Source organism: Tritonibacter litoralis (genome assembly GCF_009496005.1).
In the GTDB taxonomy this organism is placed as follows: domain Bacteria; phylum Pseudomonadota; class Alphaproteobacteria; order Rhodobacterales; family Rhodobacteraceae; genus Epibacterium; species Epibacterium litoralis.
The window spans coordinates 224,893-279,897 of the sequence record NZ_WIBF01000004.1 but is presented as its reverse complement, the minus strand read 5'-3'; the positions used below and the strand labels follow the sequence as shown (position 1 = coordinate 279,897).

Genomic DNA, 55,005 nt, shown 5'->3' with positions numbered 1-55,005 from the left:
CAGCCGCAGGGTATTTGCGCCGCTGCCATCGGCAAAAAAAGCCTGTCCGGGGACAAAGGCAATGTGATAAGTGTCCAGCGCATATTGCAAGAGCTCTGCCCCGTCGATCTGATCCGGCAAGGTCAGCCAGATGAACATCCCACCTTCGGGATGGCTCCAGCTCACACCATCGGGCATCTCACGGGCCAGCGCCGTCAGCATCTCATCCCGGCGCGCACCATAGGCCGTGGTCAGTTGCTCAAGATGGTCCGCAAACCCCTGCGCCACAACCTCAGTCACCAATATCTGGTTGAGGGTCGATGTATGCAAGTCCGCCGCCTGTTTGATCAGAACCAGCTGGTCAATCACATCCTGCGCGCCCACAACCCAGCCCACCCGCAATCCGGGCGACAGTGTTTTGGAAAACGTCCCGCAATAGAGCGTACGACAGGCGTTCATATCGGCAATTGTTTCCTGCTCCAGCGCCAGGATCGGCGGAACCGGCGACCCGTCATACCGCAGCCCTTCATAAGCGGCGTCCTCGATCACCATCGCGTCCAGGGCACGCGCCTGCTCCAGAACCGCCAGCCGTTCAGCGCGGGACAGGGTGATCCCCGTCGGGTTCGCAAATTCGGGCGTGACATAAGACAGCTTGACCCGGCTGCCCGCCTGTTCCGCATCAGCCGCTATATCCTTGGCCGTGCGATTGTCACCAGGCTGCAATCGATCAAATCGGGGTTCATAGGCGTTGAACGCGCCCAACGCCCCCAGATAGGTCGGCCATTGCACCAGGGCGGTATCCTCGGGCGACAGAAACAGTTTGCCCAGATAATCCAGTGCCTGTTGCGAGCCCGAGGTGATCAGGACGTTGCTGACATCACAGCTCACCCCCAATCGGGCCATGTGACCCACGATCCATTCCCTGAGCGGCAGATAGCCTTCGCTCACGGAATACTGCAGCGCCGTTGCTGCGGTGGGTCCGCTCAACGCCGCCTCACCTGCGTGCGCCAGCGCCTCCGCAGGGAATAGGGCGGGATCCGGAATGCCACCCGCAAAAGAAATCACACTGGGCCGGTTCAGAAGCTTCAACAGCTCCCGAATTTCCGATGCTTTCATTTTTTCGGACCGTTTTGAAAAATTATTCCGGAAATCCATGTCACACCTTTCCATTGCTGTCTCGACACTAGAGGGATTCTCTTTTTACGTCAATATTTCTGACCTAAACTATTCCCCGCGAGCGGCTTGAGCCTCTCAACCCAATGTGGTCCAATGAGTTGACCAATTTTAAATATCAGCGGATCTCCATGCCTTTTCAGAAAGTCACAACGGCAAAGCTCTCAACCTCTGTTGTCCGCCAAATCGAACTCCTGATCCTGCGCGGCGTCCTGACACCCGGTGACCGGCTGCCCTCAGAACGTGATTTGGCAGAACGCTTGGGCGTCTCCCGCCCATCTTTGCGCGACGCATTGGGCGAACTGCAGGAACGTGGCCTTCTGGCGGCCAAGGCAGGGTCCGGCGTTTATGTGGCGGATGTCTTGGGCTCTGCGTTCTCACCGGCTCTGGTGGATCTCTTTGCTCGCCATGATGAGGCGGTGTTTGACTATCTCTCGTTTCGCCGCGACCTCGAAGGGCTTGCCGCAGAACGTGCCGCGCGTATGGGATCGGACGAGGATCTGAAAATCATCCAGTCCATCTATGACCGGATGGCCGCCGCCCAAGGGCCCGACGATTCCGAGGAAGCGGCCAATTTGGACGCTCAGTTCCATGCCGCCATTATGGATGCCGGCCACAATGTCGTCATGCTGCATATGATGCGCTCCATGCTCGAGCTGCTGCACAAGGGCGTGTTCTACAACCGTCGCATCATGTTCCAACGCGCCACCACGCGGGAAAACCTGCTGGCGCAGCACAGCGCGATCAACTCAGCCATTCAGGACCGCAACCCTGCCGCCGCCCGCGCCGCTGTTGAGGCACATCTGGATTTTGTCAAAACCTGCCTGCTGGAAGATCTGGAGACCCAGAAGAACGCTGAAATCGCCCGCCAAAAACTGGAAAAGGCGCAAAAGCTCGGGTCCTAGCTGCCCTTAGTGGGACTCAACATAACGCTGCGTGGCTACCGTCTGCGCATTGGTCAAAAGCAGTTCAGCCGTATCGATTTCCATCAGGCGTCCACCTTCAATATGGCCGATGCGATCCGCGACAAGCGCTGCAATCCGCAAAGATGACGTGCACAGAATAACGGGCATATCCTGCTGCAAGTCGGACAGGATGCTCTTGAGCCGACCCTCTTCGATACCACCAAGGCCGGTTGAAGGCTCATCCAGCACCAACAGACGCGGCTCCAGCGCAAGGGCCCGCGCGATACAGATCAGACGTTGGGTCATGATCGGCATCTGATGCACCGGTTTTTTATGCAGCTCCCCTTTGAGCTCATCCCAAATGCCCACCCGGCGCAGCGAATCCTCGATCCGCAGGGCGATATCTTTGGACGTCGGAGCCAGACGGTGCAACTTCAGGACATAGGCGATATTGTCCCAGATCGTCGCTGGAAAGGGGTTTGCAACCTGCGGCACCAAGGCGACCTGCCGACGGATTTGTGGCAAATCCCAGGACGGGTCCTGCGTGTCCCGACGATCCACAAAAACATGACCGCTTTGAACAGAGGCCCGTTCCTCTTCGACAGTGCGGTTCAAACATCGCGTCAGCACAGATTTCCCACAATTGGGCGGACCGACCAGACACAGCACCTCTTTGTCAAAAAGATCAAAGGAGATGTCGTCCAAAATCGTTTTGCTGCCGAACCGCAACGTTAGCCCGCGAGTTGACAGGACCGGTTTGGCAACATCAGACGCGACGGGTTCGTGATAGTCCAATATGGGATTTACATACAGCATTGCAGATAAAATCTTACTATTCGATCTGCCTCCGCAAATACCACCTAGGACACTAGCAGCGGCTTAACAAATCCACCAACTGTTGCAACTTCACGCAATTGTCACATAAAAAAACCCGGCACAATGGCCGGGTTTTTTTAAACGTCTATCAGCAGCTTAATGCAGCTTGGCGTCCACGTCAGCGATGGCCGCGTCGATCAGTTTGTTTGCCTCAGCGGCAGACAGCTGTTTGGAGATCACGTCATCCGCAACGCTCACAGCCACATCAATCGCGCGATCCCGCACTTCTTTCAACGCCGAGGCTTCAGCCGATGCGATCTGCTCTTCGGCGGCCGCCAGACGGCGCTCGATCGAAGTTTTCAGATCCGCTTTGGCTTGTTCCGCGGCAGCTGTAGCCTCTTCGCGAGCAGTGGCAACAATACGTTCCGCCTGCGCGCTCACTTCTTTTTGCTTGCGCTCATAAGACGCCAGAATGGTCTGGGCTTCTTCGCGCAGCGCACGTGCTTCGTCCAGCTCCTTGCGGATGCCTTCGGCACGATCGTCCAGCTGCTTGCCCAACAGGCCGGGCACCTTGACGTAAAGCAGAATGCCAACGAACAGCAGGAAGGCCAGCAGGACAACAAAATCAGTGTTGTCCAGCGCCAGGAACTTGCCGCCAGATGCAGCCAAAGCCGGGCTTGCAGCAGCAAATGTCAGGGCAAGAGCAATAACAGTACGCATGTTCTTATCCTTTCATCCGCTCAGCAACCGATGCGGAAACTGCATCTGCGTCGTCTTGACCACCCAGGGCAGAAACCAGTGCCGATGCGGTGTCAGCTGCAACAACTTTGACAGCTTCCAATGCGCCTTCTTTGATCTCAGCAAGGGCTTTCTCAGATTCCGCGGCTTTTGCAGCGATTTCTTCGTCAGCTTTTGCGATGGCTGCGTCCAGATCCTTTTGGATCGCAGCGCGGGTTTCAGCAGCGATTTTCTGCGCTTCACCACGTGCGTCCGCCAGAGCTTTGTTATAGGCGTCTTCCGCCTCAACCGCTTTGGCTTTCAGATCCTCGGCCGCGGCCAAGTCATTCGTAATGGTTCCCTGACGCTCAGCCAGCACCGCCGCAATACGGGGCAGCGCGATGCGCGACAGGATGAAGTAGATCACGACAAGAGTGACCAGGAGCCAGAAGATCTGGTTACCATAGGTCGAGAAGTCCAGCTGCGGCATACCGCCCGAACCATGCGCAGCATCTGCTGCGTGGTGCGCGGCGTCAGCGGCACCGTGGGCTGCGTCTGCAGCACCGTGACCTGCGTCATGCGAGTTTGATGCCATGTCGTCCTCCTAAGGAACTTGCCGTTACACCGGGCGGAAAGGGCATGCCTCCCGCCCGGCCGTAAGGAAAAAGGTTCCGAAGGTTCTTAGACGGCGAACATCAGCAGCAGAGCAACCAGGAACGAGAAGATGCCCAGAGCTTCTGCAAATGCGATACCGATGAACAGGGTTGCAGTCTGCGATGCAGCTGCAGAAGGGTTGCGCAGTGCGCCTGCCAGGAAGTTAGCTGCTACGTTGCCAACACCCAGTGCAGCAATACCAGTACCCATGCCAGCCAGACCAGCGCCGATGTGTGCGAGTTCGCCTTCCATTGTGAAATCTCCTTACGATTGGAAGTTGCGGATTTAGAGTTCGGACCTTTGCAAACCGTGGCTTAGTGCGACGGGTGCAGCGCGTCTTTCAGGTACACGCAGGTCAGAATGGTGAAAACGTAAGCCTGAATGAAGGCCACGAGAACTTCGAGCGCATAGAAGGCGCTGATGGCGAAGATCGGCAGGAAGGAGAACAGTCCCAGACCCGCGGCAAACCCCGCAAAAACTTTCAGAACAGCGTGGCCCGCCATGATGTTACCAGCCAGACGAATACACAGGCTGACGGGGCGCACAAAGTAAGAGATCACCTCGATCAGAGCCAGAACCGGACGCAGCGGCAAGGGCGCGGAAGAAACCCAGAACAGCGACAGGAACTTGGCGCCGTGCAGGACAAAACCGGTGATGGTGACGATCACAAACACCAGGATCGCCAGAACGCCGGTGATCGCAAAGTGAGAGGTGGTGGTGAAGGACATCGGGATCAGGCCAAGGAAGTTGGCGGTCACGATGAACATGAACAGGGTCATGATATAGGGGAAGAACTTGACGGCATCCTTGCCTGCCACATCTTCCACCATCTTGTAGATAAAGCCATAGGCCAGTTCGGCAATCGACTGGGCACGCGATGGGACAATCGCGCGGCCCGAGGAGCCAAGAACCAGCAGGGCAAAGATCGAAGCGATGGCCAGAACCATCCACAGGGTCACGTTTGTTGGGGTCATGACGCCCACGTGGTCACCGCCAAACAGCGGCTTCACCAGGAACTGATCGGTGGGGTGAATTGCGAGGCCCGCATGCTCAGGTGCAAAAAGCAGCCCCGAAAGTACGACTGCGGCGAGTGCCACATAAAAGAAAATCTTGCCCATCGTCCCGTGTCTCCTGTCGCCGAGGGATCAATCCCGGTCTTGCGCGTCTTGTTCGGCCTCTTCGGCCAGTTTATTCTCCTGGATCTCGTTGGCGCTTCGGATCATGACCCGAATGCCTGCCACCAGACCCAACAATGTAAAGGTCACCAGAAAGATCGGGATTGTCCCGAACAGGCTGTCCAGCCCGAATCCAATGCCAAGACCAATCACCAGACCGGCCACCAATTCTGTCACCATACGCCAGGCCTGATTGGCCATCGTATAGTGTTCCTCCGTGCGCGGCTTGGGCTCTTGGGCCTTACGCGCCTCGCTCAACCGCGCCTCCAGCTGCGCCAAGCGCTGCTTTTGGTCGTCGTCAATCACGGGCACCATCCTCACGCGAATTCTGCCTTGGTTGCTAAGGGGTGAAAGGATCAGAGTCAACGACCGAGACAGACCAAAAAGACGCAGTCTTTTCTGTTATTTATCTGACACTTAGCGGGTCAATCCCTTTTCCAAGCCCAAGCCAAGGCACAGCGTTAGCGCCCAAGACCGCGCCAAACCCATATTCAACCAAACGGTTGATCTTGAAATTCACGACGATGTTGCAGGTTTCCGGAACAGGCGACCGTCGATCATCAGAAGACCAAACAGGATTGCAAAAAGCCCCACCCCATGGCTGATGCTCAAAGGCTCGCCCAGCAGGTAGCTGCCAAAGAACAGGGCAGAGGCCGGCGCGATCATGGTGGGCAAGGTGATATTTGTCGGCCCCACACGCGGCAGAACCCAATAGAACACGATAAACGCCGCAGAGGTCAGGCCAAACCCGATCACAGCCAGCGCACCCCAGGCGGCTGGCGACAGGCTTTGCGGAGCACCCTCTACCAGAAAGGCCAGCGGAACCTGAACCAGCGCCGCCCCCAACAGCGCCCAGGACACCATGGCCACACGGTCCACATCCGCAAAACTCCGGGCGAGATTGACCGAAAACGCATAACACAGCGGCGCGCCAAGGGTGATCAAAATGGCCCAGCCTGCGCTGGCCCCGCCGTCCAGCAGCATCGGCACGGACAGAACGACAATCCCAACCAACCCGGTCAAAACCCCCGCAGATTTGAGCCACGTCGCCCGCTCGCCGCCCGGCCACAGATGCGCAACCACAACGGTCAGCGCCGGTGTCATCGCATTGATGATTCCAGCCACGCCGCTGGCCACATCCTGTTGACCAACAGCATAGCAGGTAAAGGGCAGCGCATAACTCAGCACACCAAACGCCATCAGGCTGGCCGCGCGTTGGGCTGGCACGCGCCAGTTCACCCCACGCGCAACCAGATAGATCCAGCAGCCCAGCGCGCCCAGCCCGACCCGGCCTGCGGTGATGCTCAGCGGATCCAGCTCGCGCAGCAAAACGGCATTAAAGGTAAAGGACATCCCCCACCCCATGCCAAGGCCAATGATGATCAACCAATATCGCAACGCCATGACCTGCCCTTTTCACCGCCAATCAGATAGGTTGGGATATGGAGCAGCGCTTGCCCATTGTCGATCCGAAGCATGCGGTTTAAATGTGAACGCCATGAGCGACACACTCGACACTGTCTTTGCAGCTTTGGCCGATCCAACCCGGCGCGCAATCCTGACCATGCTGTTGGAAGACGACATGGCCGTGACGGATGTGGCGGAACCGTTTGAAATGTCGCTGGCAGCCATTTCCAAACATCTGACCATCCTGACCCGCGCGGGCCTGATCGCGCAGGAGAAACGCGGGCGGGTCAAATGGTGCAAGCTGCAGCCAGACGCCCTGCGCAACGCTTCGGTCTGGATGCAGGGCTTTGGCCAGTTTGAGCCGGTCAATCTGGATGATTTTGAACGGTTTCTGGAACGCGAGCTCAGCGACAGCGCAGAGCAGCCGGCGGGTTAACCCCGCGCAGCCAGCGCTTCATAGCCAGATAAGCCAAAGGTAAGGTCCGGGAAATCTGTCACCCCGCCGTCGATCAGCTGTAAGGGCAGACCGAACAATTTGAAATCCTCGATCCCCAGCAATGGCACGGTCCAGCCCATGGAATGCGCCATCGGCAGGCGCACACCCGGTTTCGGGTTCAAAGCGGGCGCAACCTCTCGGCGACCCATCTTGAGGAAATGCGCGATGTCCCATTCCTGATATTGGCCATCGTGACGGGTCACCACCCAGCAATGCCCATCCACCGCCCAGGTCTTTTTCTCTTCGGGCACAAAAACCCCATAGATATAGCCCGCTTCATAACCCGCCGCCCTTAAGGACGCGATGAGATAGGCGTTGATATCCACACACGAGCCCTGCGCCAGGCTGCACAACTGTGGCAGCTCATCGTGGCCATCGTAAAACCGCTCTTCTGGGTGGCCATATTCAAACAGGCCCGCCACATGGTTCACAATCGCCAGAATCCCCGCCTGCCCGCCGCCTGCGGCCTTGGCAATCTCTTGCGTCTCACCGGCCAAGGCGGTTGCGCTGCGGGTGTACCGGCTGTTTGTCGGCACAAACATCTGGTCAGGGTAATTTGGCCCGGATGGCGCAAAACGCACCCGCATTGTGACCGCATCCCCCGTGACAACCCCATGCGCCAGCATCTGCGCGCAATTGGGCGCGGCAACGCCACCAACCTCGGCGCCGTCAATGTCGAACCCCAGGGGCGCGGCATGGGGCGTCATCACCCCCATCGGAGCCACAAATTTTGTGCCTTTGGCTGCAGAAAAGCGATAGGTCAGCTCAATCATCCGAATGTCCCCCGGTTTTAGCCCGGCAGGCCTTAAGGCCCTTAGATGTCGCTTTCATGACGCCGCTCACCGCGCAACAGTAACAAAAGCGCGAGCGCTGACAGCACCGGCCCGGCAAAGACCCAGCCTCCAGGGGGGGCGATCCCAACGGCAAGATCCCACAGGATCACCCAGCTGGGCACCAGATAGGTATAGGCCATGACTTTGGCCGAGGGCAGGCGCATCGTGGCAAATTGCAACAGCACAAAGGTTGCCGCGCTGGCAAATACCGCCAGATAGGCAATGGTGATCCAGACCAACGGTCGCAAGTTGCTCCAATCCGTTGCGCGAATGTCGGACCAGCCAAACAACGTCAGAACCCCCGTGCCCGCCAGCAGCATGCCCAATGTAAAACTTGCCGCAGGCTCCCCCCGGTTCAGTTTCCGCACCAATGGCGTATAAAACGCATGAGCCACGCAGCCGATGAAAAAGATCGCTTCCCCTGGTCCAACCGCCAGCTGCACAAAGGCCTGCCAATCCGCGCGAAAGATCACAATCAACGCGCCCAGCGCTCCGATCAGCAACGCCATCCCCATGTGCAGCGTTGTGACCTGCCGCAGCAACAGCCAACCAAACCCCGCCGCCATAACCGGCGTCAGCGTATAAACAGCCGAGGTGCTGACCGCGCTGGCCCGCTGCAGCCCATAAAACATCAACAGGAAATAGCCTGCAAAAATGCTGCCCATCACCATAAACCGCCAGGGCGCGTGAAAGTTCTGCGCCCGCAACCCCGTGGTTGCCACAACAGCCACCCCAACAATCAGCGATGCCAGTGCAAACCGCAGCGCATTCAAAGCGGCTGGCGCAATCTCACCTGCGACCTGCCCACCAAGCGAGAAGGAGCCCCCCACCAAAGCCGAAAACAACAGCATGGCGCCATGCCCCTGCCATTGCGCCCGGCTTAACCCCAATGGGCCAGGCGGCGTTACGCCCACGCTTTGGCCTCGTCCTTCAGGAAGCTGAGGAAGGTCTGCACTTTGGAGGTTCGGTGCAGATCCACATGGGTCACAATCCACAAAGGGGCCTGCCATTCATCCAGCGGCGCCATCACCTGCACCAGCTCGGGGTAACGCTCTGCCTCCCAACAGGCGACAAAACCGATGCCCGCACCGGCCAGAACCGCATGCACCAGCGAATTCATATGGCTCACCCGGAAATTGGCGGTGCCTTCTGGCGCATTGCTGCGCATCCACCGGGCAAAGGGCGCCTTGGGGATGGTGTCGTCATCCATAACAAACCGGTGGTTTGCCATATCTTTGACACCGCCAAAGGGGCCCATGGCTGCCAAATAATCGCGATGCGCATAAAGCGCGAAATTCTGCTTGCGAAAGGGTTGCACCACATTGTCAGGCTGGTCCGGCACTGCCCCGGCGCGAATGGCCACATGGGCCTCGCCATATTCCAGCCGGAACAGGCGCGGGCCGGTCAGAAACCGGATCACAAGGCCGGGGTGGCTGTCCTGAAACTTGGTCAAAATGGGCACCAACATGCTGGACATGCTCTCGACCGAGGTCACCACCAGCTCGCCCGAGACATCATCACCCTGCCCTTTGAGGCGGCCCACCAGCTGATTGAACTGATCATCCGTCGTCTGCGCCACCCGCAACAGGTCCTGCCCCGCCTCGGTTGGGGTGTACCCTCGCGCATGACGTTGGAACAGTTTCACGCCCAGCCGGGATTCAATCGCGTCGATATGGCGGATCACCGTCGCATGGTGCACTCCCAGCACTTCGGCAGCGCCGCTCACTGTACCCATTCGGGCCACTTGATAAGCGGTGCGAACCTCGTCCCAATTGTCCATGATGCTCTTCCCCGCTTTACTCAAAAATCTATCTGAAGTCTCTGTGAATATAGACAGATATGTTAGCGTCGCAACGCCTGTGCCGCAGCGGCGCGGTTCGGGCGTTAAATCCAGTTCACCACACAGCCGATACGGTCAAACCAGCGCATCAGATCCGCCCGCTTCATGGCAATGGTGCGATCATTGACCAATGGGTGCATATAGATCACATCCGCCTCCTGCGCGGCGGCGTCCATGTAAAAGGTCACGCCGTTTTCCACCCCGTTGACCATGGCCAGCGGGCTGACCGCGCCGGGGCGGATGCCAAGGTTTTCCAACAGCCGATCCGCCGAGCCAAACGACAAGTTGCCCAATCCCAGCTCTCCGGCCAAGGCCTTCAGGTCGATCTCTCGATCCTGTTCCAACGTCACCAGATGGTTGCGCTTCTTGCGATCCCGCAGATAAAGATTCTTGATCCGGAATGCCGTTTCCCCCGGGACGCTCAACTCAGCCTCTACGGACTTGGCATCTTCGACCGTACGCAATGGCACGTGATTATATAGGACATAAGGAATGTCCCAATCATCCAACTTCGCCAACAGCGCGTCCGATGTGGTGGGTAGGCTGTCTTGATAAAGAGATGAGGCATCCATGTTTTGGGGCTCCTGAAAAGTACTGTATTTCGCACTAAGCGGCAGCCCCAGTTTTGACAAGCCCCATGCCTATTTGGCTCCGAAATCCCCCCGCCGCGCTTCCTCATAATGGTCAAAACCGCTTTGAAACCAGGCCGTTCCACGCGTTGCGCTGGCCAAGGCGCTGCACAGCTCATCCTGCGCGGCCATCGGCAGCAGGGTTTCAAACAGATCCCATCCTGCCGCATCCTGTTCCGCCTCAAAGCCGAGGATCTGCCCCTTCATACCGCTGACCATAGGCACCAGATTGCCGGAAAACACCGAGGGCACGTGGATGGCGACCTTGACGATGGGCTGCAACAGCACCAGCCCGGCCTCCCCCAGCGCTTCGCGCACCGCCGCCTTGCCCGCCATGCGAAACGCATAATCAGAACTGTCTACCGAATGATGTTTACCGTCCTTCAGGGTGATTGCTACATCCACCACCGGGTGACCGTTGGTGCCCTGCATCAACGCCTCCCGCGCGCCTGCCTCGACCGAGGGGATGTAATTCCTCGGCACAGCCCCGCCTTTGACACAGTCATCAAACGTCACGCCACTGCCGCGCGGCAGCGGTTTGATCGCAATCACCACATCGGCAAACTGCCCCGCCCCGCCGGATTGCTTGCGGTGGCGGTGATGGATCTCAACCGGTTTGGTTATGGTCTCGCGCAGCGCGGGCGGCACCATATCCTCGGTCACCTCAACGCCAAACTCTGCCTTTAACGTCTGTATCACCCGGCGCAGATGCTGCGGCCCTTGCAGGTTCAACAGCGCATGTCCCGTGGCCTCATCCTGGGTCACTTCCATCGCCGGGTCGATCTCTCCCATCCGCTCCAACGCGGTGGACAGGCGCGCCTCGTCACGCTGATGCACCGGTGTCACCAACCGGCGATACGTGGCGGGCCGGGGCTGCGCCCAATCCGGCAAGGCCCGCGCGCCGTCTTTCAGATAGACCTGCCCCAGACGCAGATGATCCGATTTCACCACCCGGCCCAGATCCCCCATCGCCAGACTGCCATTGCCGCCTTTGGCCACCATCGTCAGCCCACCGATTGCCTGACCTGCCATTTCGGTGCCGCTGCTGCAATCTGCGTTCATGGCCCGCAGCAGCACGGATTTCCCCAGATGTTTCACCAATTCACCCATGCAGCCCACCGCCACAACCCGACCACCGGGTGACAACCGCGCCAGAGCCTGTTCCACCGGTGGCGCTTCATGACGCAGGGATTTCATCAGCCGCATCACCCCGTTGCAATGTTCTGCCGCGCCCAGAAAGACCGGGATCAGCTGGCTGTGCTGCAGTGTGCGTGTCGCCACGTCATAGATCTCCTTGACCAGGATCTCCTGATCCTCGATCAGCTCTTCCATCAGCTGGTCGTCAAAATCCGCCAGCGCTTCCAGCAACTCGCCGCGCGCTTCAACCTCGCGCGGGCGCACCCCATCCGGCAGCTCCACCAAAGCCGAAGGTTTGCCGTCCTGATAAGACCACGCCCGTTCAGAGATCAGATCAACAGCCCCCACGACCTGCCCGCCTTCGCGCATGGGCACCTGACGCAAGACCAGATGATGCGCGCAATAGGTCTGCAAGCCCGCCAGAACATCCGCCACCCGATCGCGGGTCTGATCCATCCGGTTGATAAACAAAAACACCGGCAGGCCGGCCTCTTCGACCTTGCGCAGATAGGGCGCGCTCAGCACCGCAGCCTCGGCATCCGCCGGCACGCAGACCACAGCCGCATCGCTGGCCGCCAATGCGGGCCCGGCCTGGGCCAGGTTTTCCGCACCCCCGGCCACTTCGATCGCGCCCCAGTCCTCTCCCATAAATGAAAAAGGCTGCAAGGTGACAACACCCGCAGCCTCAAGCTTTTGACCGGCCTCTTTATCCAGCCCGGCCATCGCCCTGACCAGGGTGGATTTCCCGGCCTGCGACGGCCCTAAAACAGTAAATACGCGCATGACATCTGGCTCCTTTGCTCACTCCCAGCCCGATAGGGAACAGCAAAGCTGCGTTCAAAACATGCCTGCGGGTCTTCTGCCCCGGCCCAAGGGGTCCATGACAGATCTCTCTATCGCGCTTGGGCCTGTATTATGTTACGCCAACACCCCCCGACCTCGTCAAGCCTGACCGTGGCGCAGCGACACCGGTCGCCCTGTTAAAAGCTACAACGCTTCGACCCGTGACTTGACCAGTTCCAGCACCACCTCGTGGAAGTCTTCGATAAAGAAATGGTGCCAATATGTTGCGTAGAACCCCAGACCAGAATGATCCCATGTGCGGGTTGTCAGGGTCAGACGCGTCCGCCCATCCAGGTCCTGCAAGACATAGCCCCCCGACAAGACGTCAAAGTATTCACCGCCAACACGCACATGCGGATCTTCGATCCGCTCCGATATCCAGCCCTCTGGAAACTCGAACTCCCAGGCAATCTTGCGGTTTTCCACGACCTCAACAATGCGTTCCTGGAAATGAACCTCTGGCCCCCAATGGGAATGCCGCACGACACCTTCCGGGCCGCTCACCCAGCGGGCCTCGGTCGGTTTGGGCACGCCCAACAGATGCGAGAACCGAGTCTGCACTTCCTCGGGCTTGATATCCGGGATGGACTTCAACATGCCAAACACAACCTCGGGCGCCGCGGCGATTTCGATCTCGTTCGAGATTGAGTGGACCGTGGGCCCCATGCTTTTCAAACCGCCATCCAATGCCACCAGCGCCAGCAAGGGCATTATGACGACAAGATTTGCGCCTTTGCGTTTGGCCTCCTTTTGGCGCAGGTACAGGACATAGATCGCCCCCCCCAACAGGGTTCCAAACAGAAGCGGCCCAATTGCCATGGCGATACAGATCAAGCCTTCGACGCCTAAAACAAATGTCCCTAAAATGGACAACACCATGGTCCCAAGTAAAAAGGCGATGGCTCCCAACAGCGTGTGTGCCTGCCCCTTTGGACGAAACTTCAAGATCACGATGCTCGACACAATCGGAAACCCGAGCAGAAAGGCAGAGCCGATGGTCGAAATTCCAAGCAGGAGTACAACGTAATAAACGCCAATAAGACCACCCGCCAGAGCAAACGCAGGCCACAGGACTTGAAAGGCGACCCAAATAAATTCCCGAAGTTTTTCCATCGCTAAAGTTATCCAAATCAAAAACAAAATAAATTCAGTGCCCTAAAATGTCAGGACTCAAAAGAATTCCTGGATAATGACTTCTTAGAGTGCCAAAGGCCAATCACAGGATTGTGGATCGGCAAAACGCAGCGGCAAAAGCTTGACTCACGGCCGCAAAACCCGTACGCGACCCCCTACATCCGGAAGAATCTAAATCTTCCGGTCCCGGACCTATGTCAGGGATCGCCCTCCACCAGCGTGTTACGCCCGTGGGGGCGCTTGCGGTTGGCTCGCCCTTACGTTGTGGCGCACCACTGCCGGCGATTGCGTATGACCCATCCGCTCCTTACATCTAGGGGCACAACCGATAACCGGCAAAGGAGGCCGCGGGCATGTTTGAAAATCTATCCGAACGCCTATCCGGCGTCTTCGACCGGCTGACCAAACAGGGTGCCCTGTCCGAGGAAGACGTCAAAACCGCCCTGCGCGAGGTGCGCGTCGCCCTTCTGGAAGCTGACGTCTCGCTGCCGGTCGCCCGCGAATTCATTAAAAAGGTACAGGATCAGGCCACCGGCCAGGCTGTCACCAAATCCGTCACCCCCGGCCAACAGGTCGTCAAGATCGTGCATGATGCGCTGGTCGACACCCTGCGTGGTGACGTTGATCCCGACGTTCTGAAAATCGACAACCCGCCTGCCCCGATCCTGATGGTCGGTCTGCAGGGCTCTGGTAAGACCACCACCACCGGTAAGCTGGCCAAACGCCTGAAAGAGAAAGAGGGCAAAAAGGTCCTGATGGCCTCCCTCGACATCTATCGCCCGGCGGCGATGGACCAGCTGGCGGTTCTGGGCACCCAGATCGGTGTCGACACGCTGCCGATTGTGGCGGGCCAGAAACCGGTCGATATCGCCAAACGCGCCAAACAACAGGCGATGCTGGGCGGTTATGATGTCTATATGCTCGACACCGCCGGCCGTCTGCACATTGACGAAGTCCTGATGGGCGAGGTCGAAGAGGTTCGCAACGCGGTTCAACCGCGCGAGACCCTGCTGGTGGTCGACGGTCTGACCGGGCAGGTCGCCGTTGAGGTTGCCGAAGAGTTCGACGCCAAGGTTGGCATCTCTGGCGTCGTCCTGACCCGGATGGACGGGGACGGTCGCGGCGGTGCGGCGCTTTCGATGCGCGCGGTCACCGGCAAGCCGATCCGCTTTGTCGGCCTGGGCGAGAAGATGGACGCCATCGAGACCTTTGAACCCGACCGGATCGCCGGTCGGATCCTCGGCATGGGCGACATTGTTGCGCTGGTTGAAAAGGCCCAGGAAACCATCGAGGCTGAAAAAGCCGAAAAGATGATGAAGCGCATGATGAAGGGTCATTTCAACATGAATGACCTGCGCATGCAGCTGGAACAGATGCTCCAGATGGGCGGCATGCAGGGCATGATGCAGATGATGCCGGGCATGGGCAAAATGGCCAAACAGGTCGAAGAATCCGGCATGGACGACAAGGTTGTCAAACGCCAGATCGCCCTGATCCAATCCATGACCAAAAAAGAGCGCGCCAACCCCGCGCTGCTGCAGGCCAGCCGCAAGAAACGCATCGCGGCCGGTGCAGGTCTGGAAGTGTCTGAACTGAACAAGCTTTTGAAAATGCACCGACAGATGTCCGACGTCATGAAGAAGATGTCCAAAATGGGCAAAGGCAAGATGCTGAAGCAGGCCATGAAAGGCATGCTGGGCGGCAAAGGTGGCATGCCTGATATGGGCGGCATGGACCCCAGCCAGCTGGACCCCAAGGCCCTTGAAGCCGCAGCCAAAGCCATGGGCGGCAAAGGCGGCATGCCCGGTGCTCTGCCCGGTCTCGGCGGCGGCATGGGCCTGCCCGGCGGCCTGTCTGGGTTCGGAAAGAAAAAGTAAATGCACGCCCGGTCCACCATAAACACCGAACGACTGACGCTGCGTCAGCCTACTGCAGGGGATCTCCCCCTGTATGAGGCCTATTGCGCGTCGGATCGGACGAAGTTTGTGCGGGGACCGTTTTCCGCAGCCCAGGCCTTTGACAAATTCGCCACCATCATCGGTCATTGGACCCTGCGCGGGTATGGCCGCTATGTCATTGAGCAAAACGGTGCACCCATCGGGCACGTTGGTCCGCATTTCTCAGGCGACACCGACGCGCCCGAATTGACCTGGACGCTTTGGACAGAGCAGGCAGAAGGCCACGGCTTTGCAACCGAAGCCGCCCGCGCCGCTGCCCAGCACCTGTTTGCGGATCTGGGCTGGGACAAGCTGGTTATCCATATCAAGGCGGAAAACACCGCGTCGCGCGCCGTTGCAGATCGACTGGGTGCCAAGCTCAGCGATGATCCCGCACCTGCGTGGTTTCCAAACTCTTTGGTCTATTGGCTCCACGCGGAGGATCTTAAATGACCTCGGCACCAACCCTTGAAACCCAGCGCCTGCGACTGCGCCACCACGTGATGACCGATGTCTCCGCGTTGGCACCCTATTTCGCGTCCGACTGGGCGCAATATATGGGCGGGCCCATCAGCCATGACGAACTGTTCCGCTGGATCGCGGCGGAAACCGTCAGCTGGGCGTGGCAGGGCTTTGGCTCCTGGGCCGTGACGCTCAAGGACACCGGCGCGCTGATCGGTCAGGTCGGCATCAACCAACCGCCCCGCTTCCCCGAATTGGAAATCGGCTGGTGCATCCTGCCGGACTTCCAACGCAAGGGCTACGCCGCCGAAGCCGCATCTGCGGCGCGCGACTGGGGTTTTGCCAATGGTCACACCACATTGGTCAGCTATATCCATCCGGAAAACCTGGCCTCCATGGCGGTTGCCCGCAGCCTGGGTGCCATCAATGACCCGGACGCCCCGCGCCCCAAAGGCGACGAAGAGGATGTGGTCTATCGCCACTCGGCCCCGGACGCAGACGGTTCGGTGGAGGCCTACGCATGAGCCTCCCGACGTCACAGCATCTAGTTCTTTCCATCCCCACGTTGACCAGCGAGCGCTTAGTGTTACGCCCCCCCGTCAAAGGTGACTTTGAAAACGTCGCAGCTTTCTTCGCTGATAGCGAACGCAGTTGGGGCTTTGGAGGTCCACTGGGTCGCAATGAGGCCTGGCGCTGGTTTGCTAGCATGATCGGTCATTGGGCTCTACGCGGTTTTGGCTGGTGGATGGTCGATACGCGCGACGGGCAACCTGCTGGATTTGTTGGCCTTTGGGAACCCGAAGGCTGGCCGGAACCTGAACTTGGTTGGGTAATGTTTCCGGGTACTGAGGGCAAGGGTTACGCTTTTGAGGCCGCAACAGAAGCTCGGCGCTATGCCTATGATGTGTTGGGCTTTGAGACCCTCAGCTCAAACATAATCCCGGGCAACACTCGCTCGATAGCGCTCGCGAAACGTTTGGGTGCTCATTACGAGCGTAGCTATGAGAATGTGACCCATGGCACCGAATGGGTTTATCGTCACCCTGCACCGGAAGCGTTAAAACAACGAGCGGACGATAGCACATGAGCGCCTTCTTTGACCTCCCCATCCCTGAGCTGGAAACCCAACGCCTTGTCCTGCGCGCACCGCGCAAAAAGGACTTCGCGGCGCATGTGGAATTCATGGCGTCTGACCGGGCAAAATACGTCGGCGGCCCTCAGGACCGCCCGGACGCATGGCGTGGCTATTGTTCCGGCATCGGCCATTGGGTCCTGCGTGGCTATGGCATGTGGATGATCGCCGACAAGAAAGACGACACACCACTGGGCCGCGTTGGCTTTATCTACCACGAAGGCTGGGACGAACCGGAATTGGGCTGGCACCTTTATGTCCATGCCGAAGGCAAAGGCATCGCCTTTGAAGCCACCCGCGCCGCGCGGGCCTTTGGCGCGCAGGAATACAAGCTCGACGGGGTGATTTCCTATATCGCGCCGCTGAACACCCGTTCGATTGCATTGGCCACCCGTCTCGGCGCCCGCTTTGAACGCGATGGAGAACTCTTGGGCAAGGTCTGTCAGGTCTGGCGCCATCCAGCGGAAGGGAGCGCGGCATGACCCCGACCATACCGACGCTCGAAACCCCGCGCCTGATCCTGCGCGGCCCCACCGCCGAAGCCTACCCGAATTTCGAGGCCACATTTGCCTCCTACCGGTCGCGTTTTATGGGCGGGCCACTCAACGCCTATGAAAGCTGGATGCTGTTCGCGGCTGAGATCGGCCATTGGCAGGTGCGCGGCTTTGGCATGTGGATGATCCACGACAAGCATACGGATGAGACCTACGGCATGGCCGGTGGCTGGCAGCCCGCAGGCTGGCCCGAGGCTGAGATCGCCTGGATCATCTGGCCCGGTGCCGCTGGCAAAGGCTACGCGCTGGAGGCCACAAACGCCGCACGTCACTACTTTTACGAGACGATGGGCTGGCAAACCGCCGTCAGCTATATCGACCCGAAAAACCTGGATTCAATCCGCCTGGCCGAACGCCTGGGCGCGACCAAGGATCACGATGCCGCCACTGTCGACGGCCACGACGCCGTCTATCGCCACCCGGCGCCGGGGGATCTGGCCGACAGCCAGCTGGCGCATGGCATCGAAATGGAAATCAGCCACTATGCGGATCCGCTTTTCAAACCAAAAGGATGGGCCATTGACTGACACTGCAACCGATGCCGTGACCCGTGCGGCCGACGTGCTGAAAGAGCACCGCGAAAGCATCGACCGTCTGGACGCCATTTTGGTCTATACTCTGGGCGAGCGGTTCAAACACACGCAGGCTGTGGGCAAGCTCAAGGCCGAACACGCGCTGCCCCCCTCGGACCCCGCGCGCGAAGGAAAACAGATCGCGCGGCTTGAAGATCTGGCGAAACGGGCCGACCTGGACCCCGAATTTGCCAAGAAGTTTCTCAACTTCATTATCGCTGAAGTCATTCAGCACCACAAAAAACACCAGGAATAACAGGGACCTGACCCCTGACACCGCCATCAAAGGAGACTTAAACAATGGCAATGAAAATCCGTCTGGCCCGTGGTGGCTCGAAAAAACGCCCCTTCTACCGCGTTGTTGCTGCAGACAGCCGCATGCCGCGCGACGGCCGTTTCATCGAGAAACTGGGCACCTATAACCCGCTGCTGCCGAAAGACAGCGAAGAGCGCGTAAAGCTGGACCTGGATCGCGTTAAATACTGGATGGAGCAAGGCGCTCAGCCGACCGACCGTGTTGCACGCTTCCTGGAAGCTGCTGGCGTGACAGAGAAAAAAGAGCGTAAAAACCCGCAAAAAGCGGTTCCTGGCAAAAAAGCGCAAGAGCGCGCTGAAGAAAAAGCTGCTAAGGCTGCTGAAGCCGCCGAAGCAGCAGCAGAGGCACCAGAAGAAGCCACAGCGGAGTAAGCACATGGTCACGCGGGAGTCGACGGAATTTACGGACAGCTTCCGCGAAGAGTTGGAGCTGCTGATGCGGCTCCGACGCGATGTGCGCCACTTTCGGCAAGATCCAATTGACGAGGCAGCGTTTGTGCGTTGCCTCGATCTGTTTCAACTGGCCCCCTCGGTCGGGCTCAGCGAACCCTGGCGGATCATCCGCGTTCAAAGCGACGCCGCCCGCGCCGCCGCCCTGAAGAATTTCGAAGCCGCCAATGCAGACGCGCTGGCCGGTTACAGCGGCGAACAAGCAGGGATTTATGCCAATCTCAAGCTGTCCGGCATGCGCGATGCCCCAGAACAGATTGCGGTCTATTGCGACGATGGCACAGAACAGGGCAGCGGGTTGGGTGCGGCCACCATGCCCGAAATGCGGCGCTATTCTGTGGTGTCAGCAATCATGCAGTTCTGGCTGGGCTTGCGCGCCCATGGGCTGGGCCTTGGCTGGGTGTCGATCCTTGACCCCGAGCAGATGAACCGCGACCTGGATGTGCCGACCGAATGGAAACTGATCGGCTATTTCTGTGTCGGCTATCCCGAACGCCGGTCCAACACGCCTGAACTGCAGGACGTCGGCTGGGAACGCCGCAAAGGTGCGGTGCCGGTCGAGACGCGATGATTATCTTTCGGCTGCTCCGCCTGGTGATCCTTTTGGCGGCAAGCTTTGTTGCAGGCATCCTGTTTGAACGCTATCACCAACGCGAAACATGTGCCCAGAACGGCGGCCAATGGGCGTCGGGCTATTGCGTTGGGAAATAGAAGTATGAGCGATCTGATCTGTGTCGGAGCTGTAGCGGGATCTTTTGGCGTGCGCGGGGAAATCCGCCTCAAAAGCTTTTGCGCCATTCCAGATGAGATCGAGGATTACTCCCCCCTGACCGATGAGGCCGGCACCGCGAGTTACTCTCTCACCCTCACCCGCGCGATCAAAGGCGGCTTTGCTGCCCATCTCAGCGGGGTGGAGACCAAAGAGCAGGCCGATGCGATCAAAGGTCTGCGCCTCTTTGTGGCGCGGGACCGCATGCCCAGCCTGCCGGATGATGAATACTACCACGCCGACCTCATCGGGCTTGAGGTCTATGACACTGGCGGGGCCTTGTTGGGGACGGTCAAAACCGTACTGAACCACGGTGCAAGCGACCTGCTGGAGCTGCACGGGCCGGGTTTGAAATCCACGGTGCTTCTGCCCTTCACCCTTGCGGCGGTGCCCACGGTGGACCTGGAAAAAGGCCGCATCATCGCCGACCCGCCTGAAGGTCTGTTCTGATCACCCAGGCTCATGCGCCAACAGCCAGTTGGTGACGTCAATCAACCCCTCCAACATCTCCTCTCCTTTTTGAGAGATCGCGTCCCCGGGCACTGGCACCCGCTGCCACGTCCGAAACACCCGCATGGCATAGAAGAACTGGAACACTGGGTCTTCGCGAACATCGCGCCCATATCCGGCCAGAAATGCTTCCCAATCCGCCTCTCTGACCCGACCATAACCGCTCGGCTCTGCAATAGGTGCCTGATGATCTGGGCAGTTCGCGACCCATAGGTTGGCCAGATCATTCTGAGGGATATCATTGGAGAAATTGGCAAAATCGATGAAGGACACAGTCTTTTCATCCATCAGAACATTGCGGAAGTGCAGATCCCCATGTTCAAGCGCGCCATCAAAACTCACCCCGCGTGCCCGTCGTCCGGCGCGGTGCAAATAGGCACACAGCCCCAGAAATTTGGGCTGTCGGCGGATCGGGCTGTCACCGGTCCGTGCGGCTTCGGCGCGGGCACTGACTTTGTCCAGATTGAACTTGGGCCAAAATTTACGCGGTCCGGTGGCCGAACAGCGGTGCATATCGGCCACCGCCCGCCCGATCCGATGCAAGACCTCGGCCCGCCGACCAAAGCCCAAATCCGCCAGATCCAGCTCACGAAACGCGGTTTCGCCTTTGGCAAATTCCATCACCGTGAAAAAGCGGCTTGGATGCTGCCACAATACCTGCGGAACAGAAACCCCGGGCACGTCGGCCAGCGCAGCAGACAACCGACGTTGTCGCGCGATGATATTTTGAATCCGTTTGATCCGCCTGTCCTCAAAATCGGCACGCAGCACCAGCTCCTGTCCGTTGGACAAGCGCACGTCCAGAACGCAACGGCGGTCGATAAACCGGCTGTTGACCCGCATCGGTCGAAACCGGGCCTGATGCCCGTCAAGGCCAAGGTCCACGGCAATTTCCGGCCAGAGCGCCTCGGTCCGGGCCTGCGCCTCTTCGCGTCGCTTTGCTTTGCTTTGTTCAGGCACTTCTGCTTTAGACGGCTCTATCTTGGTCAAATCACAGCTTTCTATTGCGCGCGCGCCGGTTTGAATTAAACACCGTCCCATGACAGCACCAAAAAAGACAGCACCAAATAAATCCCACGGTCGCAAGGCCATTCGCCCCACATTGAAACCGCGTGAGCTGATGACGCCGACGCCGGATCTTGTTGGCGTGTGGAAGGCCAAGGTGATGACCTTGTTCCCCACAGCTTTCCCCGGTGTTTTGGGCGAAAGTTTGACGGGCAAAGCCTTACAACAGGGTTTATGGCAGCTGGAAACCACGGATCTGCGGGAATTTGGGGTTGGAAAACATCGCAATGTCGATGACACCCCCGCAGGCGGCGGCGCCGGCATGGTGCTGCGCCCGGACGTGCTCGGCAATGCGATTGAACACACGATGGCAGGCACCAGCGGCAACTGGCCGCTGATCTACCTCTCTCCGCGTGGACGGCGCATGGATCAGACCATGATGCAAAACCTGGCCCGCTGCGATGGCGTCACCCTGCTGTGTGGCCGCTTTGAAGGGGTCGATGAACGGGTGCTGGAGCATTACGGCATCATGGAGGTCTCGCTGGGTGATTTTGTCATGACCGGCGGCGAGCTGGCCGCGCAGGCACTGATTGACGCCACCGTGCGCCTGTTGCCCGGTGTTCTGGGCAATCAGGCCTCAACCGAGGAAGAGAGCTTTTCCTCAGGCCTGCTGGAACATCCCCAATACACCCGCCCCGCCGAATGGAAGGGCCGCACCATCCCCGATGTGCTGATGTCCGGCCACCACGGCAACGTCGAAAAATGGCGCCGCGAGATGAGTGAAAAGATCACCCAGGAGCGCCGCCCCGACCTGTGGGACGCCTACAAAGACAATGACGACACACAAACCTAGACGCCAACTTGAGTTTTCCTTCGCTACCTTGGGAAAACCGGCTAGGCTTGGGCATGCCCTATAGCCTTCCTCTCATCGGGTCCTGCATGTGTGGCGCGGTGCAGATCGACGTCACCGCGCCGCCCTTGCTGACGTTGGCCTGCCATTGCCGAGATTGCCAGAAACTGACGGCCAGCGCCTTTTCCATGACCACCATGTTTCCGCGCGCCGCTTTTTCCTGCAGCGGAGAACTGATCATTGGCGCGCTTGGCACCCCGGGGCGCAGACATTATTTTTGTAAATCTTGTCTGAACTTTATCTATTCCGACATTGGTGAGGATAATCCCCGGATCAACCTGCGCACATCCTTGCTGGATCAGGCTGCGGCCTTTGCACCCTATGTGGAATTGATGACGGATCAGAAACTGCCCTGGGCAACAACCACTGCGCTGCGCAGTTTCTCGGGGTTCCCGCAAACCGCAGACGAATTACAGGATCTGCTTGACGGTTATGCGGAATGGATCACCACGCAGTAACTGCGGTTACGCAAGCCTGAAGACACCGCGCGCAATATTTGCAACGGTTTCGCCGCGAAACCTGTGCGTTTCTTGCGCAGGTCAGGACGGGCTGTAGATGGTGAACAGCTCGATCGGCTCCGACACGCCCCGCAGCATATAACGCCCAAGCGAGACCAGATCGTGGCTGGCCTCCCCAGCCACCTGCTGCACGTTTTCCGAGACGATGATGTTCCGCCCGACCGAGACATGCATATCCGAGATCCGCGCTGCCAGATTGACCGACGGGCCAATCACGGTGAAATCCAGCCGGTTCTCAGCACCGATATTGCCATAAAGAAGCGGCCCCGCATGCAGAGCCAGTGTGAAATCCGTCACCGTCAGCCCCTGCGCTTCTCGCTCTAAGTTACGGGTGCGCACGGCGCGATCCAGATCCTTGGCAGCTTCCAGCGCCGCCACCGCATCCGCTTCGAGGTCGCCCAGATCAAAGATCGCAAGGATCCCGTCCCCCATGAACTTGAGAATATTGCCACCCTTGGACTGAATTGCGGCCACAGCCAGACCAAAATAGTCGTTCAGCATCTCGATCAGCTCGGCCCCGGGGATCTGCTCAGCCAGGCTGGTGAAGCCGCGCAGGTCAAACAGGCAAATGACCGCGTTGATCTCACGCGATGAGCCGCGTTGGATTTCGCCCGACAAGACCCGCCGCCCGGCATCACGACCCAGATAGACTTTGAGCAGATCACTTGCCATGCGCCGATTGGCAGAGGATTTCAGCGCCAGCCCCAGATGCGGCAGTGAGGCGCGAATGGCGTCCAGATGGTTGGGATCGAACCCTTTGGGATCATTGGTCGACCAGCTCAGCAACACACCTTCGGAACCTGCGTTGCTTTCAATTGAAAAATCCTCGTCGGTAAACTTTAGGCCGGCCGCAACGTAATCCGTCACGCCGCGCTCTTTGAGGCTGACCAGAAGTGGGAATTCCTGATAATCCGTTTGGCTGCGCAAATCGAACCGGATCTCGCTCAGACCTTGTTCGACCATGGCGAACAAGGGGCTTTGTAGCCAATCTTCGGACGGGGTCTCGCGGTATTCAAATACCTGCGAGGTGACGCCTTCGTCGGCCATCCAGTTAAAACCGATGTTGCCGAACTTGGGGTGAAACGCACGTTGTCCCAGGAAGAAGCGCCACAAAGGCACGCCCAGCGCAACCATTTGATCACAATAGCCCTGCAGGATGTCTTCTTGGCTGGCACCCTTCAGGCCGCGGTCAACCAGCCAAGTGACCAAATCATGCACCTGCGTGCAGGGGGTCGGTTTTGCTCCAATTCCCACAGCCATAGCCACCTTCTGTTTAACGTTAAACGACACCAGAATTACCTGGGTCTGCACTGGGGCGTCCTTGTGTCACATTCGGGTGGTTCCCACAATGTTTGCCCGCTTGGGATCACGGTGTCGTTAACACAGACTGCGGCCGTTAAAATGAACATTTCAGAGGCCGATATGTCCAGAAATGGTTCACTTGAACAATTTAGACTGAAATAAAATGACCTTGAAAGCATCGAAGCGCCTCTTGGCATGGCCATGCAACTGTCACAAAACTTTCAATAATCAATGACATTGCTGCTAAATCTCTGTTTTCATACTCAATTCCAACTGCGATCCGTCGCAGTGTAAAAAATGTCCGTGTGAACTTCTTTTGGTTTCACATGAACGTCACAGAATCTCCTTATGCGCCGCAATAGAGGTGGCGTGTCCACCCGAACCACTGTCACAGGGGACCGCTGCGGCTTGCTGCCCAGATTGGTCGAAGGAGATAGAAATGAACCTGAAGTCCGTATTGACGGCCTCCGTCTTTGCTTTCGCCGGTACCGCAGCATTTGCTGACAAGACCGAAATCGAATTCTGGCACGCCATGGGCGGTCGCCTGGGTGAAGTTGTGAACGAAATCGCGACCGACTTTAACGCCTCCCAGGAAGACTACACCCTGGTGCCTGTTTACAAGGGTAACTACGAAGAGACCCTGACTGCCGGTATCGCCGCGTTCCGCGCAGGCGAACAGCCCGACATCATCCAGGTGTTTGACGCCGGTGCCGCAACCATCATCGGTGCAAAAGGCGCTGTTGTTGCAGCTCAAGACCTGCTGACCGAAAACGGTGTTGCGTTTGATGCAAACGACTACATCTCTGGCGTTCGCAACTTCTATGCTGACTCCGAAGGCAAGATGATCGGCATGCCGTTCAACTCGTCCACTCCGATCCTGTACTTCAACGAAGACGCCATGAAAAAAGCCGGCGTTTCCGCACCGAAGACCTGGGAAGAGTTCCAGTCTGTGACCGCGCCTGCACTGAAAGAAGCCGGCTACGTTCCTATGGCACAATCGCACCTGCCTTGGATCTTCACCGAGAACTTCATGTCCCGCCACAACCTGCCATTTGCGTCTAACGACAATGGCTATGGCGACGGCGAGACCAAGATCCTGGTCAACAACGACGCAATCAAAGCCCACTTCACCGCGCTGAAGGGTTGGGTTGATGACGGTCTGTTCGGCTATTATGGTGCCGGCTGGGGTGACAACCAGAAGCCGTTCGAGCAAGGCGAAGTTGCAATGTGGCTGGGTTCTTCTGGCTCCTTTGGCGGCCTGTCCAAAACTGTTGAGTTCCCATTCTCTGCCACCTACCTGCCTTATTGGGACGGTGTAAACGCAGAGCCGACCAACACCTTCATCGGTGGCGCAGCTCTGTTTGCGATGGCAGGCAAGTCTGAAGAAGAAAACAAAGCAACTGCTGAATTCTTCAAGTTCCTGACCTCGGCTGAGACCCAGTACTACTGGCACAAAGAGACCGGTTACGTTCCGATCACCAACGCAGCCTACGACCTGGCCAAGAAAGACGGTCACTATGACCGCGCGCCTGCGGCTGAAGTTGGCATCAAGCAGCTGACCCTGCCTGCCGGTGAGAACACCAAAGGTTACCGCATGGGCTTCTATGTTCAGGTGCGTGACGTAATGAACCGCGAGTACGGCAAGATCCTGTCTGGCGAAGCTTCTGTAGAAGACGCGTTCCAGACCATCGAAGACGAAGCCAACAAACTGCTGGCACGTTTCGCAAAAACTCAGGGCTAATTTAAGCCCCACCCCCACGCGGCGGGCCAGAAATGGTCCGCCGTCTTTTTTTCGCATTGCTTTTGCTGGGAGCCGAGAATGAAAAGAGTGCAATTCTCCCGACCGCTGTTTCCATACCTTTTGTTGGTGCCACAGCTGTCCATCATCCTGTTATTCTTTTACTGGCCCGCGGCCGAAGCAATCCGGTCCTCATTCTACCTGGAAGACCCGTTTGGTTTTGGCTCCACCTTTGTGGGACTGGACAATTACCGCGACGTGATCTCGGGCTCTGAATATGGGTCGATCGCCCAGTTCACGCTGGTTTTCACCGTTTTGGTGGCGTTCTTCTCCTTGTCGCTGGCGCTGTTGTTGGCGGTGAAGGCCGACACCATCATTCGCGGGGCCAAATCCTATCGTGTCTTTTTGATGTGGGTCTATGCCGTTGCCCCGCCGGTTGCGGGATTGATGGGCATCCTGTTGTTCGACCAAAGCCTGGGCCCGCTGACGCATCTGGCGGAATTCATTGGCTGGGAGCTGCGCATTGGCGTGAACTATTGGGATACAGCCACCGCGATAATCGTGATCTCGGTCTGGAAGCAGATCCCGATCAACTTCATCTTTTTCCTGGCGGGTCTGCAATCGATCCCCCGCAGCGTGCGCGAGGCGGCGATTATTGATGATCCCTCCCCTGCCAGCCGGTTCTTTACCATCACCTTCCCGCTGTTGGCACCAACCGCGTTTTTCCTGCTGATCATCAACATCACCTATGCGCTGTTTGACACCTTTGGCATCATCGACATCGTCCTGAAAGGCGAGCCCGGCAACAACCCGATCACCCTGGTTTACAAGGTGTTCCTAGACGGGTTCCGCGGCAATGATCTGGGCGGATCCTCGGCCCAGTCCGTGATCCTGATGGTGCTGGTGCTGGCCCTAACCGTATTCCAGTTCCGCTTTATGGAACGCCGCGTCCACTATAACTAAGGAGTGTCCCGATGACCGATGTACAGACCACAGCGGCACCCCAGACCGTGCGACGCAAGAAAACAATCAAATGGCGCAAGGTCGGTGATCATGCGATCCTGATTGCGGGCTCATTGCTGATGCTGGTGCCGGTGTTGATGGTGCTGACCACCTCAACTTTTGACAATGTCACCATCCACAAAGAGGGCATCCAGTTCTATTTCGGTGACCAGTTCGCGGAGAACTATCGCAAGGCGATGTTTGAAAAAGGCGGCTTTACCAAGACGGTGGATGGCGCGCGGATGCTGATGAACTCCCTGATCTTGGGCATTGGCTTTGCAGTGGGCAAGATCGTGATTTCGATGATGGCGGCCTATGCGATTGTCTATTTCCGCTTCCGGTTCGGCACCGTGGCGTTCTGGATGATCTTCACCACGCTGCTGCTGCCGTTGGAAGTGCGCATTCTGCCCTCATATGAGGTGGTGCAGTCTCTGGGCATGCTCAATACCTATCAAGGTCTGATCATCCCGTTGATCGCCTCGGCCACGGGCACCTTCTATTTCCGCCAGTTCTTCAAATCCGTTCCCGAAGAACTGCTGGAAGCCGCGCGGATTGATGGCGCGGGGCCATTCAAGTTCTTCATCGATATTCTGGTGCCGCTGAGCCAGACGATGATCGCGGCGATGTTTATCATCATGTTTGTCTTTGGCTGGAACCAATATCTGTGGCCGACGCTGATGACGACAGACGAAGGCATGTTCACCCTGGTGCGCGGGATCAAACAGATCATGCAGGTCTGGATCGGCGCCAATATCCCGGATTATGGCCTGGCCATGGCCTTGGCGATCATCGCCATGACACCGCCGGTTGCCATCGTAATTTTCTTCCAGAGCTGGTTCGTCAAGGGCCTGACGGAATCTGATAAGTAAGGAGCAACAGTCATGGCAAATGTCACCCTCGACACTGTTCGCAAGACGTATCCCAATGGCTACAAAGCCGTGCATGGCGCCGATTTCCAGATCCGCGATGGTGAGTTCATCGTGCTGGTTGGCCCCTCGGGCTGCGGGAAATCCACCCTGCTGCGGATGATTGCAGGCCTTGAAGATGTCACCGATGGCGAGATCCTGATCGACAATGCGGTTGTAAACGACGTGGACCCGGCGCGGCGCGATATTGCGATGGTGTTCCAGAACTATGCTTTGTATCCGCATATGAGCGTGCGCCAGAACATGGCCTATGGGTTGAAAAACCAGCGCATGAACAAGGCTGAGATCGCCTCCCGCATCGAAGAGGCGGCGCGCACCCTGCGGCTGGAAGACTATCTGGAACGCAAGCCCGGTCAGCTGTCCGGCGGTCAACGCCAGCGTGTGGCCATGGGGCGCGCGATTGTGCGCCATCCCAAGGTCTTCCTGTTTGACGAGCCGCTCTCGAACCTGGATGCCAAGCTGCGCACCCAGCTGCGGGCCGAGCTGAAAGCGCTGCACAAACGTCTGGGCGCAACCTTTGTCTATGTGACCCACGATCAGGTGGAAGCCATGAGCCTGGCGGACCGCATCATCATCATGAGCGCAGGCCAGGTGGAACAGATTGGCACGCCCATGGATCTGTATCTGCGCCCCGCATCGCGGTTTGTCGCGGATTTCATCGGAAGCCCGGCCATGAACATTGTCCATGGCGCTTTGGGCGAAGATCAGGCCAGCGTGACTTTGGCCGATGGCACCGCCCTGCCTTTGCCGATTGCATTGGAAACCGCCCCCGGCACCAAGGTGGATGTGGGCGTGCGACCAGAGCACCTGCATGCAGCCGACGCGACCAGCGCGCAATTCAACCTGACCGTTGATTTTGTCGAACAGCTGGGCGCGGACACGGTGATCCATGGCTATCAAAAAGGCGTTGAAAACCCGTTGGCGCTGCGTCTGACCGGGATTCACGCGCCCGAGGCTGGCACGGTCTTGACCCTTGGCAGCGATGCAGAACATCTTCATATCTTTGAAAGCGCCACAGGTCGGCGTTTGAATTGATGGTGTTATGAACAAACCTCTGATCTTTGGCCACCGCGGCACACCCGCAACCCTTCCTGAAAACACGATGGCAGGATTTACCTCTGCCATCGCGGCAGGAGCAGACGGGATTGAGCTGGATGTCTTCTTGACCCGCGACGGCATCCCAGTGGTCACCCACAATCCCCGTCTTTTGCCGGACACCACCAAAGGGCCGGATGGCCAGTGGCTGGACGAGGTTGGACCAGAGATTGCATCGCTTTCTCTGTCTGAACTGCAGGGGTTTGACGTGGGCGCATGCCGTCCCGGTGGCCCGCATGCGGAAAAGCATCTCAATCAGCAGGCCCAGGGGTTCACCCCGGTGCCCACATTGGACGACGTGTTGTCCATGGTCGCCAAAGCCCCGCGCCCTGTGCGGGTCCTGGTTGAGTTGAAACACACGCCAGACAGCGAAATTGCGCCCGAGGCTTTTGTTGCGGCAGCGGCCGAGGTCGTGTCACGTCATGATCTGATGGCACAAAGCGCGGTTCATGCCTTCAACTGGCAAATCTTGCGTGCGGCGGCCAAACTGGCCCCCGACTGGGCGCGGTCGCATCTCAGCTGCAGCCGGGCGTCTTACCCCGATGGCTCGCTTTATGACGGGTCGCCCTGGCTGGATGGGCTGTCCCATGATCCGGACGTCATGCTGCCGCAGCTTGCCGAACGTGGTGCCCGCAATTGGAGCCCTTTTTACAAGGATCTGACACCCGAGGCGCTGGCGCTGGCGCAGTCCTTGGAGATGACAGTGATGACCTGGACCGTGAACGGTGACGCGACCATCCAATCGGAATTGGCGCGCGGTGTTGATGGCATTGTAACCGACGCGCCCGCCACAGCCGTGGCCCTGCGTGACAAGGTGGATTGAGCCATGTGTTCCGCAATGACCCCAGATCAGGCCTTTGACCGATACGAGGCGATCCGCCCCCGTCTGCCCGGCGGGCATCCTGCGGGTACGCCCCAGGGACACGGCAGCCGGATTGCCGATCTGGGGGCGTTGACGGATCAGTTTGATGCTTTTGTCTTTGATGCCTATGGGGTTTTGAACGTGGGCGACCGGCCCATTCCCGGCGCCAGCATGCGCATTGCGGCCCTGCGTGCCGCTGGCAAACGGGTGCAGGTGCTGACCAATGCGGCCAGCTTTACCCGCCCGCAGACATTGGAAAAATTCCAGAAGCTGGGATTTGACTTTACCGCGGATGAGATCGTTTCAAGCCGGGAGGTCTGCGAAGATCACCTGCCCAAAGGGCGCACCTGGGGCGTTATGGCACCGCTGGGCTTTCACCCACAGGAACTGGCGGTCAAAGCCATCCAGCTGGGCGATGATGCCGCTGATTACGCCAAGGTTGCGGGCTTCCTGTTGCTGTCGAGCGCGGATTGGACGCCGCATCGTCAGGCGATGCTCTCGGCCAGCCTGGTGCAAGAGCCGCGCCCCATTGTGGTGGCCAATCCGGATCTGGTGGCCCCACGGGAGACCGGCCTGTCGCTGGAGCCCGGCTACTATGCCCAAGAGCTGCAGGACAAGCTGGGATTTGCCGCCGACTTCCACGGCAAACCTTTCCCTTCGGTCTATGATGAGGTGGAGCGGCGGCTGGACGGCATCCCAAAAGACCGTATCGCAATGGTTGGCGATACGCTTCACACAGACATTCTGGGGGCGCAATCGCGTGGCTGGTCCAGCGTTCTGGTGACAGACCACGGGCTGTTTGCCGGTCTGGATATCACCCCCTTCATTGAGAAAAGCGGTATTGTACCGGATTGGATCACCCCTTCGATCTAGCCCCGCGATCTGCATTGGCTTAGAAAACACGGTATGAGTGAGTTAAACGACAGGCAACGCGAGATTGTTGAACGCTTGCGCGTCTCGGATCAGCAGTCGATCAATGATCTGGCCGAGCAATACGGGGTTGCAACGCAGACCATCCGCCGTGACATCAATGCGCTATGTGATCAGGGGCTTGCGCGGCGTGTGCATGGCGGTGTGGCGCCACCTGCCAACCCGGTGAACCTGAACTTTCGCGCACGCTCCATCCTGAACGAAGAACCCAAACGCGCCATTGCCGCCGCGGCCGCCGCGATGATCCCGCCGGGGTCTACGGTTTTGCTGGGGATCGGCACCACCGTGCAATACACCGCCGAAGCCTTGATCCAGACCCCGGACATCACCCTGGTGACCAACAATCTGGAAGTGGCCAGTTTGATGCATGGGGTGGAACATTCCGACATCCATGTGGTTGGCGGCCAGCTGCGGTCCGAGGACCGCGATCTGGTGGGGCCTGGCACATTGGAGGGCTATCGCCGGTTTGTTGCGGATTTTGGCATCATCAGCTGCGGCGCTTTGGATCCCGATCACGGGGTTCTGGATTACAAACAATTCGACGCCGACGTCAGCAATACGATCCGCGCGGCCTCTCGCCAGACCTTGTTGTTGGCGGATGTCAGCAAATGGAAGGGCCAGGCCAGCCACCGGGTCTGCGGCTTTGATGCGCTGGATCTGGTGATCACCAACGCCCTGCCCGCGGGGCAGGATTGGACCGGAGGCGAGATCAGATTTGTCTGAGGGGTCGGCAGGGTTTCAGCCCAAAGCCCAAACCCCTATCCTTTTGGAAAACAACAGGTTCACCTGATCTCAAAAACATGCATAGCTGAGGACAAACCCCAACTTCGGAGTCGATATGTCCCGTCCTCGCAATGTGCTGCTTGTCCTGATCGACCAATTGCGGGCCGATGCCGTCTTTGGGGCCATGGCCAAACATGTCGACCTGCCAAACCTGCGCGCGTTTCAACAAGAGGCGGTCAGTTTCACGCGGAACTTTACGGTGGTGAACCCCTGCGGGCCGTCGCGGGCCTCGATCCTGACGGGGCAATATGCGATGAACCACCGCGCGGTGCGCAATGGCACGCCGCTGCGCCACGACACGCCCACGGTTGCCTCGGAAATGCGCAAGGCCGGGTATTTGCCGATGCTCTTTGGCTATACCGACACCTCTAACGATCCGCGCGTTCACCACCCCAAGGATCCACGGGTGCAAAGCTATGAATACCACATGGCGGATTTCCACGAGATGCTGGAGATGCGGCTTGAGGAATCTTTTCCCTGGCGGGCGCATCTGCGCAAAGAGGGCTATCACTTTGACCGCTATTGGGACCTGTATCGCCCAGTTGCCCCAGACGGCGCAGCCCCAAAGCTCAACGATCCCGCGATCTATGCGGCCAAGGACAGCGACACCGCCTTTTTGACAGATCGGTTTCTGGATCTGATGCCCGGCTACCACGGTCAAAGTTGGTTTGCGCATCTGACCTATATTCGCCCGCATCCGCCGCTGGTCGCGCCTGCGCCCTATAACCGGATGTATGACCCTGACACGCTGCCTCTGCCCCAACGCCTGCCACGGCCTGAGGATGAGGCCGCGCTGCATCCATTCTTTGCCGCCCCCGGTGCCACAGCCGCCAGTTTCGTCGAAGGTTTTGACGATCTGGAACCAACGGATGAGAACATTCAGACCCTGCGCGCTGTCTATTTGGGGCTGGCGTCTGAGGTGGACCATCACATTGGCCGGGTGATCGACTATCTGAAAACCTCGGGCGAATATGACGACACGCTGGTGATCATCAGCGCAGATCACGGCGAAATGCTGGGGGACCGCCATGCCTGGGGCAAACATTCCGTCTTTGACGCGGCGTATCACACGCCGCTGATGATCCGCATGCCCGAGGCCGCAGCACAGGTCGGCACATCCGTGTCAGCGATCACCGAATCCATCGACCTGATGCCCACCATCCTGGACTGGGTTGGACAAGAGGTGCCCAATTCCGTGGATGGCCGGTCCCTGCTGCCTCTGCTCCATGGGGAGGCACCCGCGGATTGGCGCACGTTTTCCGTGTCTGAACTGGACTTTGCCGATCCGATCACACCGACGCCCCATCAGGCGGCGCTGGGAACCACGCCTGCCAATTCCTGCCTGACCATCCTGCGCGATGCCCGGTTCACGCTGGTGCAGTTTGCGGCGGACCTGCCGCCGTTGCTGTTTGATCATGCGCAAGACGGTGAAATGGTGAACCTAGCCCAAGATCCTGATTACCAAAGCGAAGTTTTACGACTGACACGGGCGATGCTGCAGCATAGACTGCAGAACCAAGATCACACGTTATCCTATGACATGATCACCAACGACGGGCCGCGCCGGGCATTGCGGCATGCGGCCGGGCAGCCCCGTGCAACGGGCGTGGACAACGCATAAGAGGCGCAGATGAAAGACGTTCAGGAAATCGCATTGCGGCTGTTTCAGGCGGGTGTTGACCGGGCCGATCCTGCGCGCGCCCTGCGCCAGCAGCTGATGCTGGAACCCTTGCCTGTGTTGCCCGACGGGGGGCGGTATCTTTTGGTCGCCTTGGGCAAGGCGGCCGTTCCCATGATGCGTGAAGCGCTGGCCCATGTGACCGAAGACTACGAGGCGCTGGTCGTTACCAACAGTGAAAACGCCAAAGAGGTTGAAGGCGCGCGCGTTTTGATCGGCAGCCATCCCGTGCCGGATCAAAGCAGCGCCGACGCCGGTCAAGCGATCCTGGATTTTGTGGGCCGCGCCGGGGCACAGGACCGGGTGATCGCCTTGATCTCGGGCGGTGGGTCGGCGCTGGCCGTGGCGCCCAGCGCGGGCATCAGCCTGGCGGACAAGGCGCAGGTCAACCAGCTGTTGCTGGGAGCAGGGATGGACATCAACCATATGAATCTGGTGCGTCAGCAATTGTCGGACCTGAAAGGCGGCGGCCTGTTGCGTCAGGCCGCGCCTGCGCCAGTTTATGCGTTTATGTTGTCGGATGTGATCGGCGATGATCTGCGCGCCATTGCGTCGGGACCCACTGTGGCGGCCATTGCCGACCGGGCCGCCGCGCGTGAGATGCTGGAGCAGTCGGATCTGTGGGAGGCGGTGCCCCAATCCGTGCGCGACCACCTGTCCCAACCCACGGGCAGCCGCAGGCGCCCCAGCGCCAAAAATACGCTGATCGGGTCAAACCGGCTCAGCCTGGATGCGGTGGCCGCGGCCGCCCAAAAGGACAACTGGCAAACGCAGGTGGTCTCATACGGGTTGGTTGGCGATGTGCGCGATGCGGCGCGTCAGGTGATCCAGGCCGCCCAATCCGCGCCAAGCCGCCAGCCCGTGGCGCTGTTGTGGGGTGGAGAAACCACGGTTCAGATCACCGGCTCTGGCCGGGGTGGGCGCAATCAGGAACTGGCCCTGAGGGTGGCCCAAGTGGGGGCGGATCTGTTGTCCGGCAATTGGCTATTTCTGTCCGCAGGTACCGATGGGCGCGACGGTCCAACCGATGCGGCCGGGGGTATTGTAAACGGTCAGACCTGGGCCGCGATCGCCAAAGTGGGATATGACCCACAAGCGTTGCTGGACAACAATGACAGCTACACCGCGCTGTCGGTGGCAAAATCCTTGGTCATCACCGGCGGTACGGGCACCAATGTGGCGGATATTCAGATCTTCTTGCGCCTGCCAGAGTGAGCAAGGGCTCAGCCTTTCTCCGGATCCTCGTTTTCCAAATACAGTTCGTTCAGCAGATCCAGCAGCAGGTCATAACGTTCTGCCCCCAGCTTGGACCGCGTGTCTTCTGTCAGTTCGAGAGCTGCATCAATATTTGCGGCGATCAATGCGCGCCCTTCGTCCGTGACGGAAATCAACTGACGTCTGCGATCTTGGGTATCGCGGGCCCGGGCGATAAAGCCTTTTTCTTCAAGCTTTTGCAGAATGCGGGTGAGGCTGGGCAGCAGAAGGCAGGAATGTTCTGCAATCTGTGTTGGATCAATGGCGCCATTCTCTTCGACCACCCGCAACACCCGCCATTGCTGCTCTGTCACGCCGCTTTCGCTGAGCAACAGGCGCACCGGCCCCATGACATGTTCGCGGGCGCGTAAAAGAGCGATGGGCAAAGAGCGGGATGTACGTGGCAAACGATGCGGCATGGTTAATTATCGCTCTGTTGCAGCCCAAAGGCAAACCAATTGCGGATCCTGTTCAAAGACAGCGCTCATCCGGAAGCATAGTGAAAAATCAGAAGCAGGTCCGTTTATTTCTAATTTTACAATACCTTACACAAAGCCATCCAATCAAGCTGCGGTTGATGCCTCCTGTCCCACTAAACCGTGCATGACTACGTATTTGCGCGGAATTGACCGTTATTTCTCACCAGCCTTAGCATAAATTGTAGGATAGTTATAACATTCAACCCTCAGGTGAGGGATCGTCATAGGGGGAGGACGACTTGAAGAATTCTATTCTGGCTGGCGTGTTTGGCGTATTTGCGCTCTCAACACAGGTCTCTGCTGAGATCAAAATTGCGCATATCTACGGAAAAACAGGTCCGTTTGAAGCCTATGCAAAACAATCGCATGACGGGCTGATGCTGGGCCTGGAATATGCAACCGGCGGCACCATGGAGGTTCTGGGCCAGCCGATTGTTGTGATTGAGAAAGACACGCAGTTAAAACCAGAAAACGGTCGCGCCCTGCTGGAAGAGGCCTATGGCGATGACGAGGTTGACCTTGCCATTGGCCCGGTCAGCTCTGGTGTGGCCCTGGCGATGCTGCCGGTGGCCGAGGAATATGAAAAGATCCTGATTGTCGAACCTGCGGTGGCGGATTCCATCACCGGGTCCAACTGGAACCGATATGTGTTTCGCACCTCCCGCAATTCCTCGCAGGATGCGGTGGCCAGCGCTGTCGCCCTGGCCGGGGAGAATGTGCATATCGCAACCCTGGCGCAGGACTATGCCTTTGGCCGCGACGGGATTTCCGCGTTTCGGGAAGCCCTGGCCAATCAGGGACACAGCATTGTCCATGAAGAATTTGTTCCCACGGATACAGCGGATTTCACCGCCGCCGCAGAACGGATTTTCAACGCTATGAAAGGTCTGGAGGGGGAGAAACGGCTGTTCATCCTGTGGGCCGGCAGCGGCAACCCCTGGGCCAAGATCAAAGCGATGAACCCTCAACGCTTTGGCATTGAATTTGCAGGCGTCGGCAACATCCTCGCCGCGCTGAAAGGGTTCCGCGATTTCAAAGGCATGGAAGGCGGCACCTACTATTACTACGAATTACCCGATAATCCGGTGAATGACTGGTTGGTTGAAACGCATTTCGAACGTTTTGACGGCCCTCCGGATTTCTTTACGGCAGGAGGCATGGCCGCCGGAATTGCTGCCGTTGAAGCAATCAGAAAAGCTGGCTCCACCGACAGCGAAGACCTGATTGAGTCAATGAAAGGTATGGAGTGGCAAAGTCCAAAGGGCATAATGAAGTTCCGCGCCCAAGATCACCAAGCCATGCAGTCGATGTATCACTTTAAGCTGGACGTCCAAGACGACGTTGAATGGGCCGTTCCCACATTGGTCCGAGAGCTTGCCATCGACGAGCTTCCTGTCCCGGTGCGCAACCAATAATTTGCGCATTGGTACGGGCCCAAAGATCCCACACCTTTGGGCCCGTATTTTTTATGGGCGATTTTTCAATTTGCCGGTGTCCCTGATCTAAGCTTTGGAGATATGAACCCCATGTCATCCACCTTGTTGCGCACGCAGGATCTGACGGCCCGCTTTGGCGGACATGTTGCTGTGGACGGCGTCAGCTGCGCCTTTGCCGCCGGAGCCTTGACCGCCATCATCGGTCCAAACGGCGCGGGCAAGACGACCTATTTCGATTTGATCTCCGGCCAGGTCAATGCCAGCACAGGGCGAGTGTTTCTGGGCGGTCGTGACATCAGCCGGATGCCGGTTGCCGCGCGGGCGCGGGCTGGGATTGGCCGGGCATTTCAGCTGACCAACCTGTTTCCCAACCTGTCCGTTATGGAAAACCTGCGGCTGGTGGCGCAATCAAAATCAAAACGCAGAGCCTGCATTTGGTCCATGGCCAGCCGCCATCGCACACTGATCGAGGCAGCAGAACAGGCGTTGGAGCAGGTTCAGCTGAAAGATCAACGTTTCCAGAAGATCTCGGAACTGTCGCATGGGGATCAGCGCAAGCTGGAGGTCGCGATGCTGATGACCCTGGATCCGCTGGTCTATATGTTTGATGAGCCAACAGCGGGCATGAGCATGGATGAAGCCCCCGTTGTGCTGGATCTGATTGCGGCACTGAAACAGCGGCGCGACCGGACAATTTTGCTCGTTGAGCACAAGATGGACGTCATCCGCGCGCTGGCCGATCGCATTATTGTCTTGAACAACGGCTGTCTGGCGGCAGATGGCGCCCCGGCTGAGGTGATGGAATCCGATATCGTGCAAGAGGCCTATATTGGCCGCGGATTGGAAGGGGCATTGAATGAGCTCTGAACCCATTCTGGAACTGGTCGGCGTCTCAACGGACATCGGGCAGTATCACATACTGCGCGGCGTCGATTTGAACGTGCCCGCCAATACCGTCACCATGTTGTTGGGTCGCAACGGCGCAGGCAAGACCACCACCCTGCGTTCAATCATGGGCCATTGGCGATGCCACGAGGGGCGGATCTTCTTTGACGGGGTCGATATCACCAAAATGCCCACCGCCGAGATTGCCCGCGCAGGCATTGGTTATGTGCCCGAACATATGGGCATTTTCTCGGATCTCACGGTGGAAGAGAACATGCGCCTGGCCGCCATTCAGGGGCCGATCGACAGCGCCCGACTGGATTGGATCTTTGGCGTTTTTCCCGCGCTCAAGACGTTCTGGCGTTCCGCAGCCGGCACCTTGTCCGGCGGGCAAAAACAGATGCTGTCCATCGCCCGTGCCATGATCGAAGAACGCAAGCTTTACCTGATTGACGAACCCACCAAAGGGTTGGCTCCGGCGATTGTCACCACAATGGCGCGGGCGCTGAATGATCTGAAACGGCAGGGGGCTGCGATCTTGTTGGTCGAACAGAACTTTGCCGTGGCCCAAGCTCTGGGGGATTACAGCGATGTCATGGATGACGGCCGCATCGTCTGGTCTGGCGCCATGTCCCGCCTGTCTGAAAACGCTGAACTGCAGCAGAAACTGATGGGATTGAGCCTTGCCGGATCGTAACGTCCCTCCTCCTTCCTGACCCAAAGGGCCATTTTTATGACCGCAGCGCCGGAACCTACCCCTACGATTGTCCGCCCCACCTCCTCGGAACAGATTGCGCCTTATACGCCGCTGGCCCTTGTGGTGCTGTTGATCTGCGTCGGCTATCTGGCGATCGGCATCCCGTCCAGCTGGCTGACGCTGACATTGTCGGGGCTGGCGATGGGCATGATGTATTTTATCATGGCCACCGGCCTGACGCTGGTCTTTGGTCTGATGGATGTGATCAACTTTGGCCATGGCGCCTTTATCTCATTGGGGGCATTTGTGGGCGTCACCGTGCTGCTGGAGCTTGGTGTGTTCTCCGAAAGCCCGACGCTGTGGCTCAACATCGCGGCGGTGCTGCTGTCGATTGCCGCTGCCATGGCGGTCTGTTCCATCGCGGGCTGGGGGTTTGAACGTCTGGTGGTGCGCCCGGTCTATGGCAGCCACCTGAACCAGATCCTTGTGACCATGGGCGGGCTGATTATTGCCGAACAGCTGATCATCGTGTTCTGGGGCCCAGAAGAGATCTATTTCACCCGACCTGAAATGCTCAAAGGTTCGGCCGATTTGTTTGGTGCCACAATCGAAAAGTTCCGCCTGTTGGTGGTGTCCCTGGGGCTGGGCATGTTTGCGATGATGCGCTGGATCCTGCGCCAGACCAAGATCGGCCTGATTGTGCGCGCCGGAGTTGAGGACCGCGAGATGGTGATGGCCCTGGGCTACCGGCTGCGGCTGGTGTTTATCGGCGTCTTTATCGCAGGCAGCGCGCTGGCTGGATTTGGCGGAGCCATTTGGGGCATGTACCAAGAGGTGATCACCGCCCATATGGGCAATCAGGCAATGGTGCTGGTCTTTATCGTGGTGATCATCGGCGGTCTTGGCTCGGTCGAAGGCTGTTTCCTCGGCGCGCTGATGGTGGGGCTGATGCAGAACTATGTGGGCTTTCTGGCTCCGAAATTCGCGCTGTTGTCCAATATCGGTCTGATGGTAGCGATCCTCATTTGGCGCCCGATGGGCATGATCCCGGTGGTAAAAGCAAAATGATCCGCGCGCTTCTGTCTGATGATCTGCCCCGCTCCCGCGTTCTAACCCTTGTGTTGCTGGGGATTGTGCTCTGTCTGGCCTTGGCCCCCTTTTTGTTTCCCGGCGTGCGCACGGTGGATACCGCTGCGCGGATCTGCATCTTTATCGTGCTGGTCGCCAGCTATGATCTCCTGATCGGCTTTACCGGCATCGTGAGCTTTGCCCATACGATGTTCTTTGGCTTTGGCGCCTATGGCGTCGCCTTTGGCCTGATCCATCTGGACCGCAGTTTCTGGGCCATGGGCCTGGGCGCGGCAGGCGGCGCGCTGACGGCAGCCTGTGTGGCCATTGTCATCGGCCTGTTTTCCCTGCGCGTGCGGGCGATCTTCTTTGCGATGATCACCCTGGCGGTGGCTTCGGCTGTGGCGGTGTTGTTCAGCCAGCTGTCGTCGATCACCGGGGGGGAGGACGGTTTGACCTTCAAACTGCCACGCGTTCTGGGGCCTGCGTTCAAATTTGGGACCGAAACCCTGGATGGGCGCCTGTTTGGCGTGCGGCTGAACGGCAAGCTCCTCGCCTATTACCTGGTATTCTTCAGCGCGGTGTTGCTGTTTCTGGGGCTGTTGCGACTGGTTAACTCGCCCTTTGGCCGGGTGCTCAAAGCCATCCGGGAAAATGAGTTCCGTGCCGAGGCCATCGGATATCCGGTGATCCAATACCGCGTTGCCGCCTCCTGCATCTCGGCCATAACCGCCGCCTGTGCCGGGGCGCTTTATGCCATCTGGCTGCGCTATGTGGGGCCGGAAACCACCCTCTCGATGGAGATCATGATCAACGTGCTCTTGATGGTGGTCATCGGTGGCATGGGCACGCTTTATGGTGCGATTGTGGGGGCTGCCGTCTTTGTGCTGGCCCAAAACTACCTGCGGAACCTGATGGGGGCGGCGGCCACCTTGATGCAGGACATACCGATCCTGCCGCAATTCCTCAGCGCCGATCGCTGGCTGTTATGGCTTGGCGTGCTCTTTGTCCTCAGCGTCTATTTCTTCCCCTCCGGAGTGGTGGGACGGTTGCGCCGGTCCTGACCTTCACCACAAAACGCAACAGCAGCCCGCCCTTTTGGGGCGGGCTGCTTTGCCCAACGGGGTTTATGGGGGCTTTGCCCCGATGAAACCGGGCGGGAGCGCGTCCTTAACCCCAAGATCTGTCATCCCACCGCACAGATCTCCCAATTGGCTTCCTGCAACCTCACGCCAAAAACGTGTTCCAATTGCCCAATCGGAAAGCCCAGATACCCGGTAGAGCAGATATCAACGCGGCTCAAACTGTCCACCAATCGCAGTCGGCCCTGCTCTACCCGGAGACTGAAACCCTTTGCTTTTAGGGCCAGACACAAATCGCTCCAACTTTGTGCCGCTTCAAACTCTGGCCGCAGTAAAATGCGCAACTGACTTGCCAATTCACTGTCCAGCCGCCGTCCCACACTGGCGCTGGCCCAGGGCGACTGAGCCATATTCAACTGCTCTTCATTCCGCGTGTTAGTGAACGATTTACAGATAAACATGACCGATCTCCCATGTGTCAAAGATTGAAGATGAGTCAAATTTGACAGATATCCCGGACCCCGCCCATTCCCGCAAAAGACGAGAGGGCACCTCTTCCGAAGCGCCCTCTATCCTTTTGGTTGTGTGTTCCTGGCTTTTCTCGCCAGATCAGCCCTTCTTCAGGACCTCGCGGCCCAGCAGTTCTGCGATCTGTACCGCATTCAGCGCCGCCCCTTTGCGCAGATTGTCGCTGACGCACCACAGGTTCAGGCCGTTTTCAACGGTTGGGTCCTGACGCAGGCGACTGATGAACGTGGCAAAGTCGCCAACGCATTCTTTGGGGGTGACATAGCCACCGTCTTCGCGCTTGTCGATCACCATGATGCCCGGTGCCTCGCGCAGGATGTCGCGCGCTTCATCTTCGTCCAGGAAATCTTCAAACTCGATGTTCACCGCCTCGGAATGGCCCACAAAGACCGGCACCCGCACACAGGTCGCAGTGACCTTGATCGAGGTGTCGATGATCTTCTTGGTCTCGGCAACCATCTTCCACTCTTCCTTGGTGGAGCCATCATCCAGGAACACATCGATATGCGGGATCACGTTGAACGCGATTTCCTTGGGGTAGACCTTCGGCGGCACATCCGAGGTGGGGTTATAGACCGCTTTGGTCTGGTCCCACAGCTCTTCCATGGCGGCCTTGCCCGACCCCGACACAGATTGATAGGTCGAAACCACGACGCGTTTGATCTTGGCGCGGTCATGCAGCGGCTTTAGCGCCACAACCATCTGCGCGGTCGAACAGTTCGGGTTGGCGATGATGTTCTTGTTCTTATAGTCGTGCACCGCCTGCGGGTTCACTTCCGGAACGATCAACGGGATCTGAGGATCATAACGGTACAGAGACGAGTTATCGATCACCACACAGCCCGCCGCAGCCGCTTTGGGCGCGTAATCCTTGGTCGCGGCAGAGCCCACGGCGAACAGCGCCATGTCCCAACCGGCAAAATCAAAAGTATCCAGATCCTGGGTCTTCAGGGTCGTTTCGCCAAATGTAACCTCAGTGCCCAAGGATTTGCGGCTCGCCAGAACTGCAATTTCTTCGACCGGAAACTGGCGCTCTGCCAGAATGTTCAGCATTTCGCGGCCCACGTTCCCAGTGGCGCCAACGACAACGACGCGATAACCCATTTTGTTTCTCCAGATGTATGTGGTCCCATGACCAGCGCTGCTGTCTTAAAAGGAATGCCCGGACAATTAAAGAGCGGCAGCCCATCCGCAGTCGGCAATGTAACACAATATTGTATCGTTTTCCGGGAATCGTACCAAACATTATGGCAATATCCCCCAAAGGGCTGATTGGGCCGCAACCAAGGGCGATTCTTTCTGGGACAATCGGCGTCCCTGCCCCATTGGCCATACAGCAAAGGCACGCTAAGTCTGTTTCTATCGGTTTGACATAGGTTCCCAGTTTCCATGGCGCAAACGACCAGCCACTTTTATGAGAATTTGTCCCGCGTGGATGACTTTGATCAACTGGCGCGGCCCAGCTGTTTTAAGCCTTTGCCGGAAAACTGGCTGATTTGTTGTACCGATATTGTCGACAGCCGTGGCCTTATTGCACAGGGGAAATATCGCACTGTGAATATGATTGCCGCCGCGGTGATCACGGCCATGCTGAACGCGCTGTCCCACCGTGCGTTTCCCTATGTTTTTGCAGGTGACGGCGCTTCCTTTGCGGTGCCGCGCGAATTTGAGCATCAGGCGCGGGAGACTTTGGCGCGCCTGCGGGCCTGGGTCGACCGGGAGTTTGCGATTTCATTACGGGCGGCCCTGATTCCCGTGAAATGGATCCGCGACGAAGGCTATGATGTCACCGTTGCCCGCTATGCTGTGGGCCCCGAAGCCGATTACGCCATGTTCAACGGCGGTGGTCTGGCCTGGGCTGAACAGCAGATGAAGCTTGGCGGATTCGAAGTCCCTCCGGCCAGCAACGCCGTGCCCCCTGATCTGACCGGTCTGTCGTGTCGCTGGAACAATATTCAATCCAAAAACGGCACCATCCTGTCACTATTGGTGCTGCCGCAGGATCACACACAGCACCGCGAATTTGCTGCCATTGCCGATGAGGTTCTGTCTTTGGCAGCCAAATTGGACCGCCACGGCCACCCGGTGCCAGAAGACGGCCCGGACCTAGCCCTGCCAGCCCGCGGTTTCCGCAACGAGGCACGGTTGACACGCCAGGGCAAGCCGACCCTTTGGGCCACCGCACAATTGATTGCGGTCAATATGCTGGTCTGGGGTGTTTTTGCGCTTGGCCTTAAACCGGGGGGGTTTGACCCGGTGCATTACCGGCGCATTCTGTCCCGCAATGCGGATTTTCGAAAGTTTGACGATGGGCTCAAGATGACGCTGGATTGCAGCCCCGAGATTCGCGACCAGCTGTTGACGCGCCTCAATCAGGCGCAGGCCGATGGTATTATCCGATTTGGTTATCATGAACAGGCATCCGCCGTGATGACCTGCATTGTTCCGTCAAGTTTTACGGATGATCACATCCATTTTGTGGATGGCGCGGCCGGTGGCTATGCCGAGGCCGCGCGCCATTTGGGTTGAGGTCATTCAGACCGCCCTAACCCTGCGGTCACACCGGTTAAACGGGCGCAAAACCACCGGATTTGGGATCATAGGCTTCCAGCCCGCCCTCACCGATATCCGTCCACAGCCCATGCAGGCTCAGCTGGCCGGCTTTGACCGCATCGTCGATAAAGGGGAAGGTCATCAGGTTCTCCAGTGACGCCACAACCGCCTGACGCTCGAACTGGCGGGCTTGTTCGACTTCATCATCAATATCCGCAACCCCAGCGAACTTGGGTTTCAAGATATCCATCCAGCGGCCAACAAAGCTGGTTTTCTCTTCCAGATGCGGGGCTTTGCCTTTGCACATGTCGATACAGCCCTGTACTCCGCCACATTGGGAATGGCCCAGCACGATCAAATGCGACACCTTCAGCGCGGTCACCGCATATTCCACCGCAGCCGAGGTGCCATGGTGGTCCCCATCGGGCGCAAAAGGCGGCACCAGATTGGCAATATTGCGGTGGATAAAGAACTCACCCTGATCGGCGCCAAAAATCGACGTGACATGTACCCGGCTGTCACAGCAGGAAATCACCATCGCACGGGGGCGCTGCCCCTCGGTTGCCAGGCGGCGATACCAGCCTTGGTTTTCATCATATGTGGTCGCTTTCCAACCATGGTAACGCGTGACCAGATAGCTCGGGAGAGGTTTGGCAAATTGCATGTTTACGGTCCCTGAGTTGACGCCTAGCGAGCGTGATACCCTGATTTGTTAGCAAATTCGAGATATTTCGAACCCCCGTAGAAACCTTTTGAAAACTGTTCGGGCGCAAATTGGCCTGTGTGCCGTGGGGGCACAAAAATTTTTGGGGTGAAAGTGGTGGCTAATATTCTCACTGTTGTGCACACAGAAACCGTGCGCCTGGATCCTGACAAACTGTCGGACCTTTATAACGAGCTCGGTGAACGCGGAGCCGAAGATGTGGTTTGCCGCGCGATCGAAGAGCTCGCCGTGCGGTTGACCCATTGTGAACGCCTGTGGCGGCACAATGATATGTCAAACTTAAGAAAAAGTTCGCGTTCCTTGATTGCGATCGCAGATCAGATCGGCATGACCGCCATGGCAAACATCGCACGCGATGTGACCTTGGCCATCGACGCCGAGGATCAGCCTGCAATTGCGGCGGTTCTGTTCCGTTTGATCCGTGTTGGCGAACGCTCGCTGACCGCGATTTGGGACCAGCATGATTTATCCGTCTAATCCTTTGATGATTTGGCATGTTTGTTCGCCACTTGGTTGATTTTCTGAGTAAAAGGTTTGCAGCATGAAACGGTCGGGTTACTCTGGCGGGACCTAAATTGACCCAGACCGGAGCCCTTTATGACACTCGCTTTTGCTGAGGAACGCGCATCTGCAATCCCTCTTTGTGTTGTTCATCAGGACGATTTTTCCAATTGGCACGCATCGCAGCCTGATGCGGTGCAGACCTGGGTGGACGCCAACGGATTTGTTGGCGCCCTTGGTGATGCGTTGATGATCCCCAATGACACTGGAACGCCTGGTTTGGCTGTGGTCGGATATGGCACAGCGGCCAAACGGGCACGGGTACGGTTTCCCTTGGCTGCTGGCGCGTTGAAGCTGCCCGCAGGCACCTACAAGATTGTCGAAGGGCTGCCAGAGGCGGTGGCGGCGACAGAAACGCTGGGCTGGTTGCTGACTGGATATGCGTTTGATCGCTACAAAGCCGCCGCGGGCCATGCCGCACGCCTTGTTGCACCCGAAGGGGTCGATGCAGCTTTGGTGGAACGGCTGGCTGCCGCCGAGCGCCTGACCCGCGATCTGATCAACACGCCCGCCGCCGATATGGGGCCCGATGCCCTTGAGGCAGCGGCGCGGGACCTTGCCACGGCGCAGGGCGCGCAGATCTCGGTCATCTCGGGCGCGGATCTGCTGGCACAGAACTTCCCGATGATCCACGCGGTTGGACGCGCCGCCGCACAGGCACCACGGTTGATCGAGCTGCGCAAGGGCGACACCGGTCCCAAGCTGACGCTGGTGGGCAAAGGGGTCTGTTTTGACACGGGCGGTCTGAACCTCAAACCCGGCGGCAGCATGGGGCTGATGAAAAAGGACATGGGCGGGGCCGCCAATGTTCTGGGGCTGGCGCAGCTGATCTTGGCGTCGAACCTGCCGGTGCAATTGCGGGTGCTGATCCCGGCGGTGGAAAATGCGGTGGCAGGCAATGCCTTCCGTCCCGGCGATGTGCTGACAGCGCGCAATGGTCAGACGGTCGAGATCAACAATACCGATGCCGAAGGGCGGCTGGTTCTGGCCGATGCGCTTGCGCTGGGTCAGGAAGAGGAGCCGGACCTGATGATCTCTATGGCGACGCTGACCGGCGCGGCGCGGGTGGCCGTGGGACCGGATCTTGCGCCCTTTTACACCGATCACGCGCAGGATGCCGCTGCACTGGCTGAGGCCGCACAGCACCACGCCGACCCGGTCTGGCAGATGCCGTTTCACACGCCTTATGAGGCGATGATCGAGCCGCAGATTGCAGATCTGGACAATGCGCCATCAGGCGGTTTTGCCGGGTCGATTACCGCAGCCCTGTTCCTGCGCCGCTTTGCGGGCAATGCACGTTACATGCATTTCGACATCTATGGCTGGTGTCCCAGCGCCAAACCGGGACTGGCCAAGGGCGGCGTCACCCAGGGCGTGCGCGCGCTATTTGCCAGCCTGCCCGGGATGTTGTCGCTGTGAGTGCGCCCCCCTTTGACCGACGCCGCACGCCGATCAATGACCGGGTGGCAGCAGCCCATCTGGCGGCGCAGGCTGAAGGTCGCACTGTGACGGCGGGGCGTTTGGGACAGGTCACGGTGCCGGTGACAGACCTGCGTCGCGCCCCCGACGGCCCGCGCGACCGGCAACTGTTGTTGGGCGCGACGGTGCAGATCTTTGACCAGTACGCGGGCTGGTGTTTTGTTCAGGCTGCGCAGGACGGTTATGTCGGCTATGTTGCCACCACCGATGTGGTAGGGACACCGGCTGAGGCCACCCATTGGGTCAGCGCGCCCGCAAGCCATGCCTATACTGAGGCGGATTTCAAATCGCCTGAGCGGATGGCGCTGAGCTTCGGCAGCCAGATCCGCGTCGAAGCTCAAGGCGCGCGTTTTGCTAAAACCCCCTGGGGGTATGTACCGCATGCGCATCTACGCCCCTTGGACGCCCGGACCTCTGACCCCGTGGCAGTGGCCGAGATGTTTCTGGGTACGCCTTATCTGTGGGGGGGCAACAGCCGTTGGGGGATTGATTGTTCCGGCCTCATACAGGCCGCTTGTCTGGCCTGTGGAATAGAGTGTCCAGGCGACAGCGATCAACAAGAAGCTGAGCTGGGCGCGCCCTGTGAACCTGGTGCGTCATACCAACGGGGGGATCTGCTGTTTTGGAAAGGCCATGTGGGCATTATGGCCGACGCGGATCGACTGCTGCACGCCAATGTGTTTCACATGGCGGTGGCTTTTGAAAACATTCACGCCGCCATCACGCGCATCGCAGCCCAAGGCGACGGGCCGGTCACCGCGCATAAACGCCTGTCTACTGGATAAGCTGACGTCGAGATGAGGGATGTCGGATCGCTGATGCGATCCGACCGGGGGTGGCGGGGGCGCGGGTCCTTTGGACCCGCGCCCCCGGCACCCTCCCCCTTTACGATAGGATCCGCGCGGTGGGGATGTTGTTTACGACGATAGCCCCTGTTCACCGCCAAGTGATTAGTCCACCGAGCGGATCAGCTTACGTTCGAGAACCCGCAGCACCGTGCGCAGATCGTGACCTCGTTTCAGAATCTGGCCGTCCATTCCCACAACAGAATACTGTCCTTGGCGATTGCGCAGTTTTGGCTGTTTCTCGATCCGATAAAGCGGGGTCTCAGCCGTGCGTCGAAACACGGAAAACACCGCCAGTTCACGCAGGTTTGAGATGCCATAGTCCCGCCACTCTCCAGCAGCAACCATCCGGCCATAAAGCGACAGGATGATCTGCATCTCCCGCTTGTCAAATGCCACCTGCGGGCTGTGGGGGCGCAATGTCTGCCCAAGTTGCTGAAAGCTCATACCCTTAGCCTGCGGGGATTTTACGATCAAATCAAGCGTGTTTCCGCACCCCGCCGCAATCCTCGCCGATCTGTGACGGGGCCTATGCGCGGCTTTGCACCGCCAATCCCGGACGAATACCCCCTGTTCAGCCAAAGCTGCCCTGGCAGAACCATCCCCGCGACAGCGCCGCGCCATGGGCAAAATAGAGCCACAGGCGCTGCCCGTCCTCGGTCACCACACGCCAGTAATCCCGCACGCCGCTGCGCCAGTTTGGATCATCCAGCCACCATTCCGGCGCAATCCGTTCCGGTCCCTCGCGCTGCAGACAGTGCCAGTCACGACCGCGCCAGCGAAAACACGCATCTAACTCCGGCACATCCTGAGCCTGCACCAGTTCCGGCGGCCACAGCAGCACCGGCCGAGGGCGCGCCACATGCGGCCAGCGCGCGACGGCTTCGGACCAGGCGGCGGCCTGCAGCTGTGCCGTCTTCTCGGGCACATGGGTTTCCACCGGATGATAGCGGGTCAGCGCTTCGGTCCCGACCCGCGCGCCCAGGCGGCCCAGAACATCCGCAAGCTGATGATCGGCGGCGCGCGCCCGCGCGCCTGCCTCAAGATGACCAACCTGGCGACGACCATGCAGCGGCTCGGCCTGCAGCACCTGCAGCCGCAGCTGGTCGATACCAAAACCGGCATCCAGCTGCTCTAGCTTCATCGCAAGCAAGGGGCGGATCCGCGCTGGTGTCCGGCTGGGGCGGGCCAATGTCACCTCCACAACCTCAGCCGCCTGATCGGTGCGCTGCGCCTCAAGCCGCAGCACCCGTGCCCCCTTGCCCCGCGCCTCAAGCCGGGCGCAAAGCTGCGGCAACATGCGATCCAACGCCGCCAAGAGATCCGACATCAGGCCAATGGGCTCGGGCAGGGTCAATCGCACGGCAAAATGATCCGGCGCGCGCGCAGGCGATATGGGTTCGGGGGCGCTGCCCATGGCCTGATCCAGCCGCAGCACCAGCCCCCGGCCAAAACGGCGAGCCAAAGCCGCCCGTGGTTGACCCAGCAAGTCGCCGATCTGGCGCAGCCCCAACCGGTTCAGCTGCGCCACCATCGCCGGATCAAGGCGCAGCGCCGCCACCGGCAAAGGGGCCAGTGCACCATAGGTCTGGCCCGGTGGCGCGATCCGCACCTGTCCCGCCGGGCTGGCCACCCGATCCGGCGCGGTGCCGCCCCGTGTCCAGTGGCGGCCTTTGCCCTTTTGTGGCGCGCCAGCGCGGCTGGGCTGAGCACGGGCCCGGGTGGCGCGCGCCTCTTGCTGAATGGCATCGCCAGAACGGTCACTGCCCACCTCTCCCTGCACGAACCGCGCCAGCGCCCAGGCGGCCCCCCGCGTGTCCGCCAGCCCCAAGGCCACACTGACCCCCATCGCCGCGCACTCTGCATCAATCCGCGCCACCAGCGCCGCCTCCCCGCCAAAAAGATGGGCGCAGCCCGTCAGATCCAGCACCAGCGCATCTTCGCCTTCGGCAGCAACCCAAGGACTGAATTGTGCGGCCCAACGTTGCAAAGCCGCCAGAAACGCCTGTTCGGCCGGGCGGTTGCGGCTGCGGGCCACCAGATGGGCGCAGACCGCATGAGCATCACGCAGGCTTTGTCCAACCAAAAGCCCTGCATTTTCTGCTGCGGCGCTTAACGACGAAATAACCTGCATGTTGGACACTTCCTCTGTCACCGCCAAGGGCGCGGTGATGCCGCCACGGTCCTGGCGCAGGATGCGGTCCGCCCCCAAGCGGGGAAACCACAGCGACAGGATCCGGCGGTGCGGCGCACGCGCAGGTAGTGACGCAGGAGTTGGTGACACTGGGGCTGGTGATTCAGGTCGTGGTGGCTCAGGTCGTAGTGGCATGGGCAGCGGGCGTGAAGTGAGACGCAATCGACCGGTTTCGGCCGGGCGTGATTTGGAATGATGGTTGGCAACAGCAGGGGCAGATCTGCATATGTTCTATATTTGTTCTCATTGGGCGATTCGGTCAATACGCCGGCTCTGGCCCAGCCTGTTTGCCGCGACCGCGGTTCTGATTATGGCGCTCAGCGGCAGTTTGAGCGCCAATCACGGGGTCACAAACCCCAAGGTGCAGGCGCGGGTGGATCTGATGACCACCCAGAAAGCCGCGCTCACCCTTTTGTCAGAGATGGCCTCCACCCGGCGCCCCTTTGACCGCAGCCAGGCACGTGCTGCACGCAAATCTCTTGAGAAAACCACAAGCCAGATCCCAAAACGGTTCCGCCGCCCGCACCGGGACCCGCATAGCCTGGCAAAAGCAGCGCTTTGGCACAATTGGGATGACTTCAAAGCACGCGCCAAACGGGCAAATACAGCGGTCAAAGAGCTGAACACACGCTCGCTCACCGGCTTGCGCCGCAGTTTACCCGCCGTGATCCAGAGCTGTCATGCCTGCCATGATACCTACAAGAACCCCGGCCACGAGTTTACAACCCACTGATCCTGCGGCGTTAACTTAGGTGTCGCTGACACCAAAGCGGGCCAGGAACAGATCCACCGCCGCAGCGGCCACCCGGTGGAAATCCGCCTCGGGGAAATCACGCTCGTTCAGAAACACCGCCCGCAGCAGAAGGTCCGCTTTGCACAGTTCCACAAATTGGTCGGCGGCGGTGTCATAATCTTCGACCCGAAGCTGGCCCGCATCCGTTGCGGTTTCCAAATAGGCGCGGACCTCGTTGCGAATGGCCATTGGCCCGCTTTGATAAAACAACTCCCCCAGCTCCGGAAACTGCTTGGCCTCGGCCACGCAGACCCGAAACATCTGTTGCGAGATTTCTGAGGTGTAGGAGCCCATGACCTGACGCGCAATGGAATACAGGACCTTTTCAGGCGCGCAGCCCGGTGGCAAAGGATCTCCGGCCAGATCCGACTGGCGCTGGCATTCGGTGCGCACAACCTCGCTGAACAAAAGGCGTTTGTCGGGGAAGTAACTGTATAATGTGGCCTTGGACACCGAGGCTTCACGGGCAATGTCATCCACGCTGGTGCGTTCAAACCCTTTGGACATAAAGAGCTTGCGCGCGCCCTCCAGCACCTGGTCGAATTTACGCCCCGTCCGCTGAATCGCGGCACTTGGCTTGTCCAGTTTCAACTGCCCCGTCTCGGCGCTCATACCTGCTCCCATCATCGTCAGACGCTGCCTCAACTTAGGGCATGGAGCAGGGCAGGAACACCCGCGTTCAACTTTTCTTGTACTGCAGCTTGTGCCATGCGCCAAAAACCAGGCGCGCCGTCACCAAGCCCCACCGGGAGGCTCCCGCCAAATCCGGAGACAGTCACAGACTGCCCCTCCTCTGTTGGGCCAAGCGCCGCGCGCAACGCGCGGCGCGGTTGCGTCCAGATCAGCCCTGGATGGCTGGCACGTCCGCCCTGCACCCGACAGGGTGCAGGGCCACGCCCAACGGAAGCGGATCACACTAGTGATCCGACGACGGGCGGGAGGGTTTGCGGCATCAAATGCGCAACACTGGTAAAATTTTCGAACCAATTCCACTTCTGCCTTTGAACCCTTTTCGCCACCACGCTAACACTTGTCACAATGCTGGACATCTTCTTCAGAACCCTCCCCTTTTTCGCAATCATCGGCCTCGGTTTCGGTGCCGGGCGGAGCGGCTTTCTGCAGCCCGCTGCCACCGCCGCCCTGACGCGGTTTGTCTTTTTCTTCCCCCTGTCGGCCATGATCTTCCGCTTTGCGGCCAATCTCACCTTTGGTGAGATCTTTGACCCCGATCTCTTGTGGGCCTATCTGATCGGCACAACTGCCGCTTATCTCATGGCGGTGGGGGTCGCGCTTTGGCGGCGGCAAAGCGGGCCCGTGACAGCGGTGGAAGCCCAGTGTTTTGCGATCGGCAACACCGGTTTTCTCGGACTTCCGATGATGGCGGTCCTATTTGGCGAGGCGTCGGTTGCGCCCGTCATGTTGATCCTTGCCATCGACCTGATCGTGTTTTCCTCTCTCATCGTCATCCTGATCAACCTGGGCCGGGGTCAGGGCCTGCGTCCGGGCACGCTGTGGCTGGTGGTCAAAGGCCTGCTGACAAATCCAATGATCCTGTCGATCACCGCGGGTCTTCTGTGGGCCGCGCTGGAACTGCCAATCCCCGACCCGATGAATGAATTTCTGGCAATCCTGGCCGGGGCCGCCACCCCTGGCGCTTTGTTTGCCATTGGCGCGTCCCTTGCCATCAAATCCGCCGAACGGATCGAAGTAGCCGCCTGGCTCAGCTTTGGCAAGCTGGTGATCCACCCGGCCTGCGTGGCGGCCTGTGTGCTGTGGCTGATCCCGGTTGCCGCCTACCCGGCGCAGATCGCCATTGCCACCGCTGCGCTGCCGGTGGCGGGCAATGTCTATATGCTGGCGCAACACTATGGGGTGGCGCCACAACGGGTCTCGGCGGCGATTTTCCTTTCCACCCTTGCATCCATCATCACACTGCCCGCCGTTATCGCCTGGGTTTCCACGTTTTAGCGCCAAAGTTTCAGATAAAAGCAATCAATTGGCGCGAAAACACCTTTCCATGGCGTCCTGATGCTGGACGCCTCGGCACTGGCGCTTTAGCGGTAGGGCAAAACAGGTAGGAGGCGATTCATGGAAACGATTTCTGAGAACACATGTTTTGGCGGCACCCAAGGCGTTTACCGTCACAAAAGCAGCAGCACCGGCGGCGATATGACCTTTGGTCTGTTCCTCCCCGCCGAAGCACAGGATGGGCCGGTTCCCATTCTGTGGTATCTCTCGGGCCTGACATGCACCCATGAAAACGCCATGACCAAAGCGGGCGCACAGGCCTGGTGCGCCGAACAGGGGATCGCCATTGTCTTCCCCGACACCTCCCCCCGCGGCGAAGATGTTGCAGATGACGCAGCCTATGATCTGGGTCAGGGCGCTGGCTTTTATGTCGACGCCACCCAAGCGCCCTGGGCCCCGCATTTCCAGATGTGGACCTATATCGCTGACGAGCTGCCTGCCCTACTGGGGGAAAACTTTGCCATTGATCTGGAGCGTCAGGCGATCACCGGCCATTCCATGGGCGGCCACGGCGCGCTGACATTGGCGATGGGTATGCCGGGCCGGTTCAAATCAGTCTCGGCCTTTGCGCCAATCTCAAACCCCACCGCCAGCGACTGGGGCAAAAAGCAGCTGAGCGCCTATCTGGGCGATGATCAAAGCCTCTGGGCCAAGCATGACGCCACGCTGATGATGCGCGAGACCGGCTTTAATGGCCCTGTGCTGATCGACACCGGCACCCAGGACCAGTTCATTGACCTGCTGAAGCCCGAAGCTCTGGCCGAAGCCGCAAACGCACGCCGCCAGCAGGCCACCCTGCGCCTGCAGCCCGGCTATGACCACAGCTATTTCTTTGTCGCCAGCTTCATCGAAGAGCATGTCGCCTTCCATGCTGACGCGCTTTATGCCAGCTAAACCGAGACACCCCCAAGACACCAAGGAGCCCTGTTATGAGCAAATTTGATTATGATCTGATTGTCATCGGCTCGGGCCCTTCGGGGCGCACGGCGGCCATCCAAGCGGCCAAGCTGAAGCGCCGGGTACTGGTCATCGACCGCAAGGACCGGCTGGGTGGTGTGTCTGTTCACACCGGCACCATCCCCTCCAAAACCCTGCGGGAAACAGTTTTGAACCTGACCGGCTGGCGCGAGCGCAGTTTTTATGGCCGCTCCTACCGGGTCAAAGATCAGATCAAAGCCGATGATCTGAAAGCGCGCCTGCATATGACCCTGGATTACGAGGTCGACGTGTTGGAGCACCAGTTCAACCGAAACCACGTGGAAACCCTTGCGGGCATGGCACATTTTGTTGGCCCCAATGAGGTTGAAGTGGAAATTGAAGCCGGCGACACCACTCGTGTTACCGGTGAAAAATTCCTGATCGCCACTGGCACCCGCACCTATCGCCCGGAATATGTGCCTTTTAACGGCAAAACCGTGGTGGATGGGGATGAGTTCCTGGAGATGGCCGAAATCCCGCGCTCGCTGGTTGTGGTGGGTGCAGGCGTGATTGGCGTGGAATATGCCACCATGTTTGCCGCCCTGGATGTGCGGGTGACCTTGATCGAACCACGTGACACATTCCTGGATTTCATCGACCGCACCTTGATCCAGGAGTTCACCCATCAGATCCGTGAAAACGGTGTAGATCTGCGTCTGGGCTCTGCGATTGAGAGCATCGAGGACGAAGGCAGCCATATCGAGGTGACACTGGAAAACGGCCGCCACATCCGCGGAGAGATGCTGTTGTTTGCCGCCGGACGTATGGGCAATACGGATCGCTTGAATCTCGGCGCAGTCGGGCTTGAAACCGACCACCGCGGCCGTTTGGCCGTTGAGCGCAAAACCTATCAGACAAAGGTCGGCCACATCTATGCAACCGGCGACGTGATCGGCCACCCGTCGCTCGCCTCCACATCCCTGCAGCAGGGCCGTGTTGCCGCCTGCCACGCGCTGGAAACCCCAACCGTTCCCGAAAGCCCCTGGTACCCCTATGGCATCTATTCGGTGCCGGAAATGTCGACCTGTGGCATGTCCGAGGAAGAGCTGCAGGAGCGCGGTGTGCCCTATGAAGTTGGCATCGCCCGCTTCCGCGAGACCTCGCGTGGGCATATCATGGGTCTGGAACATGGTATGCTGAAAATGCTGTTCTCGCTGAAAACCCGCCGGGTTCTGGGCGTGCAGATCGTAGGCGAAGGCGCCACCGAGCTGATCCATATCGCACAGGCGGTTTTGAACCTGCAGGGCACCGTGGATTATTTTGTGCAGAATACGTTCAACTATCCCACCCTGGCGGAAGCCTATAAAATCGCCGGTCTGGATGCGTTCAACCGCATGCCAATCCCCGAGGAATACAAGGTGCCAACGGCCGCAAAGGCCAAAAAAGCCGCGCCTGCCAAAGCCAAGGCAGATGCGGATAAAACCACCAAGGCGGCGGAGTGAGCGCGCTTTTTCTGGATGCCGATGCCTGCCCGGTCAAAGCCGAGGCAGAGCGGGTTGCCACACGCCACAAATTGCGCATGTTCGTCGTGTCAAACGGCGGGCTGCGCCCCTCGCAGAACCCAATGGTGGAAAATGTCATCGTCGCCGAGGGCGCGGATGAGGCGGACAAATGGATCGCCGAACGCTGTGGGCCAGGCGATGTGGTGGTCACCGGTGACATTCCGCTGGCAGCCAAATGTATTGAAGCGGGCGCACGGGTGCTGCGCCACAATGGTGAGCGGTTTACCGAGGCCAATATCGGCCAACAACTGGCCATGCGCGATCTGATGGCCGATCTGCGCGCCGCCAACCCATTGGGCAGCCAAGGCGGCGGCAAAGGTTTTACCAAAGCCGACCGCTCCCGGTTTCTGGACGCCCTGGAACGCGAGTTGCGCGCGGCGCGCGGTTGAGCTCCCTTACCATCGCGAAGTTCTCCCGCCCGCCGCACGGGGATCACAGATCCCCTGACGGCCGTTGGGCCGGGCAGCGCCTGACGGCGCTGCGGTTGGTGGCCTAATCTGACCTTGCCGCAGCCTGTTTAAAAGTGACACAGCCAAGCTGCACCCTCCCAAAATTGTACCTCTGGGCGAATACATTTGCCTTGGCCCCCGGCCTGCGCCACAAGCAGAGCGGGAGATTTGAAGATGCAGACCAACGGAAACCAAGCAAAGCTGATCGGCATTTTGGCCGCCACTGGTGGAGCGGCCTGTTTTTCGATCATCGACATGCTGTTCAAGTTCCTGTCGACTGAT

At 58.9% G+C, this 55,005-nt stretch carries 62 protein-coding genes (2 of these 62 cut by a window edge); 39 read left to right on the top strand and 23 right to left on the bottom strand.

What is annotated here, in order from left to right; all coding sequences use genetic code 11:
• Positions 1 to 1,134, bottom strand: the 5' portion of a protein-coding gene (locus GFB49_RS09305; RefSeq protein ID WP_153215575.1) for an aminotransferase-like domain-containing protein. 78 nt of this gene lie to the left of the window's left edge; 1,134 of the gene's 1,212 nt are visible here — the first part of the coding sequence; the start codon lies at positions 1,132 to 1,134; its stop codon lies off the left edge, out of view.
• 149 nt (positions 1,135 to 1,283) lie between these two features.
• On the opposite strand from GFB49_RS09305, the gene GFB49_RS09300 reads away from it, so the two are divergent.
• Complete coding sequence (locus tag GFB49_RS09300) at positions 1,284 to 2,057, top strand: FadR/GntR family transcriptional regulator (RefSeq protein WP_153215574.1); 774 nt, start codon at positions 1,284 to 1,286, stop codon at positions 2,055 to 2,057.
• A 6-nt stretch (positions 2,058 to 2,063) separates the two neighbouring features.
• Here the strand turns inward: GFB49_RS09300 and GFB49_RS09295 are convergent, their stop codons facing one another.
• From GFB49_RS09295 to GFB49_RS09265, 7 genes are all read right to left on the bottom strand, one after another.
• Positions 2,064 to 2,873, bottom strand: coding sequence for a phosphate ABC transporter ATP-binding protein (locus tag GFB49_RS09295; protein WP_153215573.1), 810 nt, complete (start codon positions 2,871 to 2,873; stop codon positions 2,064 to 2,066).
• Positions 2,874 to 3,029: 156 nt separating this feature from the next.
• Positions 3,030 to 3,593, bottom strand: coding sequence for a F0F1 ATP synthase subunit B (locus GFB49_RS09290; protein WP_153215572.1), 564 nt, complete (start codon positions 3,591 to 3,593; stop codon positions 3,030 to 3,032).
• A gap of 4 nt (positions 3,594 to 3,597) precedes the next feature.
• Positions 3,598 to 4,185, bottom strand: coding sequence for a F0F1 ATP synthase subunit B' (locus tag GFB49_RS09285; RefSeq protein WP_153215571.1), 588 nt, complete (start codon positions 4,183 to 4,185; stop codon positions 3,598 to 3,600).
• 86 nt (positions 4,186 to 4,271) lie between these two features.
• On the bottom strand, positions 4,272 to 4,496 hold the full coding sequence (locus GFB49_RS09280; RefSeq protein ID WP_008562443.1) for a F0F1 ATP synthase subunit C: 225 nt from the start codon (positions 4,494 to 4,496) through the stop codon (positions 4,272 to 4,274).
• A gap of 62 nt (positions 4,497 to 4,558) precedes the next feature.
• The gene (locus tag GFB49_RS09275; RefSeq protein WP_153215570.1) at positions 4,559 to 5,362 is read right to left on the bottom strand and encodes a F0F1 ATP synthase subunit A; all 804 of its coding nucleotides are present in this window, start codon (positions 5,360 to 5,362) and stop codon (positions 4,559 to 4,561) included.
• 27 nt (positions 5,363 to 5,389) lie between these two features.
• Positions 5,390 to 5,734, bottom strand: coding sequence for an AtpZ/AtpI family protein (locus tag GFB49_RS09270; protein WP_153215645.1), 345 nt, complete (start codon positions 5,732 to 5,734; stop codon positions 5,390 to 5,392).
• 201 nt (positions 5,735 to 5,935) lie between these two features.
• Positions 5,936 to 6,823, bottom strand: a complete 888-nt coding sequence (locus GFB49_RS09265; protein WP_153215569.1) for a DMT family transporter — start codon at positions 6,821 to 6,823, stop codon at positions 5,936 to 5,938.
• A 94-nt stretch (positions 6,824 to 6,917) separates the two neighbouring features.
• On the opposite strand from GFB49_RS09265, the gene GFB49_RS09260 reads away from it, so the two are divergent.
• Positions 6,918 to 7,262: an ArsR/SmtB family transcription factor gene (locus GFB49_RS09260; RefSeq protein ID WP_153215568.1), complete on the top strand. Its 345-nt coding sequence runs from the start codon at positions 6,918 to 6,920 to the stop codon at positions 7,260 to 7,262.
• Here GFB49_RS09260 and GFB49_RS09255 read toward each other — a convergent pair.
• The 6 genes from GFB49_RS09255 to GFB49_RS09230 all read right to left on the bottom strand — a co-directional run bounded on the left by GFB49_RS09255 (position 7,259) and on the right by GFB49_RS09230 (position 13,717).
• A complete protein-coding gene (locus GFB49_RS09255; protein ID WP_153215567.1) occupies positions 7,259 to 8,095 on the bottom strand; it encodes a transglutaminase-like domain-containing protein in 837 nt (278 codons plus the stop codon). The two genes, GFB49_RS09260 and GFB49_RS09255, sit on opposite strands and share 4 nt — an antisense overlap.
• Positions 8,096 to 8,136: 41 nt before the next feature.
• Complete coding sequence (locus GFB49_RS09250) at positions 8,137 to 9,006, bottom strand: DMT family transporter (protein WP_153215566.1); 870 nt, start codon at positions 9,004 to 9,006, stop codon at positions 8,137 to 8,139.
• Positions 9,007 to 9,059: 53 nt separating this feature from the next.
• Positions 9,060 to 9,935: a LysR family transcriptional regulator gene (locus GFB49_RS09245; RefSeq protein ID WP_153215565.1), complete on the bottom strand. Its 876-nt coding sequence runs from the start codon at positions 9,933 to 9,935 to the stop codon at positions 9,060 to 9,062.
• 104 nt (positions 9,936 to 10,039) lie between these two features.
• Positions 10,040 to 10,567, bottom strand: a complete 528-nt coding sequence (locus tag GFB49_RS09240; protein WP_153215564.1) for a prolyl-tRNA synthetase associated domain-containing protein — start codon at positions 10,565 to 10,567, stop codon at positions 10,040 to 10,042.
• A gap of 69 nt (positions 10,568 to 10,636) precedes the next feature.
• The gene (locus tag GFB49_RS09235; protein WP_153215563.1) at positions 10,637 to 12,544 is read right to left on the bottom strand and encodes an elongation factor G; all 1,908 of its coding nucleotides are present in this window, start codon (positions 12,542 to 12,544) and stop codon (positions 10,637 to 10,639) included.
• A 204-nt stretch (positions 12,545 to 12,748) separates the two neighbouring features.
• Positions 12,749 to 13,717 carry an SRPBCC family protein gene (locus tag GFB49_RS09230; protein WP_153215562.1) on the bottom strand — a complete coding sequence of 323 codons (969 nt, stop codon included), beginning with the start codon at positions 13,715 to 13,717 and terminating at the stop codon, positions 12,749 to 12,751.
• Positions 13,718 to 14,091: 374 nt separating this feature from the next.
• On the opposite strand from GFB49_RS09230, the gene ffh reads away from it, so the two are divergent.
• From ffh to rimM, 11 genes are read left to right on the top strand one after another with little or no spacing between them, the layout of a single operon-like run.
• On the top strand, positions 14,092 to 15,615 hold the full coding sequence (gene ffh / locus GFB49_RS09225) for a signal recognition particle protein (RefSeq protein ID WP_153215561.1): 1,524 nt from the start codon (positions 14,092 to 14,094) through the stop codon (positions 15,613 to 15,615).
• Positions 15,616 to 16,128 (top strand): GNAT family N-acetyltransferase, encoded by a 513-nt coding sequence (locus tag GFB49_RS09220; RefSeq protein WP_153215560.1) that lies wholly within the window; start codon positions 15,616 to 15,618, stop codon positions 16,126 to 16,128.
• Positions 16,125 to 16,661 (top strand): GNAT family N-acetyltransferase, encoded by a 537-nt coding sequence (locus tag GFB49_RS09215; protein ID WP_153215559.1) that lies wholly within the window; start codon positions 16,125 to 16,127, stop codon positions 16,659 to 16,661. Before GFB49_RS09220 ends, GFB49_RS09215 begins: the two co-directional genes overlap by 4 nt.
• Positions 16,658 to 17,224, top strand: a complete 567-nt coding sequence (locus GFB49_RS09210; RefSeq protein ID WP_153215558.1) for a GNAT family N-acetyltransferase — start codon at positions 16,658 to 16,660, stop codon at positions 17,222 to 17,224. The genes GFB49_RS09215 and GFB49_RS09210 overlap by 4 nt, the downstream gene beginning before the upstream one ends.
• The gene (locus GFB49_RS09205) at positions 17,221 to 17,751 is read left to right on the top strand and encodes a GNAT family N-acetyltransferase (RefSeq protein ID WP_153215557.1); all 531 of its coding nucleotides are present in this window, start codon (positions 17,221 to 17,223) and stop codon (positions 17,749 to 17,751) included. Before GFB49_RS09210 ends, GFB49_RS09205 begins: the two co-directional genes overlap by 4 nt.
• Positions 17,748 to 18,350: a GNAT family N-acetyltransferase gene (locus GFB49_RS09200; protein ID WP_153215556.1), complete on the top strand. Its 603-nt coding sequence runs from the start codon at positions 17,748 to 17,750 to the stop codon at positions 18,348 to 18,350. The genes GFB49_RS09205 and GFB49_RS09200 overlap by 4 nt, the downstream gene beginning before the upstream one ends.
• Positions 18,343 to 18,651, top strand: coding sequence for a chorismate mutase (locus tag GFB49_RS09195; RefSeq protein WP_246149657.1), 309 nt, complete (start codon positions 18,343 to 18,345; stop codon positions 18,649 to 18,651). The genes GFB49_RS09200 and GFB49_RS09195 overlap by 8 nt, the downstream gene beginning before the upstream one ends.
• Positions 18,652 to 18,695: 44 nt before the next feature.
• Positions 18,696 to 19,082, top strand: coding sequence for a 30S ribosomal protein S16 (rpsP, locus tag GFB49_RS09190; RefSeq protein ID WP_153215554.1), 387 nt, complete (start codon positions 18,696 to 18,698; stop codon positions 19,080 to 19,082).
• A gap of 4 nt (positions 19,083 to 19,086) precedes the next feature.
• On the top strand, positions 19,087 to 19,731 hold the full coding sequence (gene bluB / locus GFB49_RS09185; protein WP_153215553.1) for a 5,6-dimethylbenzimidazole synthase: 645 nt from the start codon (positions 19,087 to 19,089) through the stop codon (positions 19,729 to 19,731).
• A complete protein-coding gene (locus GFB49_RS21000) occupies positions 19,728 to 19,871 on the top strand; it encodes a hypothetical protein (RefSeq protein ID WP_194269301.1) in 144 nt (47 codons plus the stop codon). Before bluB ends, GFB49_RS21000 begins: the two co-directional genes overlap by 4 nt.
• Before the next feature lie 4 nt (positions 19,872 to 19,875).
• Positions 19,876 to 20,379: a ribosome maturation factor RimM gene (gene rimM / locus GFB49_RS09180; RefSeq protein WP_153215552.1), complete on the top strand. Its 504-nt coding sequence runs from the start codon at positions 19,876 to 19,878 to the stop codon at positions 20,377 to 20,379.
• On the opposite strand, the gene GFB49_RS09175 is transcribed toward rimM, so the two are convergent.
• Entirely contained in the window at positions 20,380 to 21,429 is a 1,050-nt protein-coding gene (locus tag GFB49_RS09175) for an aminoglycoside phosphotransferase family protein (protein WP_194269300.1), read from the bottom strand. It lies immediately after the preceding gene.
• A gap of 49 nt (positions 21,430 to 21,478) precedes the next feature.
• On the opposite strand from GFB49_RS09175, the gene trmD reads away from it, so the two are divergent.
• Together trmD and GFB49_RS09165 are read left to right on the top strand one after the other, a co-directional pair.
• The gene (trmD, locus tag GFB49_RS09170) at positions 21,479 to 22,297 is read left to right on the top strand and encodes a tRNA (guanosine(37)-N1)-methyltransferase TrmD (protein ID WP_153215550.1); all 819 of its coding nucleotides are present in this window, start codon (positions 21,479 to 21,481) and stop codon (positions 22,295 to 22,297) included.
• A 53-nt stretch (positions 22,298 to 22,350) separates the two neighbouring features.
• Positions 22,351 to 22,812, top strand: coding sequence for a GFA family protein (locus GFB49_RS09165; RefSeq protein ID WP_246149656.1), 462 nt, complete (start codon positions 22,351 to 22,353; stop codon positions 22,810 to 22,812).
• Positions 22,813 to 22,893: 81 nt separating this feature from the next.
• Here GFB49_RS09165 and GFB49_RS09160 read toward each other — a convergent pair whose 3' ends face one another.
• Positions 22,894 to 24,132, bottom strand: coding sequence for an adenylate/guanylate cyclase domain-containing protein (locus GFB49_RS09160; protein ID WP_153215643.1), 1,239 nt, complete (start codon positions 24,130 to 24,132; stop codon positions 22,894 to 22,896).
• A 481-nt stretch (positions 24,133 to 24,613) separates the two neighbouring features.
• Between GFB49_RS09160 and GFB49_RS09155 the strand changes: the two genes are divergently transcribed.
• The 9 genes from GFB49_RS09155 (at position 24,614) to GFB49_RS09115 (ending at position 34,403) form a co-directional block, all read left to right on the top strand.
• Positions 24,614 to 25,915: an extracellular solute-binding protein gene (locus GFB49_RS09155; RefSeq protein WP_153215549.1), complete on the top strand. Its 1,302-nt coding sequence runs from the start codon at positions 24,614 to 24,616 to the stop codon at positions 25,913 to 25,915.
• A 78-nt stretch (positions 25,916 to 25,993) separates the two neighbouring features.
• Positions 25,994 to 26,875 (top strand): ABC transporter permease subunit, encoded by an 882-nt coding sequence (locus tag GFB49_RS09150; protein ID WP_153215548.1) that lies wholly within the window; start codon positions 25,994 to 25,996, stop codon positions 26,873 to 26,875.
• Between the two features lie 11 nt (positions 26,876 to 26,886).
• Complete coding sequence (locus tag GFB49_RS09145) at positions 26,887 to 27,783, top strand: ABC transporter permease subunit (protein WP_153215547.1); 897 nt, start codon at positions 26,887 to 26,889, stop codon at positions 27,781 to 27,783.
• A 12-nt stretch (positions 27,784 to 27,795) separates the two neighbouring features.
• Positions 27,796 to 28,875, top strand: coding sequence for a sn-glycerol-3-phosphate import ATP-binding protein UgpC (locus GFB49_RS09140; protein ID WP_153215546.1), 1,080 nt, complete (start codon positions 27,796 to 27,798; stop codon positions 28,873 to 28,875).
• A gap of 7 nt (positions 28,876 to 28,882) precedes the next feature.
• Entirely contained in the window at positions 28,883 to 29,758 is an 876-nt protein-coding gene (locus GFB49_RS09135) for a glycerophosphodiester phosphodiesterase family protein (RefSeq protein WP_153215545.1), read from the top strand.
• Between the two features lie 15 nt (positions 29,759 to 29,773).
• On the top strand, positions 29,774 to 30,670 hold the full coding sequence (locus GFB49_RS09130; protein WP_246149655.1) for an HAD-IIA family hydrolase: 897 nt from the start codon (positions 29,774 to 29,776) through the stop codon (positions 30,668 to 30,670).
• A gap of 33 nt (positions 30,671 to 30,703) precedes the next feature.
• Entirely contained in the window at positions 30,704 to 31,450 is a 747-nt protein-coding gene (locus tag GFB49_RS09125) for a DeoR/GlpR family DNA-binding transcription regulator (protein WP_153215543.1), read from the top strand.
• A gap of 115 nt (positions 31,451 to 31,565) precedes the next feature.
• Positions 31,566 to 33,131 carry a sulfatase-like hydrolase/transferase gene (locus tag GFB49_RS09120; RefSeq protein ID WP_153215542.1) on the top strand — a complete coding sequence of 522 codons (1,566 nt, stop codon included), beginning with the start codon at positions 31,566 to 31,568 and terminating at the stop codon, positions 33,129 to 33,131.
• Between the two features lie 9 nt (positions 33,132 to 33,140).
• Complete coding sequence (locus tag GFB49_RS09115) at positions 33,141 to 34,403, top strand: glycerate kinase type-2 family protein (RefSeq protein ID WP_153215541.1); 1,263 nt, start codon at positions 33,141 to 33,143, stop codon at positions 34,401 to 34,403.
• Positions 34,404 to 34,411: 8 nt separating this feature from the next.
• Here the strand turns inward: GFB49_RS09115 and hpaR are convergent, their stop codons facing one another.
• Positions 34,412 to 34,861: a homoprotocatechuate degradation operon regulator HpaR gene (gene hpaR / locus GFB49_RS09110; RefSeq protein ID WP_153215540.1), complete on the bottom strand. Its 450-nt coding sequence runs from the start codon at positions 34,859 to 34,861 to the stop codon at positions 34,412 to 34,414.
• A gap of 299 nt (positions 34,862 to 35,160) precedes the next feature.
• On the opposite strand from hpaR, the gene GFB49_RS09105 reads away from it, so the two are divergent.
• The 5 genes from GFB49_RS09105 to GFB49_RS09085 all read left to right on the top strand — a co-directional run bounded on the left by GFB49_RS09105 (position 35,161) and on the right by GFB49_RS09085 (position 40,071).
• Positions 35,161 to 36,336, top strand: coding sequence for a substrate-binding domain-containing protein (locus GFB49_RS09105; protein ID WP_153215539.1), 1,176 nt, complete (start codon positions 35,161 to 35,163; stop codon positions 36,334 to 36,336).
• Positions 36,337 to 36,447: 111 nt separating this feature from the next.
• Entirely contained in the window at positions 36,448 to 37,224 is a 777-nt protein-coding gene (locus GFB49_RS09100; protein ID WP_153215538.1) for an ABC transporter ATP-binding protein, read from the top strand.
• Positions 37,214 to 37,939, top strand: a complete 726-nt coding sequence (locus GFB49_RS09095) for an ABC transporter ATP-binding protein (RefSeq protein WP_153215537.1) — start codon at positions 37,214 to 37,216, stop codon at positions 37,937 to 37,939. Before GFB49_RS09100 ends, GFB49_RS09095 begins: the two co-directional genes overlap by 11 nt.
• Positions 37,940 to 37,975: 36 nt before the next feature.
• The gene (locus GFB49_RS09090; protein WP_153215536.1) at positions 37,976 to 39,007 is read left to right on the top strand and encodes a branched-chain amino acid ABC transporter permease; all 1,032 of its coding nucleotides are present in this window, start codon (positions 37,976 to 37,978) and stop codon (positions 39,005 to 39,007) included.
• Positions 39,004 to 40,071 carry a branched-chain amino acid ABC transporter permease gene (locus GFB49_RS09085; protein ID WP_153215535.1) on the top strand — a complete coding sequence of 356 codons (1,068 nt, stop codon included), beginning with the start codon at positions 39,004 to 39,006 and terminating at the stop codon, positions 40,069 to 40,071. Before GFB49_RS09090 ends, GFB49_RS09085 begins: the two co-directional genes overlap by 4 nt.
• Before the next feature lie 122 nt (positions 40,072 to 40,193).
• Here GFB49_RS09085 and GFB49_RS09080 read toward each other — a convergent pair whose 3' ends face one another.
• Both GFB49_RS09080 and GFB49_RS09075 read right to left on the bottom strand, forming a co-directional pair.
• On the bottom strand, positions 40,194 to 40,550 hold the full coding sequence (locus GFB49_RS09080) for a hypothetical protein (RefSeq protein WP_194269299.1): 357 nt from the start codon (positions 40,548 to 40,550) through the stop codon (positions 40,194 to 40,196).
• Between the two features lie 148 nt (positions 40,551 to 40,698).
• Positions 40,699 to 41,721, bottom strand: a complete 1,023-nt coding sequence (locus GFB49_RS09075) for an aspartate-semialdehyde dehydrogenase (RefSeq protein WP_153215534.1) — start codon at positions 41,719 to 41,721, stop codon at positions 40,699 to 40,701.
• Positions 41,722 to 42,006: 285 nt separating this feature from the next.
• Between GFB49_RS09075 and GFB49_RS09070 the strand changes: the two genes are divergently transcribed.
• Positions 42,007 to 43,146: a DUF3095 domain-containing protein gene (locus tag GFB49_RS09070; RefSeq protein ID WP_153215533.1), complete on the top strand. Its 1,140-nt coding sequence runs from the start codon at positions 42,007 to 42,009 to the stop codon at positions 43,144 to 43,146.
• A 37-nt stretch (positions 43,147 to 43,183) separates the two neighbouring features.
• On the opposite strand, the gene GFB49_RS09065 is transcribed toward GFB49_RS09070, so the two are convergent.
• Positions 43,184 to 43,834 (bottom strand): carbonic anhydrase, encoded by a 651-nt coding sequence (locus tag GFB49_RS09065; RefSeq protein ID WP_153215532.1) that lies wholly within the window; start codon positions 43,832 to 43,834, stop codon positions 43,184 to 43,186.
• Between the two features lie 156 nt (positions 43,835 to 43,990).
• Between GFB49_RS09065 and GFB49_RS09060 the strand changes: the two genes are divergently transcribed.
• The 3 genes from GFB49_RS09060 to GFB49_RS09050 all read left to right on the top strand — a co-directional run bounded on the left by GFB49_RS09060 (position 43,991) and on the right by GFB49_RS09050 (position 46,719).
• Complete coding sequence (locus GFB49_RS09060) at positions 43,991 to 44,371, top strand: hypothetical protein (RefSeq protein WP_343032528.1); 381 nt, start codon at positions 43,991 to 43,993, stop codon at positions 44,369 to 44,371.
• 120 nt (positions 44,372 to 44,491) lie between these two features.
• Positions 44,492 to 45,874, top strand: a complete 1,383-nt coding sequence (locus tag GFB49_RS09055) for a leucyl aminopeptidase family protein (protein ID WP_153215531.1) — start codon at positions 44,492 to 44,494, stop codon at positions 45,872 to 45,874.
• The gene (locus tag GFB49_RS09050) at positions 45,871 to 46,719 is read left to right on the top strand and encodes a C40 family peptidase (RefSeq protein WP_343032527.1); all 849 of its coding nucleotides are present in this window, start codon (positions 45,871 to 45,873) and stop codon (positions 46,717 to 46,719) included. The genes GFB49_RS09055 and GFB49_RS09050 overlap by 4 nt, the downstream gene beginning before the upstream one ends.
• 165 nt (positions 46,720 to 46,884) lie before the next feature.
• Here the strand turns inward: GFB49_RS09050 and GFB49_RS09045 are convergent, their stop codons facing one another.
• Positions 46,885 to 47,226 carry a DUF2794 domain-containing protein gene (locus GFB49_RS09045; RefSeq protein ID WP_153215530.1) on the bottom strand — a complete coding sequence of 114 codons (342 nt, stop codon included), beginning with the start codon at positions 47,224 to 47,226 and terminating at the stop codon, positions 46,885 to 46,887.
• 127 nt (positions 47,227 to 47,353) lie between these two features.
• Positions 47,354 to 49,063 carry a Y-family DNA polymerase gene (locus GFB49_RS09040; protein ID WP_343032526.1) on the bottom strand — a complete coding sequence of 570 codons (1,710 nt, stop codon included), beginning with the start codon at positions 49,061 to 49,063 and terminating at the stop codon, positions 47,354 to 47,356.
• 220 nt (positions 49,064 to 49,283) lie between these two features.
• Here GFB49_RS09040 and GFB49_RS09035 point away from each other — a divergent pair, with 220 nt between their 5' ends.
• Positions 49,284 to 49,706 (top strand): c-type cytochrome, encoded by a 423-nt coding sequence (locus tag GFB49_RS09035; protein ID WP_246149654.1) that lies wholly within the window; start codon positions 49,284 to 49,286, stop codon positions 49,704 to 49,706.
• Positions 49,707 to 49,721: 15 nt separating this feature from the next.
• Here the strand turns inward: GFB49_RS09035 and GFB49_RS09030 are convergent, their stop codons facing one another.
• Complete coding sequence (locus tag GFB49_RS09030; RefSeq protein ID WP_153215527.1) at positions 49,722 to 50,378, bottom strand: TetR/AcrR family transcriptional regulator; 657 nt, start codon at positions 50,376 to 50,378, stop codon at positions 49,722 to 49,724.
• 426 nt (positions 50,379 to 50,804) lie between these two features.
• On the opposite strand from GFB49_RS09030, the gene GFB49_RS09025 reads away from it, so the two are divergent.
• The 5 genes from GFB49_RS09025 to GFB49_RS09005 form a co-directional block, all read left to right on the top strand.
• Positions 50,805 to 51,734, top strand: a complete 930-nt coding sequence (locus GFB49_RS09025; RefSeq protein ID WP_153215526.1) for an AEC family transporter — start codon at positions 50,805 to 50,807, stop codon at positions 51,732 to 51,734.
• Positions 51,735 to 51,854: 120 nt separating this feature from the next.
• Positions 51,855 to 52,688: an S-formylglutathione hydrolase gene (fghA, locus tag GFB49_RS09020; RefSeq protein WP_153215525.1), complete on the top strand. Its 834-nt coding sequence runs from the start codon at positions 51,855 to 51,857 to the stop codon at positions 52,686 to 52,688.
• A 35-nt stretch (positions 52,689 to 52,723) separates the two neighbouring features.
• Positions 52,724 to 54,214: a Si-specific NAD(P)(+) transhydrogenase gene (sthA, locus tag GFB49_RS09015; protein WP_153215524.1), complete on the top strand. Its 1,491-nt coding sequence runs from the start codon at positions 52,724 to 52,726 to the stop codon at positions 54,212 to 54,214.
• Positions 54,211 to 54,663 carry a YaiI/YqxD family protein gene (locus GFB49_RS09010; protein WP_343032525.1) on the top strand — a complete coding sequence of 151 codons (453 nt, stop codon included), beginning with the start codon at positions 54,211 to 54,213 and terminating at the stop codon, positions 54,661 to 54,663. Before sthA ends, GFB49_RS09010 begins: the two co-directional genes overlap by 4 nt.
• Before the next feature lie 234 nt (positions 54,664 to 54,897).
• Positions 54,898 to 55,005 carry the start of a DMT family transporter gene (locus tag GFB49_RS09005; protein ID WP_153215523.1) on the top strand. 855 nt of this gene lie beyond the right edge of the window, so the window shows 108 of its 963 coding nt (coding positions 1–108); the start codon lies at positions 54,898 to 54,900; the stop codon falls past the right edge of the window.

Bases quoted from the DNA above. Each gene is read 5' to 3' on its own strand.
- GFB49_RS09300 (WP_153215574.1), top strand. From the start codon at position 1,284: ATGCCTTTTCAGAAAGTCACAACGGCAAAGCTCTCAACCTCTGTTGTC.
- GFB49_RS09295 (WP_153215573.1), bottom strand. From the start codon at position 2,873: ATGCTGTATGTAAATCCCATATTGGACTATCACGAACCCGTCGCGTCT.
- GFB49_RS09290 (WP_153215572.1), bottom strand. From the start codon at position 3,593: ATGCGTACTGTTATTGCTCTTGCCCTGACATTTGCTGCTGCAAGCCCG.
- GFB49_RS09285 (WP_153215571.1), bottom strand. From the start codon at position 4,185: ATGGCATCAAACTCGCATGACGCAGGTCACGGTGCTGCAGACGCAGCC.
- GFB49_RS09280 (WP_008562443.1), bottom strand. From the start codon at position 4,496: ATGGAAGGCGAACTCGCACACATCGGCGCTGGTCTGGCTGGCATGGGT.
- GFB49_RS09275 (WP_153215570.1), bottom strand. From the start codon at position 5,362: ATGGGCAAGATTTTCTTTTATGTGGCACTCGCCGCAGTCGTACTTTCG.
- GFB49_RS09270 (WP_153215645.1), bottom strand. From the start codon at position 5,734: ATGGTGCCCGTGATTGACGACGACCAAAAGCAGCGCTTGGCGCAGCTG.
- GFB49_RS09265 (WP_153215569.1), bottom strand. From the start codon at position 6,823: ATGGCGTTGCGATATTGGTTGATCATCATTGGCCTTGGCATGGGGTGG.
- GFB49_RS09260 (WP_153215568.1), top strand. From the start codon at position 6,918: ATGAGCGACACACTCGACACTGTCTTTGCAGCTTTGGCCGATCCAACC.
- GFB49_RS09255 (WP_153215567.1), bottom strand. From the start codon at position 8,095: ATGATTGAGCTGACCTATCGCTTTTCTGCAGCCAAAGGCACAAAATTT.
- GFB49_RS09250 (WP_153215566.1), bottom strand. From the start codon at position 9,006: ATGCTGTTGTTTTCGGCTTTGGTGGGGGGCTCCTTCTCGCTTGGTGGG.
- GFB49_RS09245 (WP_153215565.1), bottom strand. From the start codon at position 9,935: ATGGACAATTGGGACGAGGTTCGCACCGCTTATCAAGTGGCCCGAATG.
- GFB49_RS09240 (WP_153215564.1), bottom strand. From the start codon at position 10,567: ATGGATGCCTCATCTCTTTATCAAGACAGCCTACCCACCACATCGGAC.
- GFB49_RS09235 (WP_153215563.1), bottom strand. From the start codon at position 12,544: ATGCGCGTATTTACTGTTTTAGGGCCGTCGCAGGCCGGGAAATCCACC.
- GFB49_RS09230 (WP_153215562.1), bottom strand. From the start codon at position 13,717: ATGGAAAAACTTCGGGAATTTATTTGGGTCGCCTTTCAAGTCCTGTGG.
- ffh (WP_153215561.1), top strand. From the start codon at position 14,092: ATGTTTGAAAATCTATCCGAACGCCTATCCGGCGTCTTCGACCGGCTG.
- GFB49_RS09220 (WP_153215560.1), top strand. From the start codon at position 15,616: ATGCACGCCCGGTCCACCATAAACACCGAACGACTGACGCTGCGTCAG.
- GFB49_RS09215 (WP_153215559.1), top strand. From the start codon at position 16,125: ATGACCTCGGCACCAACCCTTGAAACCCAGCGCCTGCGACTGCGCCAC.
- GFB49_RS09210 (WP_153215558.1), top strand. From the start codon at position 16,658: ATGAGCCTCCCGACGTCACAGCATCTAGTTCTTTCCATCCCCACGTTG.
- GFB49_RS09205 (WP_153215557.1), top strand. From the start codon at position 17,221: ATGAGCGCCTTCTTTGACCTCCCCATCCCTGAGCTGGAAACCCAACGC.
- GFB49_RS09200 (WP_153215556.1), top strand. From the start codon at position 17,748: ATGACCCCGACCATACCGACGCTCGAAACCCCGCGCCTGATCCTGCGC.
- rpsP (WP_153215554.1), top strand. From the start codon at position 18,696: ATGGCAATGAAAATCCGTCTGGCCCGTGGTGGCTCGAAAAAACGCCCC.
- bluB (WP_153215553.1), top strand. From the start codon at position 19,087: ATGGTCACGCGGGAGTCGACGGAATTTACGGACAGCTTCCGCGAAGAG.
- GFB49_RS21000 (WP_194269301.1), top strand. From the start codon at position 19,728: ATGATTATCTTTCGGCTGCTCCGCCTGGTGATCCTTTTGGCGGCAAGC.
- rimM (WP_153215552.1), top strand. From the start codon at position 19,876: ATGAGCGATCTGATCTGTGTCGGAGCTGTAGCGGGATCTTTTGGCGTG.
- trmD (WP_153215550.1), top strand. From the start codon at position 21,479: ATGACAGCACCAAAAAAGACAGCACCAAATAAATCCCACGGTCGCAAG.
- GFB49_RS09165 (WP_246149656.1), top strand. From the start codon at position 22,351: ATGCCCTATAGCCTTCCTCTCATCGGGTCCTGCATGTGTGGCGCGGTG.
- GFB49_RS09160 (WP_153215643.1), bottom strand. From the start codon at position 24,132: ATGGCTGTGGGAATTGGAGCAAAACCGACCCCCTGCACGCAGGTGCAT.
- GFB49_RS09155 (WP_153215549.1), top strand. From the start codon at position 24,614: ATGAACCTGAAGTCCGTATTGACGGCCTCCGTCTTTGCTTTCGCCGGT.
- GFB49_RS09150 (WP_153215548.1), top strand. From the start codon at position 25,994: ATGAAAAGAGTGCAATTCTCCCGACCGCTGTTTCCATACCTTTTGTTG.
- GFB49_RS09145 (WP_153215547.1), top strand. From the start codon at position 26,887: ATGACCGATGTACAGACCACAGCGGCACCCCAGACCGTGCGACGCAAG.
- GFB49_RS09140 (WP_153215546.1), top strand. From the start codon at position 27,796: ATGGCAAATGTCACCCTCGACACTGTTCGCAAGACGTATCCCAATGGC.
- GFB49_RS09135 (WP_153215545.1), top strand. From the start codon at position 28,883: ATGAACAAACCTCTGATCTTTGGCCACCGCGGCACACCCGCAACCCTT.
- GFB49_RS09130 (WP_246149655.1), top strand. From the start codon at position 29,774: ATGACCCCAGATCAGGCCTTTGACCGATACGAGGCGATCCGCCCCCGT.
- GFB49_RS09125 (WP_153215543.1), top strand. From the start codon at position 30,704: ATGAGTGAGTTAAACGACAGGCAACGCGAGATTGTTGAACGCTTGCGC.
- GFB49_RS09120 (WP_153215542.1), top strand. From the start codon at position 31,566: ATGTCCCGTCCTCGCAATGTGCTGCTTGTCCTGATCGACCAATTGCGG.
- GFB49_RS09115 (WP_153215541.1), top strand. From the start codon at position 33,141: ATGAAAGACGTTCAGGAAATCGCATTGCGGCTGTTTCAGGCGGGTGTT.
- hpaR (WP_153215540.1), bottom strand. From the start codon at position 34,861: ATGCCGCATCGTTTGCCACGTACATCCCGCTCTTTGCCCATCGCTCTT.
- GFB49_RS09100 (WP_153215538.1), top strand. From the start codon at position 36,448: ATGTCATCCACCTTGTTGCGCACGCAGGATCTGACGGCCCGCTTTGGC.
- GFB49_RS09095 (WP_153215537.1), top strand. From the start codon at position 37,214: ATGAGCTCTGAACCCATTCTGGAACTGGTCGGCGTCTCAACGGACATC.
- GFB49_RS09090 (WP_153215536.1), top strand. From the start codon at position 37,976: ATGACCGCAGCGCCGGAACCTACCCCTACGATTGTCCGCCCCACCTCC.
- GFB49_RS09085 (WP_153215535.1), top strand. From the start codon at position 39,004: ATGATCCGCGCGCTTCTGTCTGATGATCTGCCCCGCTCCCGCGTTCTA.
- GFB49_RS09080 (WP_194269299.1), bottom strand. From the start codon at position 40,550: ATGTTTATCTGTAAATCGTTCACTAACACGCGGAATGAAGAGCAGTTG.
- GFB49_RS09075 (WP_153215534.1), bottom strand. From the start codon at position 41,721: ATGGGTTATCGCGTCGTTGTCGTTGGCGCCACTGGGAACGTGGGCCGC.
- GFB49_RS09070 (WP_153215533.1), top strand. From the start codon at position 42,007: ATGGCGCAAACGACCAGCCACTTTTATGAGAATTTGTCCCGCGTGGAT.
- GFB49_RS09065 (WP_153215532.1), bottom strand. From the start codon at position 43,834: ATGCAATTTGCCAAACCTCTCCCGAGCTATCTGGTCACGCGTTACCAT.
- GFB49_RS09055 (WP_153215531.1), top strand. From the start codon at position 44,492: ATGACACTCGCTTTTGCTGAGGAACGCGCATCTGCAATCCCTCTTTGT.
- GFB49_RS09045 (WP_153215530.1), bottom strand. From the start codon at position 47,226: ATGAGCTTTCAGCAACTTGGGCAGACATTGCGCCCCCACAGCCCGCAG.
- GFB49_RS09035 (WP_246149654.1), top strand. From the start codon at position 49,284: ATGGCGCTCAGCGGCAGTTTGAGCGCCAATCACGGGGTCACAAACCCC.
- GFB49_RS09030 (WP_153215527.1), bottom strand. From the start codon at position 50,378: ATGAGCGCCGAGACGGGGCAGTTGAAACTGGACAAGCCAAGTGCCGCG.
- GFB49_RS09025 (WP_153215526.1), top strand. From the start codon at position 50,805: ATGCTGGACATCTTCTTCAGAACCCTCCCCTTTTTCGCAATCATCGGC.
- fghA (WP_153215525.1), top strand. From the start codon at position 51,855: ATGGAAACGATTTCTGAGAACACATGTTTTGGCGGCACCCAAGGCGTT.
- sthA (WP_153215524.1), top strand. From the start codon at position 52,724: ATGAGCAAATTTGATTATGATCTGATTGTCATCGGCTCGGGCCCTTCG.